Genomic DNA, 57,671 nt, shown 5'->3' with positions numbered 1-57,671 from the left:
CACTCCAGCCGCATTACGGCGGTGCCCGTTGCGTACCGCCGGATAGCCCAACACCACCGGCACCGAAATCGCCGCGCCAATGTCGGCCAGCGCCGCATCGACCCGGCTATTCAGGCTGGGCCGCAGCAACAGGTCTTCCGGCGGGTAACCGGTGAGCATCAGCTCCGGGAACAGCACAAGGTCCGCTCCCAGCAATCGGCGAGCTTCGTCTGCCGCGGCAATAACGCGCTGGGCATTCCCTTCGATATCGCCCACCAGCGCATTCTGCTGGGCCATAATAATTCGCATGATCAACCGGCCTTTCCTCAAGTGAGCGCTGATTGTACTCTTTAGAACCTGCTTGGGGTCTATACGCAGCCGCGCCGGCGGTAATTTTTTCGCCAGGTCGTGATTGCGATTGTGATGTGTAGTCATTCTACATAAGCAAGAGCAATCGCGGGCTGGCGGCAAAAGGGCCCCGGCCCTTCGGGTTGCCGCTGCAAATGGCGCCATGCTGTGTTGTAAACCTTGAACTTGACCCGTCAGGCCCTGCAGTTTACGCCTTGCCTGGCGCCATTTTCAGCGGCAACGCGGCTGCGTATAGACCCCAAGCAGGTTCTTAGCCGGCAATCGATGAATGCGCTAAAAACACAGAACGCCACAGCATCTGACAAAACACTAAACCGAGGGGAGCTCCATGGGCCTGATTCGCCTGATTATCATCGCCGCCCTGATCTATCTGGCCTGGCGGGTCATAAAACGATTACTGGCCCAGGCCCGGCCCACGGATTCCGGCAATCCCCAGATCATGGTGAAATGCGCGCAATGCGGCGTACATGTCCCCACCCCCGAAGCGTTCAGCCACAACGGCCTGCACTTCTGCACCCAAGAACATCAGCGGCAATACCTGGAACACCATGACCGCTAACCAGGGCTGGACACCGGCACGCATTTATAATGTGTACCGCATTGCCATTGCCTGTGTGCTGCTGTTGCTGCATTACGGGCCGGACAAGGCGCTGCTCGGCACCCATTTCCCGGCCCTTTTCGAGACCACGCTTTTTCTCTATCTGGGTCTGACGCTGGCCTCCGCCACGCTGGATAACCGCCGGTATCAGCGGGCCTTCCCTGCCTGGGCACAACCGGCGGCGTTAATCAGCGATCTGGGCATGCTGACGCTGGTGGTGCACTCCAATGGCGGGCTGGAGGGAGGTCTGGCAGTGCTTTTGCTGGTGACCGTTGCCGCCGGCAATATTCTGTTGCGCGGTCGACAAGGCTTTCTTATTGCAGCATTGGCGACCCTGTCCGCCATGTTCGAGCAATTCTATTTTTCCATCCATACACAGCTTTCGTCCCCGTTCGCCCTGACGGAATCCGGCCTGCTGGGCATTGCCTTTTTCATGGTGTCGCTGATCATCCAGCAAATTGCCCAGCGCCTGGAGCAAACAGAAAAGATCACCAGGCAGCAACAGGTTGCCATTGAGCGGCTGGAAGCACTGAACCAGCAGATTGTGCAGCGCATGCGCACGGGCATTCTGGTTTTCGACGACGCTTTTCATATCCTCATGTCCAACCAGTCTGCCAATAACCTGTTTGACAGCCCCATGCTCGGCAACACCCTGCCCGACGCCCTGACCAGCCGCTTCCAGCGCTGGCAGGACAACCCGCTACTGCCACTGAGCACGCTGCGCGTATCGGAGCAATCCCCGGTGCTAAGCCCCCGTTTTGCACAGCTGGATACCGGCCATGAAAACCTGACCCTGCTGTTCCTGGAAAACACGGCACAAGTCGCTCAGGAAGCCCAGCAGATGAACCTGGCATCCCTGGGGCGCCTGTCCGCCACCCTGGCCCATGAAATTCGCAACCCGCTCAGCGCCATCAACCATGCCACAGACCTATTGCTGGACGACGAACCCAGCCCGGAAGATCAACACCTGCTGCAGATCATCCGCAACCATGTGACCCGGGTTAACGGCATTATTCATGACGTCCTTGACCTATCACGCAGACCCAAGGGGCAAGCCGAACGCTTTACCTTGACGGCGCTGATTGAGGAAACGACCGCTCAATGGAAAATGAAAGACCCCGCAGCCAGCTTCAGCCTCCATTGCCAACCCGAGGTAGAAGTCCGCTTTGATCGTAATCAACTCATTCAGGTTCTGGACAATCTGATCGGCAATGCGCTACGCCATGGCGGCAGCCCCTGCACCGTCACACTGCGGTGCGGGCACCACGACCGCACCGGTCTTCCCTGGCTAAAAGTTCAGGATAATGGTCAGGGCATCAGCGAAGAAGCCATGAATTATCTCTTCGAGCCTTTTTACACCACCGCCAAAGACGGCAATGGTCTGGGCCTCTATCTGTGCCGGGAACTCTGCCACGCCAACCAGGCCACACTGGATCTTGAGGAAACCCCGAAAGGCGCCAGCTTTGTGATAACCTTTGCCCACCCGCACCGACAATTTCAATAACAGAATCGCCTATGAGTGCAGATACCCCCCACGTACTGGTTGTTGACGACGAAGCTGACCTGCGCGAACTGCTGGTCATCACACTGGGTCGCATGAAACTTCAGGCCACCGCAGCGGACTCGCTGTCTGCCGCCAAGCAACAGCTCAAAGACGCGCGTTACGACCTGTGCCTGACGGATATGAATCTGGGGGATGGCACAGGCCTGGAACTTCTCCAATTCATCTCACAACACTGCCCAACCATGCCCACCGCCGTCATCACCGCCTACGGCAGCATGGAAACCGCCACCGATGCGATGAAATATGGCGCCTATGATTTCATTGCCAAGCCAGTGGCATTGGACCGGTTACGGCAGTTGATCGAAGACGGCCTGGGCATCAGCGAAGTCGAAGAACACCATGAAGAAGAAGATAATCTGATTGGTGACGCACCCTGCATGGTTGCACTGAAAGCCCAGGTTAGAAAGCTGGCCCGCAGCCAGGCTCCCATCTATATCAGCGGCGAGTCAGGCAGTGGTAAAGAACGTATTGCGCGGCTGATTCATACTCTCGGCCCGCGCCGGGAAAAACCGTTTGTGGCCGTCAACTGTGGGGCCATTCCTTCAGAGCTGATGGAAAGCGAGTTTTTCGGCCACCGCAAAGGGGCGTTTACCGGCGCCGTGGAAGACCGCAAGGGACTGTTCCGTGAGGCCGATGGCGGCACCCTGTTTCTGGATGAAGTCGCCGATCTCCCCCTGCACATGCAGGTCAAGTTACTGCGAGCGATCCAGGAAAAAAGCGTGCGGCCGGTGGGGGAAGCGCGGGAGTTTCAGGTCAACCTGCGGATTCTTTGTGCCACCCACAAGAACCTGGAAGACGAAATGGAAGAGGGCCGCTTTCGTCAGGATCTCTTCTACCGGCTGAATGTTATCGAAGCACATGTACCGCCGCTGCGTGACCGACGTGAAGATATCCCCAAACTGGTTCAGCATATTCTCAACCGGCTCAGCCAAGCCTGGGACATCCCACCGCCCAGCGTCAGCTCTGACGCGGTGAACGCCATAGAAAATTACGCCTTTCCCGGCAATGTCAGGGAACTGGAAAATACGCTGGAGCGGGCGCTGACCCTCTGCGACGGCAACACCATTCTGCCAGAGCATCTGCGTCTGACATCCAACCGCCCCGCCCCAGCCACAACCCGCCATAACGCCCCGGCAGCAACAACGACATCACCAGTAAGGCCCGGCGAACAGCCTCTGGAGGATTTCCTTCAGGAAATCGAAAAGCAGGAAATACTCAAGGCCCTGGATGCCACCCACTGGAACCGCACCGCCGCCGCAAAAAAACTCGGCATGACCTTTCGCTCGTTGCGCTATCGGCTCAAAAAACTGGAACTGGACCGGGATGACGGCGAGGCAGAAGACAACGAATAAGGCTCGGGGTCAGTAAAGGGTTGCTCACCGGTAATTAATTGCGCGAGCAGCTCCGCACTGGCCGGTGCCGCCACCAACCCATTGCGATAATGCCCCACTGCAGCGAACACCCCGTTGGCTCCTGGCACCGGCCCAATAAGAGGAATATCACGGTCACAGCCCGGCCGTACTCCCGCCCAGTGAAAGGCCGGCGAACAGGATGCCAGCTGTGGCCATAATGACGCAGCCAGCCGCTCCAGCTGATAACGTCCCGCGACCGTGGGGTACGTCGTATCATCCCCTTTCCTGAGCGTTGATCCCACCAGCACAGAGCCGTCCTGCCTGGGTATCAGATACCCCCTCTCAGTCAACATGACCCCTGGCACCTGACCCGGTTGCACGCGATACAAAAGCATCTCGCCTTTTGCAGGAAATAGCGGCATTGGGAAGTGTATGGAGCGCAAAAGATCTGCGGCCGCATGACCGGCACTGATGACAACGGTAGCGCCCTGCCATTGCCTGCCGTCGGCAGCCAACACCTTTCCACCCACCGCGCCAGACACAACTCGGCTAATCATTGCCGATTCAAACCGAACCCCCAACCGCTGTAAATGCGTACGCAGCACTTTCAACAGGCCCGGGTTACGAATATTACCCAGCGACGGGAACAACAGCCCGGCACCTACAGCGGATTCCGGCATCCGTTCGCTGGCAGGCATCGCTTGCACAGGTATCTGCCAGCGCTCAGCCCACTGGCGGGCACGAGCAGCGTCATCGCCGGACGTTTCCACCCACAGACCGCCACTATGGAGTAGCGCCTCGCAGCCAGGAACGCCCGCGGCATTGCACTCATCCAGCATCTGTTGATAGCGGGAAAAAGCATCCACGGACAGGCGGGTGATGGCATCGGAATAACGCCAGGCATACAACGGAGATAGAATGCCGCCACCGGCCCAGGAAGCCGGGGGATATTGAGCAGGGGCATCAATAATCGTCACCGTCCTTCCACGCCGTGTAAGCTCAAGCGCACCAAGAAGGCCGATAATTCCACCACCTACAACAAGTACATCAGACATGGCAATACAGGGAAACGGAAGACACTAAGGGTGGCAACAATAGCATAACCACCAGGCGCATTCTTCCGTAGGCTTCCATAGAAGTGTTACAGGAGCCACCACGATGCGCCCTTATCGATGCCGCTGCCTACAGCAGCAAGGATTCACACTGATTGAATTATTAGTGGGTCTATCAATAGCCGGCATTCTTCTTGTCTGCGTCTCACATGCCTGGAACGACCTCCTCCCTCGTTACCAGGTTCGCACGGCCACAATGACATTACATAGCCTGATCAGGCAGGCCCGCGCCGGCGCGATCACCGACGGCAACCGCATGCTCTGCGACGGACAGACAGGGTGCAGCAAGTTCGAGAAAACGCAGAAGGTATGGATGGGGTTTGATCAAAATGATGATGGAGCACTAAGCGCTTCGGAAATCATTGAGCACTACCAACTTCCCGGGGCAACTCGCCTGGTCTGGAAGCGATTCAAGGGGGATGCGCTCGTATTTCACAACAGAGGTAACAGCCATTTCCAAAATGGCAGTTTCTATCTATGTAACCACGTTGCAGCCAGAAGAATTGTCATGAACTGGATTGGCCGCCCCAGAGTGGAAGCGGCCAAGCCAGAAGACTGCAATTAATGCTCTTTCCAGGAATCATCAGAACCGATAGTGCAATCAGAGACTTTCATGCATGTCTGCCCCTCACTGTTGAGCTTCAGCACTTCCGTGCCTGTCATCAAACCCGTTTTCGGCTTTGTGGTAATGACATACTGCTGGTTGCCCGTTCCCGTCACGGAGATTGCCGTTGTGAAATAGTCACTATTGGCAAGCACTGGCGACAGCTCCGACAATTTAGTATTAGCGTCTTTATAGGAAAAGTTCTTGGCGCGGTAACGCTCCAACGCTCCGGACAAGGCCATCATCTCACCCTGCGCTTCGGCCTGCCGGGTATCCTGCACATAGCGCGTATAACTGGGATAACCGATAGCGGCCAGAATGGCCACTATCACTACCACAATCATTAGCTCTATCAGGGTGAAGCCTCGCTGGATCTGACCACTTTGGGGATACGCTCCAGACATCATTCCCCCTCACCATCAGGCGACGACTTGAACATATCTGCTTCTGTTTTATCCAGTTGTAGCCAACGGCGCTTTCGCAAATGGTTATAGGGTGATGTACCGGCTTCCTCACAGTCAGTCCCCACACACTTTATAATCTTATCGCAATCGGGCCCCTCACACTCAGGGTCAGGATCAAAAAGTAGTGTAGGTTTAGGAGGAATAACGCCGGGAGGCGGCAAATCCTTAATCGGGTCAGTTTCACCATCATTGTTCAGATCAACGCCTTTCCCATTTAGCAAGCCAACAGTGTAGTTGGCTGGCTGCCCATAGGTTACCGCACAAGGGTTCTCATCATTTTCTATGAGATCCGGGGTATAAGAGGTTGCCGCAAGGATAGATACAACCTCGCCATCAATCACAACAGGGTATATTACCGGCGACGCAAGCATCTTTTCGCCCGTTTCCTCCATCGGTAAATACCAACCTTTATCTTCTTCTGCATCTGCCGTGGATACATTGATCAAATCAGATATCGAAACATCTCCGGGCTTTCCTGGCTTCGCCTGCATAGCCGTTTCGTCCTTGATCACGAATAGAGCATCGTCCACGCTTTCATCCAGAGGATGGGAACGATACCCTGAGCCTGCAACAACAAACAGCTTCTTCTTCCCACCTTCAATCATATAAGCAACAGCCGGTGCGTCGTAAAACCGCCGATTCTTGCTTCCTTGGGTGCTCCCCACATCAGCCAACCGATGAATGTCGGCCGAAAACTTTTTAGCCTCACCTTCGCCACTTTGCCCCAGATCCACACGGAACAATTGCCCCCCCAAATCACCGAAGTACAAAAAGTCAGCAATGCCGTCAAAATTCTTGTCAACAGCGGAAATGCTGCCAGGCACAGACCACTTCATGTTGGTATCCGAGCCTTCCCAAATCAACGATCCGGTTTCTGCATTAACAATGTAAACAGCATTCCCCATGTCATCGCCACTGGAAGAGCGGCCTTGGCCTTGTTTCAGGTCATGATCTTCAGGGCTATAACCACCACCAAACACCAGCACAGGCACTTTTTTATCGCCATCCATGATCTGGGTAAGGGTAGGAACAGACCACGTTTGACCCAGCTTTTTAAAGCCCGACGTTTCACCACCCTTAATGGACCACTTCACTTTAGGGCTATTTTTGGAGGAGACATCCAACGCGTAGTAACTCCTTCCACCCCGACGCATCCCGCCATAGAGATAAACAGCTTCAGGAGCTCCCGCTACTGGATCCGTTTTGTTTGGTTTTCTCCAGGCAACCCAAGAACTATCCAGCCCATATAAAGTGCGTCGATTATCCGCCGTTAAAGATTTCTCTTCATCAACAAACTCGTTTGCCTTACCAATAAACTCTTCAGGCATAAACGCATATTTTTCGGCACCGTCACTGGTATCAATCGCGTGCAGCATACCTCCATTCGTGGACACAAAAATAAGATTATTATTCTCATTGCTACCGTAATTGATAATCAAGGGCACGCTATGCAGCGGGTCCCCCCATGATTTTTTAAGAGACTCAATCAGCTCCGAAACCTGCTTGTCTGTTGCATCATCCGATAGCCCAAGGAACGTTTTATCAACCCCCCCCGCTTTATCAACCTTGTCCCACTCCAGCTTCTTAACCGTACTTCCGTTGTTATAGTAAAGGTTACGATCCTTCACTTCCGCCCGAGCGCCGCCTTTCTCCACATCATAACCGTCGACTTCACCACTCCAGAAGCTGCGCGCATTTTCACTGAAGAACCCTGTCTCGGAGTCAATCGCATTGCCTGTCTGACCCACGACCTGCTTATTTTTTAACTTGTATTTTTTGAGGTTCCCTTGCCAAGCATTGTATTTATTGGGCGTGAATACGGCGTAATACAGGTCATTCAGGTGTTCAAAACGGTTCATCTGGTTAACCGACACCCCTGGCGACGAAAGCGCACGGGAGCTTTCATCTATTTGATTTATCGCCTCAAGAAATGCGCCAGCCAACTCATTCGCCGTAGAGGCAACAAAGGTTCCTTCTGCACCATCGGTGGAAACCGCTTCCATTTTTTCTGCTGCATCATTCAGGTAGAGCGCCACATTGTAAGTCTTTATCGAGCGCCCTTTCATATTCGTTTCAGAAGACAAGTAACCCGAGATATCTTCCTGGCACTTGTAATCCTTGTCATTCACATAACTCTTGCAACTTCCCGCAGGCAAGACAGAACTGGATGGCACAGAAGCAGAAGCTGACGGCTCCCCATCAGTAAAAAGAACAATATGATTTGACTCGCACTGGTTCTCCATATTCATTGGGGAAACATACTTGCCGTTCTCAACAATCTTGGCGTCATTAACGCAGCGGGTTTCTTTTTCGCACACTTCCTTATAGAGACCTTCACGGGAAAAATAACGAGTCACACCTTCTTCAAAGCCGGTGACATCCCGTTCTTCATAATAGACATTACGTTGCTGATAGGAGCGTGAGCGCTCACGGCAGCCCCATCCATCACGTTCTTTTTGGTAAGTAGTCGCTGACTGCTCATCACAATTCCACGCATAATCACCTGTGCTTTGCCAGCTTGACCAAGACCCAAGCCGACAGTTATCGCTATTTGTATTGCAGGAGCCAGAAATGTTTTTCCAGTTGCCGACAACCTTTTGACACGTTTCCAGTGAGGCATCACAAGCACCGCCAATCTGCTGCCAGTCACCATAGGATGTAGCTCGGCAGTCTTCCCGGGACACATCACAGGATGGAACGCCAGCCCAGCCATCTGTTTCACTCTTACAGGTATCCAGAGCAGTATTACAACTAGCGCCGCCACCAAGCTCCGCCCATTCACTCCACCCATCGAAGACATCTTGGCAGGTGCCCTCCACATCAAACTCACCGTATTCCACACACATTGATTTGGTATTGTCATCATAATAGTTGGACGACCCATATTTACCGCTGTACGGGGTACCTCCCATCATGTAGAGCGCGGTTTCCCAGTAGGTCTTTGACGTTGGCGTCCCCCCCGTAGGGTCTCCTGTACCCTTAATGTCGTTAAGTTTGCTCACCTCCTCTTTCAGGAAGTTTCGGGTATTTTTATTTAAATCAATCACAGGAACCAAAACATGGCCGCCTTCGGCCACACCGTTATTCATGGTCCCTCTGCGAAAACGGCTTAGCCCAAGGCGGATATCAGGCGATACGTCATCAATCAAAATATGCATCGCCTCTTCAAGCAGATCTATACGTTTTTTTTCGTTGTAGCTGCATTTAGATGTTTTGCAGTCTTGCATGGAACCAGAGGTATCCAGCATGATCATCACATTGGCAGATTGCTTATTTTTACTTTCATTTGCATCGGCCTTGGAAAAGAAAATTTCCGTATCATCAGCCTGCAGCAGCGAGCTGGAAAACAACGAAACAGCCAGCACCCCGACAATTAATCTTAACTTACTCATAACGCCCCCTTACTGTATCTCAGAGCCAGGCTTAACCCCCATCTTCAAGGCCTCCTGAAGATGATGATTCGATAAATTAAAGCTTTTCATTTCACTCTCGCCCAACATCGCAATTCTGTAATCGACCATAATCTGCGATCCACCACTGGTGCCAATTTCCGCACCCGCTATTGGTTCAAAACCATTGAGCTTTGTTGCTGAAGTAGCCATAAGCAAACCTCGGGAATCCAGCTTATCGCTATTATTGGCACCGCACTTTCCACTCTTACTTGTATCACCCTTGGTGACACAGCGATAAAGAGGCTCGCCACCTCCCAAGCTGGCGTACAACGCCGCACCCGGCATGCCATTAATCTCTGTATAAGCTGCGGACAGTGCACTTTCCGCAGCTTCAAATGTCATGGCATCAGCCTGCGTGCCTGTTGCAACCTTGGCGGAAAAAATGCTTGATTTCATCGCCGATATCCCCATTAGCGACACAACCACCAGAATAAGAAGCGCAACCACCAGCGCCGCACCCCTCTCTTTTATTTTCATCTTTTTTCACCTTTCTTCATGATCAGATGGCGTCCCAGTCGCTGTAATTACGCAGCTTGACTGTGGACATAAAAACTCGTCGCACGGCTTGATCCTGCGGCGCTGTAATTTCTTTTTGCAAAACATAAAATTTTTGCGTTCCTTCGCTTTCAGGGAGAGAGAGAGAATCGTTTTTTAGCAATATGGCGAAACGAACAGCAACAGCCTCTTTGCCGCCCAAATCCCCTGCGGAAACATATTGACCGGCATTCGCATAACCATTTTTATTGGTATCGATGCCGTACATCACCTCAAAAGCCTGAACCCCTTCCAGCAGAACCACTCCATCACCACCCGAAACACTGCCATCGCAAACCAATTCGCTTTCATCGTTAACGAAGTAGGTGTTAACAATTTCAGCAGCACTGCCTCCTGCCACAGCCCCCCCTTCACAATCTGAAACACCGTGATAGGCAATTGTCAGGCGATCATAGTTTGCGCCATTACTCGAGCCTGGCTTGCCTTGGGTCGTAACGAACTTGACACCTTGAGGGTAGGACGACACGACGTCATCCATTTCCAAACCAGCTTGGCGCAGATCCCTCACCAGGAAACGAACAAAGAGCTGCCCATCTTCCTGGATTCGGGACAAGGCCTGTTGAAGTGCGAAGGATTGCTGATTTGCCAGAAAAAGCTGCAATGCAGCACCAGTAATAAGCAACCCCAGCAACATTGCGACCATTAATTCGACAAGACTGAAACCCTGATAATGTTTTTTTATTATCATCGGGATACCTCCAGCACCACACACTCGGAGCCTTCACCCACATTAACACCATCGGCATCAAAGCATTTTCCTGCATCCTGATCCCCCCAACTCACTGCCACACAATGGATAGGGGAGCCCGAGCCACATGCATCTACAGCAATCATTCCACCTTGCAGTTGATTGGCCACCTGCCAAGACAGAACATCGATATCCCAATCTGCCAGATTGGGAGGAGCACAGTCAGCATCGACACAGGTATTCAGCCCTGAAGGCTTTGTGCCCGGGTCAGATTTCGCATCCGGCCAGCTATTAACATTAGTGTAAGTACTCATCGCAGCCTCATTAGCCAAAAACCGCTCTAGCGCATCTTGCGCCAACAACGCAGCCTGGGCGCGATTGTTCGCATCTTCAGCGGCTTTCAATGCCGTCAGTTGCATTCCGGCATAACCCAGCACCCCAATGGCCAACACCAGCAAGGCGATCAGCACCTCAACCAACCCCACACCCTGCTGTTTTTTCATCCCTTTGCTTTTCATCAGCTGCAGCTCTTCACTTCGTTGGTAATCTTGCCAAACGGCGATACGGTAATCGCTCTTCCCTCTTCCCCGGTACGGTCATCACACAACGAAAACTTTGCCAGTCCGGCATTAGTCAAACCATTGTTACGAAATTCAATCTTACTTAGCCCATCATCGGATTCGATTTTGCTGGTACCTTTAGGCAAGAACTCCTGATTCTCCTCGGTGGTTACTGAAGCCGGGTACTCAATAACCCATCCACTTTTCCAATCCGTTCCGGATTTCGGCTTTAACGTGACCGTCGTTCGTAAACTCACCGCCTGGACCCGCGCAGTATTAACCGCAGTAATAAAATCGGCGGCCGTAGAGCGAAGCGCGCTTCTTGCCTGAAGGCCATTAAACGCTGGCACAGCAATCGTTAAGAGAACGCCCGCCACAGCAATCGTCACCATCAACTCAATGATCGTAAAACCAAACTGATTGCGGCTTTTAAATCCTGTTTTCATCCCTGCCCCGGTCTATCGGTTTTTGTACGTGGTATCACTTTAACAAGGCCCGATATGCCTTCAATTGAATGGAGACCAGTGGGGCCTTGCCGCACCCGAACGGTATAAGCTGCTGAAAAATAATGAATTTTGGTACTTTAGTGTGTGAGAGGTCTCACACTTTAATCGTAGACTAGAGCATTTTTTGCTTAGCCAAAAGAACTAGGCTTGGCTGCGGAAGAATGGACGGTCTAAAAGACGGGACAGGCGCTACGGACGTAGCGCCTTGGGCATGGAGAAGCGGATATTTTCTTCACGGCCGGGGATTTCTTCGGCGTCTTTGCCTCCCAGGCTCTTGAGTGTAGCAACGACCTGCTGTACCAGATCCTCAGGGGCGCTGGCGCCGGCGGTGACACCAACAGCGGCTTTGCCTTTCAACCAGTCCGCATCAATCTGCGATGGCTCGTCAATCAGGTAGGCATCGGCACCGCAGCGTTCGGCCAGCTCGCGCAGCCGGTTGGAGTTGGAGCTGTTTACCGAGCCGACCACCAGCACCAGACCACACTCCAGCGCCAGCTGGCGTACGGCATCCTGGCGGTTGGTGGTGGCGTAGCAGATATCTTCGCGTTTGGGGCCAAGAATCGCCGGAAAGCGCTGGCGCAGGGCATCAATGACGCGGGCAGTATCATCCACACTCAGGGTGGTCTGGGTGACGAAAGCCAGTTTGCTTTCATTGCGCACCGTCAGGGTCGCCACGTCAGCCTCGTCTTCCACCAGATAAATGTCCCCCCCATGGGATTTGTCGTACTGGCCCATGGTGCCTTCCACTTCCGGATGGCCAGCATGGCCAATCAGGATGCTTTCACGGCCTTCACGGGCATACCGAATGACTTCCATATGCACCTTGGTGACCAGCGGGCAGGTGGCATCGAAAACCTGCAGCTGACGCCGCTCGGCCTCTTCCTGCACCGCTTTGGAGACGCCGTGGGCGCTGAAAATGACAATGGCGTCGTCCGGCACTTCGTGTAGCTCTTCCACAAACACCGCGCCGCGCTGACGCAGGTCTTCCACCACATAACGGTTATGCACCACTTCGTGACGGACATGAATCGGTGGCCCGAACACTTCCAGAGCGCGGTTGACGATGTCGATGGCACGATCCACGCCAGCACAGAAGCCACGGGGATTAGCGAGACGAATTTCCATAATTCAGCTGATCGTTGACTGTGGATAATGGACAGCGGAAAGCCAGAAACATTCCTCCTGCCCGCTGTTTGAACACCTACCCATGAACGTTCCTCTCTTCACCGGCGGCTGTCCACCGTCAACGGTCAATTGAGGGTTACAGGCTGCTCGGGGGCGTAGCGTTCGATACCGATAATCTCCACTTCAAAGGTGAGATCCCGGCCTGCCAGCGGATGATTGAAGTCCACCATCACCCACTCATCATCCGCCTTGGCGATCACCCCTGGCAGCTCGGCACCGGCCGCATCGGCGAAACTCAGCACCATGCCGGGCTCCAGGGAATCGTGCTCGGCAAAGGTGTCGCGGGTGAAATGCTGCACATTCTGCTCGTTGTACTCCCCGAACGCCTTGGCCGCTTCCAGGAAAACGCTGCGACGATCACCGGCCTTGAGACCACGAATGGCATTTTCAAAGCCCGGCAGCAAGGACTCATCCCCCCACACAAAAGAGGCGGGCTCACCGTCGAAGGTGGAGTCCAGGTCCGTGCCGTCCATCAGGCGCACAGCAAAATGCAGGGTAATCCGGGTATCCGGGCCTGCTCGCAGTAATTCAGTCATTGTCTTTGGGCTCCTTTCTGGCTCCCAGCAGCATATCCAGCAGAATCAATCCGGCGCCGATCGTGATGGCGGTGTCAGCAATATTGAAGGCCGGAAAATGATAATCGCCCCAGTAGAAGTCGAGAAAATCCACCACATGCCCCAGCACCAATCGATCGTAGAAATTGCCCAGGGCACCGGCCAGGATCAGCGACAGGGCTACCCCCTGCAGTTTCTCGGCAGCGGTAAGCCGGGCCAGCCAGATCAAAATCATCACCGAGGCGCCCACCGCAATAGCCGTAAAGAACCAGCGCTGCCAACCGCCCGCATCGGCCAGAAAGCTGAATGCGGCACCGCTGTTATAGGCCAGGGTCAGATTGAAGTGCGGAAAGACTTCCAGCCGTTCATACAGTGAAAACACCGCCACCACTTCATGCTTGGTCCATTGGTCCAGCGCGACAATCAGCGCCGTCAGCCACAACCAGGACAATTGCCCGGGCAGCCGTTTTTTTGCACCCGGCGCTTGGCGGCCGGCATTCGGCGCATTATCAGGCATAGTGTCGCACCTCGCCGTCACCATCCACATTGGTGATACAGCGCCCACACAGTTCCGGATGATCAGCATGGCTGCCCACATCCGGCTGGTGATGCCAACAGCGAGCGCACTTGCTGTGATCCGAGGCCAGCACCTGTACTTTCAACCCCGCCACAGCAGTGTCTTCCAACTCTGCCGGGGCCTCTGCCAATGGCTTGAGCACAGCGGCAGAAGTAATGGTGACAAAACGCAATTCATCGCCCAGGCGCTGTAACAACGCACTCTGCTCAGAGTCCACAAACAGCACCACCTCAGCGCTCAGGCTACCCTTGATCAGCTTGGCAGCACGAGCCCCTTCGATGGCCTTGTTCACTGCCTGCTTGGCGTCCTGCACCTTGTCCCAGAACGCCCGGCCCATATCGGCACCCTCGGCCAACGCAAACAGGCCGTCGTACCATTCGGTCAGGAACACGGAATCGAGCCGCTCGCCGGGCAGGTTTTCGTAGATCTCTTCGGCGGTAAAGCTGAGCACCGGCGCCATCCAGCGCACCAGCGCCTGGGCGATATGGTACAAAGCGGTCTGGCAGGAGCGCCGTGCCACGGAATCAGCCTGGGTGGTGTACTGGCGATCCTTGATGATATCCAGATAAAAACCGCCCAGATCCAGTGCACAGAAGTTATGCAGCTTCTGGTAGACCTGATGAAAGTGGTAGCCGTCGTACAGGTCTTCGATCTCGCCCTGCACCTGCAACGCCCTATCCACGATGTAGCGGTCCAGCGCCAGCATCTGCTCCGGCTGCAACGCATCCGTGGCTGGCTCGAAACCGCTCAGGTTGGAGAGCAGGAAACGGCTGGTATTGCGGATACGGCGATAGCTGTCACCCATCTGCTTGAGGATATCCTTGGACACGGACATCTCGCCCCGGTAATCCGTGGCGCAGACCCACAGGCGCAGAATATCCGCACCCAGGTCATTCCAGACTTCCTGTGGGGCAATCACGTTGCCTACCGACTTGGACATCTTGCGACCGTGCTCGTCCACGGTGAAACCGTGGGTCAACACCGTACTGTAAGGGGCTGTGTCGCGAATCGCCAGGCTGGTGAGCAGGGACGACTGGAACCAGCCACGGTGCTGGTCCGACCCCTCCAGATACAGATCCGCCGGCGCGCGCAGCTGCTCGCGCTGGTCCAGCACGCAATAATGGGTGACACCGGAATCGAACCACACGTCCAGGGTATCGGTGACCTTGCTGTACTTGTCCGCGTCTTCACCCAGCAGTTCCGCCGGCTCCAGATCGAACCAGGCATCAATGCCTGCTTTCTCCACCCGCTCGGCCACCTGCTCGATCAGTGCCGGGGTTTGCGGATGCAGCTCGCCGGTTTCCCTGTTCACGAACAGGGCGATCGGCACACCCCAGGTGCGCTGACGGGAAATACACCAGTCGGGGCGATCGGTCAGCATGCCTTCAATGCGCGCCTTGCCCCACTCCGGCAGCCACTGCACCTTGTCGACTTCCTGACGGGCGCGGGGCAGCAGGCCCGCCTGATCCATGGACACAAACCACTGCGCCGTGGCACGGAAAATCAGCGGTGTTTTATGACGCCAGCAATGCGGGTAGCTGTGTTCAATTTTCGCCAACTTGACCAGATTGCCGCTGTCTTTCAGCGCCTCGATCACCGGCTCGTTGGCCTTGCTCACATGCAGGCCGCCTACCACGGGCAGATCGTCGCGGAACAGGCCGTTATCCAGCACCGGGCTGACCGGGTCCAGGTCGTACTGCTTGCCCACCACAAAGTCATCGGCACCATGGCCCGGGGCGGTGTGTACCAGGCCGGTACCGGCGTCGGTGGTGACGTGCTCACCGAAGATCACTGGCACCTGGGCCTCCAGGAAGGGATGCTGCAAAGCCATCATTTCCAGCTTGCTGCCGGTGACGGTGGCCGAACGGGACACCTTGTCCAACCCCCAGCGCGCCACCAGATCATCGGCCAGCGCCTCCGCCACCAGCAGCTCACGGGCCACGCCGTCCTGCTCGCCGGAGAGCAGCACATAATCCAGCTCCGGGTGCACTGCCACCGCCCGGTTGGCCGGCAGAGTCCAGGGGGTGGTGGTCCAGATCACCAGCGCCGGAGCGCTGGCTTCAATGCCTGAGCGGGCAACGAAGTCCGCCACATCCACCACCGGGAACGCCACATCGATGGCCGGCGAGGTTTTGTCTTCGTATTCCACTTCCGCTTCCGCCAGCGCGGAGGCGCAATCCAGACACCAATGCACCGGCTTGAAGCCCTGCTGCAGGTGGCCGTTATCCACGATCTTGCCCAACGAGCGGATGATGTTCGCCTCGAAGGCAAAATCCATGGTCAGGTAGGGGTTATCCCAGTCGCCAAACACGCCCAGACGCATAAAGTCCGACTTCTGCCCGGCCACCTGTTTGCTGGCGTATTCGCGGCATTTCTTGCGGAAGGTGCCGGCATCCACCTTGTGGCCGGCCTTGCCGACTTTCTTCTCCACCATCAGCTCAATGGGCAAACCATGGCAATCCCAGCCCGGCACATAGGGCGCATCGAAGCCCGCCAGTGTGCGGGACTTGACGATCATGTCCTTGAGGATCTTGTTTACCGCATGGCCGATATGAATATCGCCGTTGGCGTAGGGAGGGCCATCATGAAGAATGAACTTGGGCCGACCGGCAAAGGTCTCGCGAATCTTCTGGTACAGCTGCTTTTGCTGCCACTCTTTGAGCCGCGCAGGTTCACGCTGGGACAGGCCGGCTTTCATCGGAAAGCCGGTTTGGGGAAGGTTTAGCGTTGCCTTGTAGTCCGTCATGATTCCGCTTATTACACCGTAGGCATATCAAAAAAAGCCCGAACCGCGTCCACATCCTGCCGGATGGCAGTCTTGAGTTGGTCCAGATCCGCGAATTTTTCTTCCGGGCGCACATAATGGCGAAAAGCCACGGTCAGGTGTGCGCCATACAGGCTGTCTTGATGCGTGTGCTGCGCGTCGCCCGAACCAGAACCACCCGCCGAATCACTGTAATCCAGCAGATAGACCTCCAGGCGATTTTCCGTGCCATTCACCGTGGGCCGCGTGCCCATGTTGGCGGCGCCGGGCTGATCGGTCAGCCCGGCGCCGGTGACCGTCACCGCAAAGACGCCGTGCAGGGGAGACTGCAACCGCTTCAGCGCCAGATTCACCGTGGGCAGGCCGAGGGTCCGGCCGATCTTGTCACCATGGCGCACCCGCCCACTGATGGCAAAAGGTCGCCCCAGCAAGCGCTCTGCCAGAGCAAAATCGCCGTCACACAGCGCCGCCCGCACGCGCGTACTGGACACCCGCTCACCGTCGACCTCACAGGTGGCGGTATCCGTCACCGCAAAACCGAACTGCTGACCGGCCTGCTGCAGGTAGGCAAAATCGCCGTCCCGGCCACAACCGAAACGGAAATCATCCCCTACCACCAGATATTCCACGCCCAGGCCATCCACCAACAGGGCTTTCACAAAGGCCTCTGCGGTCAGTGAACGGAAACGCTCACCGAAGCGCACGCACAGCACCTGATCCACACCGGCTTCGCGCAGGGCGATCAACTTGTCGCGCAGCGACATCAGCCGCGGCGGCGCGGTCCGGGGAGAAAAGAATTCCTGGGGCTGCGGCTCAAACAACATCACCGTGGATTTCAAACCACGACGACGGGCCTCTGCGATCACCTGATCCAGAATGCGCTGGTGACCCTGATGCACCCCATCGAAATTGCCGATGGTGGCCACACAGCCGCGATGCGTGTCGCGCAGATTGTGAATGCCGCGAATCAGTCGCATCTCACCCTCATATCAAAAGACGCCCGATTATACAGGAACACCACTACGCTGCACGCAACAGGCCTGCATGCTTCACGCCAAATCAAAACCTGGCACACCATCGGCGATGCAGACTGGAGCGCGTAAAACGAAGCCCCAGACAGACGCCTTAACGGCGCAGATGGCGCACCCGCAAACCTAACACCGCCAGAGACGACAAATAAATTGCCACGCCAGCGACCACAATCAAGGACAGCCAGCCAACCCGCGGCCACACCCCGGCCTCATTCCACACCGCCGTCTGCAACGACAACCAGTAGCAAGCCGCCACCATGGCGACCCCTGCCAACAGCATCCGCAACCATTGCAACGCCCAGCCCGGCAACGGCTGATACACCCCACTGCGGCGCAGCCCCAGATACAGCAACCCGGCATTCAACCAGGCCGACAGCGCCATGGCCGAGGCCAGCCCCACATGGCGCCATTCCCACACCAGCAGCGCGCCCAGCAGCATATTGGCCAGCATGGCCAGCACCCCAATCCGCACCGGGGTGCGGGTGTCCTGGCGGGCGTAAAACCCCGGCGCCAGCACTTTGATCAGCATGGCCGCCAACAACCCGGCGCTATACGCCCGCAGCGAGGCCGCCGTCTGAGTCACATCAAAGGCGGAAAATTCCCCGTACTGGAACAGCGTAGACAGCAGCGGCTCGGCCAGTGCGAACAACGCCAGTGCTGCGGGCAAGCCAATCAGCAGCACCATGCGAATCGCCCAATCCAGAGTGCGCGAGAACGCCTCTGGCGAGGCTTCCGCATGCTTGCTGGACAGGCTGGGAAGAATCACCGTGCCAATGGCCACCGCAAAAATGCCCAGCGGCAGCTCGATCAGCCGGTCCGTGTAATACAGCCAGGTCACCGACCCGGTTTCCAGCATGGAGGCCAGAATCGTGTTGACCAGGGAGTTCAGCTGATAGACCGACGCCCCGAACAGGGCCGGCGCCATCAGTTTCATGATCTTGCGAACACCGGGATCACGCCAGCCCATGCGCGGAATCGGCATCAAATTCAACCGGGCCAGGAAGGGCAACTGGAACAGCAGCTGCACCACCCCGGCGATCAACACCCCCCAGGCCAGCGCCACCGCCATGCGGTCTTCGGCAAAGTGCGGCGCCAGAAACAGGGCGCAGCCAATCAGGCTCAGGTTCAGCAATACCGGAGTGAAAGCCGGCACGGCAAAGCGGTTCCAGCTATTGAGAATGCCGCCGGCGAACGCCGTCAGCGCAATAAAGAAAAGATAAGGGAACGTCAGGCGCAGCATCTCCACCGCCAGCGCCCGTTTTTGCGGGTCATCGCCAAAACCGGGGGCAAACACCCAGATAATCGCCGGCGCGGCCAGCACGCCCACCAGCGTCACCAGCACCAGGGTGCCACCCAGGGTGCCGGCCACCCGGTCCACCAGCAATTTCGTGGCAGCCATGCTGCCATTGCTGCGGTATTCGCTGAGCACCGGTACAAAGGCCTGATTAAAGGCGCCTTCGGCAAACAACCGGCGCAGGAAATTGGGGATTTTCAGGGCCACAAAAAAGGCATCGGCGCCGGCGGACGCGCCCAGCATCCGCGCGATCACCACGTCACGCACCAGCCCCAGCACCCGCGACAGCATGGTCATGGTTGCCACCACGGCGGTGGACGCCAGTAAACCTGCCTTTTTCGGGGGTTGCTCGGGGGTATCAGTCATGGTCGCTCCAGGAAACCGGTGAAGGTTAACGAAAGGCTACCCAAACCGCCAGAGAGGCGCATGCCAATCATCATTTCAGCAGGCTTTTCCCATTGACACAGGCCGCCTTGATCGGCATAGTTGCGCGTCTTTAGACCATGACCCGTGTGTTTTTTGACCATAGATTGGCTTCCAATACTCAGGTCGGCCCACAGGGCCAGTGTCGTAAACCGAATTTGACCTCGAATTTTAGATAGGAGCAGGACCTTGGCTAACTCACCGCAAGCACGCAAGCGTGCGCGTCAGGCGGAAAATCGCCGTCAGCACAACGCAGCGATGCGCTCCATGGTGCGCACATACCTGAAGCGGGTGAACGCGGCTATTGCGTCCGGCGACCAAGGCAGCGCTCAGGAAGCTTACAACCAGGCGGTGTCTGTGCTGGACAAAGCCACCCGCAAGGGTAAGTTCCACCCGAACAAGGCCGCTCGTCACAAGAGCCGCCTGAACACCAAGATCAAGGCGATGGCAGCCTGATCCCTTGGTGGACATAAAAAAACCGGCCTTGAGCCGGTTTTTTTATGTCTGAAAATCAGTATCGAGTTGCGAGAAGCGAGTTTCGAAAATCCAAACCGGTCTTGCCTTTCGCTTCTCGAAACTTGCTCTTCGCGTCAAGCCTCCGGCGTCAGGCTTCCGGCGTCAAACACCACCAGATTATCCCGGTGGATCAGCTCTTCCTCATTCATGAAGCCCAGCACCTCAGCGATCTCGGCGCTCTTCTTGCGGCAAATCCGGCGTGCATCCGCCGCATCGTAATTCACCAGGCCGCAGCCAACCCCCTCGCCCTGCTCATCCTCACACGCCACCATCTCGCCACGGGAAAACTGACCAAACACACCCACCACGCCCACCGGCAGCAAGCTCGAACCACCATCACGCAAACGCGCCACCGCCCCGGCGTCCAGCACCAGACGCCCGCGCATCTGCAAATGCCCGGCCAGCCATTGCTTGCGGGCGTTCATCGGCGAGGTATCCGGCAACAACGTCGTGCCCGGCCCCTGACCATCCGCCAACTCGATAAGCACTTCCGGGCTACGCCCGGAGGCAATAGTGGTAATCGCACCCGAGCGAGCGGCCAACTTGCCGGCCCGCACCTTGGTGGCCATACCTCCGCGCCCCAATAAACCGCCGCCGCCAGCGACACGGGCAATGGCCGGATCCGAGGCCCGGGCCTCGCGAATCAGGTTGGCATCGGCATTGTTGCGCGGATCCGCATCAAACAGGCCTTCCTGATCCGTGAGAATCAGCAGCCGGTCCGCCTCTACCAGATTCGCCACCAGCGCCGCCAGGGTATCGTTATCCCCAAAACGGATTTCGTCGGTGACCACGGTATCGTTCTCATTCACCACCGGCACCACACCGAACCCCAGCAGGGTCAGCAAGGTAGAACGGGCATTGAGATAGCGTTTGCGATCAGACAGATCGTCGTGGGTGAGCAGGACCTGGGCAGTATGCAACTGATGCTGCTGAAAGCGGGTCTCCCAGGCCTGCACCAGCCCCATCTGCCCCACGGCGGCGGCGGCCTGCAGCTCATGCACGGAATCCGGGCGCACCGACCAGCCCAGCCTGGTCATGCCTTCGGCCACCGCCCCGGACGAGACAATAACCACTTCAATGCCACGCTCACGCAGGGCCACCATGCGGTCCACCCAGGTTTGCATGAGCGCACAGTCCAGCCCTTTGCCGTCATTGGTCAGCAGGGCACTGCCTATCTTGATTACCCAACGCTGGCGATCTGCCACGCTCACTCCTTACCATCGGGTCCGAACATCTGGCATTTCCTGCCACTCAACTCGCCAGACACAACAATGCGCTACGGCTCGTAGACGATTTCCACATCGTGATCATCATCGTCGTCGTCATTATCATTCTGGCGAGCACGACGCGACTCCGCCTTGAGCTCCTGCACCTTCTCCCGGGCCTCTTCTTCCAGACGGGCACGCAGGTCCTGTTGGGCAGCGGCGTAGGCTGGATCCTCCTCCTCAAGACGACGGCGATCCTCAATGGCATTCATCAGGGCGTAAACCAGATCCTCACAGCCCACCCCGGCGGCGGCCGAAACCTTGAACACCGGCCCCTGCCAGCCCAGCTCATCCACAATGGCATCCGCCTGGGCCTGAGCTTCGTCATCAGCCAGCAGGTCGATTTTGTTGAATACCAGCCAGCGCTCCTGCTCCGCCAGTGCCGGCGAAAACCGGTCCAGCTCATCAGCGATGGCATCAATATGATTGGCCGGGCTGGAACCGTCCATGGGCGCCAGATCCACCACATGCAACAACAACCGGGTGCGCGCCAAATGCTTGAGGAAGCGGATCCCCAGGCCAGCACCGTCCGCCGCCCCTTCGATCAGACCGGGAATGTCCGCCACCACAAAGCTGCGGTAGCGGTCCGCCTTCACCACCCCGAGATTCGGAATCAAGGTGGTAAACGGATAATCCGCCACCTTCGGTTTGGCCGCGGAAATGGCACGAATCAGCGTGCTCTTGCCCGCATTGGGCATACCCAACAGCCCCACATCCGCCAGCACCTTGAGCTCCAGACGCAAGCGCCGGGACTCGCCAGGCTTACCCTTGGTGGTTTTACGCGGCGCCTGGTTCACACTGCTCTTGAAGTGGATATTGCCCAGCCCGCCACGGCCCGCCTGAGCCACCATCACCGGCTTGTCGGTGGCAGTGAGGTCCGCCAGCACCTCTTCCGTATCCAGATCGACCACGGTGGTGCCCACCGGCACATACAGAATGACATCGTCAGCGGATTTGCCGGTCATCTGGCGGCCCTTGCCCGGCTCACCATTACGCGCCTTGAAGATACGGTCGTACCGGTAATCCACCAGGGTGTTGATATTGGTATCGGCCTGCACATAAACATGACCGCCGGCACCACCGTCTCCGCCGTCCGGCCCGCCGAACTCCACGTATTTCTCGCGACGAAAGCTCAGACAGCCGTCACCGCCCTTTCCGGCATGGACATCAATAGTGGCTTCATCGACAAATTGCATGGGAACAGACTCTCTTTCAGAACGGTGCCATTCTACGGCAATGCATTCATTTTGGGGACAGATACCGCCGGGCAAAGCCCCGGCCGCAAATACAAAAAAACCCCGCGGGCGAAGCCTCGCGGGGTTTTTTCTGATCCGTCAGGATCAGGCCACAGGCTCGATCACCACATATTTGCGGCTCAGCGGACCTTTGACTTCGAACTTCACACGACCGGTTTCCTTGGCAAAGATGGTGTGGTCTTTGCCCATGCCGGCGTTTACGCCAGCGTGGAATTTGGTGCCGCGCTGACGAACAATGATTTCGCCTGCACTGACAACCTGGCCGCCATAGCGTTTCACGCCAAGGCGTTTACTTTCCGAATCGCGACCGTTACGAGTACTACCACCGGCTTTTTTATGCGCCATGTCTCAATCCTCTCTACTCAATTTCTGAAAATCAGGTCTTAAGGATCAGCCCTGGATCCCGGTGATTTTCACCGCAGTGTACCACTGACGGTGACCCTGTTGCTTACGGGAATGCTTGCGGCGACGGAACTTCACAATCTTGATCTTCTTGTGACGGCCCTGCTCCAGCACTTCCGCGGTTACCTTGGCACCATCCAGCATCGGCTGGCCGACTTTCACGTCGTCGCCATTGGCAACCAGCAGCACCTGGTCGAAATCAACGGATTCGCCGGTGGCTACTTCAATTTTCTCGATGCGAACAACATCGCCTTCTTCAACGCGATACTGCTTACCGCCGGTTTTGATTACTGCGTACATGTGTGTGCTCCAGCACAACTCCACTCAGGCGGGCGATCCACGGCGTCCACAGCACTTTAATAGTGCGGGAAACAGCCACCACCACTTGCAAGCCAGGCAGAGGATGAAATTGGGTCGCGAAGTGTACGCGAACCAACCAGGACCTACAAGCCTTTCCTTCTCGCCTTGACCCAGTAATCACGGGGGCTGCGGTTTCCTTGACTACCCGCCAGCCACTGCTAGCATTGCCCGCTGTCGCGCCACCCTTTGTCTGGACCTGAATACATGGATTTCAAGGCTATCTATGCCGTCGTCGATGACGACTTCGAGGCGGTGAACCAGTTTATCAGTCACCACCTGGATTCCAACGTCCCCCTGATCCGCGAAGTGGGCGATTACATCATTCAATCCGGCGGCAAGCGGCTACGCCCGCTGATCGCCATTCTTTGCGCCCGGGCCGCCGGCTATCAGGGCGATCGCCACGTGGACGTGGCCGCCATCATCGAGTTTCTGCATACCGCCACCCTGCTCCATGACGACGTGGTAGACGAGTCCAATCTGCGCCGCGGGCGCCCCACCGTCAATGCGGTGTGGGGCAACGCCGCCAGCGTGCTGGTGGGCGACTTCCTGATTTCCCGCGCCCTGCAACTGATGGTTGCCCTGCGCCACCCGCGCCTGCTGGACATTTTCTCCCAGAGCACCAACACCATTTCCGAAGGTGAGGTGCTGCAGCTGATCAATGTGCGCGACCCCAACACCAGCGAAGAGAACTACATGCGGGTGATTCACCATAAAACCGCCAAAATGTTCGAATCGGCGGCGGAAACCGGCGCCGTGCTGGGCGCGGACCAGGCCAGCGATCATGTGGACGCCTTTGCCACCTATGGCCGCCACCTGGGCATCGCCTTCCAGCTGATCGACGACGTGCTTGACTATCAGGGTGACGCCAGCGAACTGGGCAAGAATGTGGGCGACGACCTGGCCGAAGGCAAACCCACCCTGCCACTGATCTACACCATCGCCAACGGCTCCCCTGAACAGGCCACCCTGATCAAGGATGCCATTCGCAGCGGCGGGCTGGAGCATCTGGAACAAATCGTTGAAACCGTTCGCGCCAGCGGCGGTCTTCAATATACGGTGGACAAGGCGGCAGAGCACACCCGCATTGCCCTGGCGGCTATCGACCATGTACCCGCCTCACCGTACAAGGATGCCCTGTTCCGCCTGGCGGAAGAGTCACTGAAGCGCACCTACTGAGCGTACCGACCCACTAAGGAGTTACCATGCTGCGTGCAGCCCTGATTTTGACCGCAACCACCCTGTTTGCCGGTTGCGCCCTGAGCCCCCAGATGATCAACGTTACCCCCAAGGCAGACGTTGAAGCGGCCAATATCGGCCAGAATCAGCCGGTGCAGGTTATCGCTGTGGATTCCCGTGACCAGAGCGCCTTCGGCACCCGCGGCGGCGTCTACAAGGAAACCGCCCTGGTTCAGCCCGCCAACGACGTGAAAGCCGCCATTGAAGACGCCGTGCGCAAGGGGCTGCAAACCCAGGGCTTTAACGCCTTCAATCCTGGCGCCGACGCCACCCGCCTGGAGGTGCGCCTGGAACAGCTGGACTACGTGCCCGAAGAAGGCTCGGTGGTCAACGAAGTCACCCTGTCGCTGACGCTTCTCGCCGAAGCCACCCGTGGTGATGTGGTGCACACCGGCACCTACAAGAGCAGCGTGGTCCACGACCTGCCGCTCACCCCCACCGCCGATCGCAACCAGGCCATGGTCAACGAGATCCTCAGCGGCGCCATCACCCGCATGCTCAACGACCCTAAAATGCAGGCCTTCCTGGCCGGCAATGACACCCCCTGATGAACCGCGTGGTGATTCACTACTGCAGCAGGGATCCCCTGCATAACTCCTTGCGTGCTCAGGCTTTCAGGCTGGTTCGCAATCTAGGCGCAATTGTGAAGGTGTGTGTCGACCCATCGAGAAATTGCAACAACGAGTGCGGGGCAGCCTGAAAGCCCCGCAGGGCGTGACCTGAAGCGCGCATCTGCTGCCCTTTGCCGCTTGAAAAGGAAACCACCCTTGCCTGCGCGACAAAGAACAACAGCTACGCACTTCAGATCACGCTGAGCATGCAAGGAGTTATGCAGGGGATCCCCATGCAACTGGCTGCTGCGTAGCGGCTGGTACGCGCAGGAGCTGCTCGCCACCTTCAGTGATGAACTGGATGAAGTGACCCTGCAACCGGGCACCGGCGGCGTGTTCTCGATTGAGGCCAACGGGCAACCAATCTGGGACAGGAAAAAGGATGGCGGCTTTCCGGAAATCACCGAGCTGAAACGACGGGTACGGGATGCAGTCTGCCCGGAGCGGGCGCTGGGACATATCGACAAATAGTCAGCAACAAGCTGCAAGCCTCAAGCTACAACGCGACACATGTTTGAGGTTAACGAAAACAGCAGTCGTCGCGCTCCAACACTTGCCACGCGGCGCTAAAGGCCAGCACTATTAGAGCAGCATAACCCCGCGTTACAGCTCACAGCGAGTGGCCCGCTTCTATTCATTCTCCGGCCGCACCTCCACCTGCGGCTCTTCACTGCCAAACGGCACCGCCACCGTAAACAACAGCGGCTGGCAGCACACCTGGCAATCTTCCACGTATTCCTGCTCTTCCACCGAAGGATCCACCAACACCTCGATGGCCTCCCAGCAATGTGGACACTGAACCGTCACCGGCAACAACCCCGCCATTAACGCCCTCCAGTGGTTACCACATCGTCGGTCAACGTCAACTCGGCAATCCAGCCCGGCTCCTGATTGTCTGGCCAGGGTTCAGGTTGCCCCTGCCCCCACACCGGTCCAGGCCAGCATGGATCATCCGCAAAGCGGGCGATAATATGCACATGCAGCTGCGGCACCATGTTCCCCAGCGCACCGATGTTGATCTTGTCTGCGCCGGTCACCTGTTCAAGCTGGCCTGCCAGCGCATTCACCTGCGCCAGCAACGCCTGCTGCTCATCCACGGGCAAATGATGCCATTCGCGCAGCCCGTCCCGCTTGGGCACTACCACAATCCAGGCAAACCGCTGATCGTTCATCCAGCGCAACCAGCAAAGCTCTGTTTCTCCCAGAGCCCGGGTGTCGGCAGCAAGACGGGGATGAAGCGAGGACATAATTTCTCCTTTAGTAACGCGATACTCGACATCGCACGGCATGCTATGGGCGATAATCTGACGGGCTGCGCGCGGTCCAGCGGCGGAACGCGCGGGCAAAATTCGACGCATCGGAGTACCCCAGCGTCATCGCAATTTCGTCCACGGTTTTTTCCGACTGGGTGAGATATTCCACCGCCAGCCCTTTGCGCAGCCCATCCAGCACTTCCTGGTAACTGGTGCCCAGTTGCTGCAGCTTGCGCTTCAGGGTCCGCGATGACATATGCAGCTCGCCGGCCACTTCTTCCACCCCGGGGAAACGGCCACCACCGCCCAGAATGATCCGCCGCACCTGCCCCAGCAACGGCGGCGGCAGCTTGATGCTGGCCATTTCCTGTTCACACTGGTCCGCTGCCATTCTCGCCAGGCGCGGATCCGCAAACTGCAGCGGATACTGCATCCGCTCCACCGGGAAACGCATCTGGTTATAGGCACAATCGAAATACACCGGCACCGGCATCACCGGGCGCATGCGCGCAAAGTAATCGGGTTCCGGGTAGGAAAAACGCAACTCACCAATCACATCCAGCCCGGGCACCAGTTTTTCACCCATGAAATGGAAGCTGGAAAACAGGCTTTCCATGATCAGCGGTGCCAAATCACCCAATGCCAACAGCTCGTTGATCTGCATCACGGCCATGTCGCCATCGGTAAAGGTTTCCAGCTGCACCAGGGTGCTGCGAGTACGGAAATATTTCACCGCCAGCTCCAGCGCCTCTCCCAGAGTGGCACTGCTCATGGCCGCATAGCCAAGAAAACCATGGGACGACAGAGTCATGGACGCGCCCAGCTCCCAGCCCAGCCAGGGCTCACCGGATAACGCCATGGCCCGTGTCGCCACCACTTCAAAGTCCTGGGCGGTGATGCGCGCCTGGGGATCACGCCAGCAACCGGGCTCAATACGGGTGTCTGCCAGCAACGTTTCCGTGGCCACACCACGCCGGGACAACACATCCAGCAACAACGCCAGATATTCTGCTGATACGGAGTACTCCGTCGGGTCCATTTTTAGAATTGTCATGACTGCATTCCGATTACGCCGCACTGGCCCCAAATGACCGAATAGGCAACCATAGCGTCGCCACGCGGCGCTGACAAGTAACTCACGTTTACTTGCCAACAAACCAAGCGCTTGCTAGGTTTCTTCTTTATCTGGATACAGGCTCGGGAGAGAGCAGCATGAGCACACCACCACTAAAAGGGAAAACCCTGTTCATCACCGGCGCCAGCCGCGGCATTGGCAAGGCCATCGGGGTGCGCGCCGCCCGCGACGGCGCCAACATCGTCCTGTTCGCCAAAACCACCGAACCCCACCCGAAACTACCCGGCACCCTGTACACCGCCGCCGAGGAAATTCGTGAAGCCGGTGGTACTCCGCTGGTCTGCGTGGGAGACATTCGTCACGAAGACCAGCTCCAGGCCGCCGTGGACAAGGCTGTCGCCACTTTTGGCGGCATCGACATTCTGGTCAACAATGCCAGTGCCATCGCCCTCACCGGCACCGAAGCCACCAGCATGAAGTCCTATGACCTGATGCACCAGATCAACAGCCGCGGCACCTTTCTCGCCAGCAAGCTGTGCCTCCCTCACCTGCGTAAAGCCGACAACCCTCACATTCTCAACCTGTCTCCACCGCTGAACATGACGCCACACTGGTTTGGCCGCCATGTGGCCTACACCATGGCCAAATATGGGATGAGCTTGTGTGTGCTGGGGATGGCCGATGAATACCGGGGCAAAGTCGCAGTGAATGCGCTGTGGCCGAAAACCGTGATCAACACCGCCGCGGTGCAGAATCAGCTCGGTGGCGTACCCGCGGTACAGGCAGCACGGCAACCGTCCATCATGGCCGATGCCGCCCACGCCATCCTGTCTCGCCCCATGGCCAGCGCCTCCGGGCAGTTTTTCATTGATGAAGAAATTCTGAGAGAAACCGGCACGACGGATTTCAGCCCGTACCGGGTCGACCCGGCACTGGAAGACAACCAGCTGCTACCGGACTTTTTCCTGGACTAGGCAGACCAGGCAACCGCACAGGGTGGACTCGCGGCAGGGGTTACCAAAATTGTCACTTGCTGCCGCACCCCGCCGGCCACCCTGTCCCCTTTTTCATAGCAAATTTTTAAGTCTTTGTTATAAAAAGAGAAAAGCAGCAACCTGCGACTGGCACAGTTCTCGCTTTATTGATTCCAAATCACAGGGAACAGTGCCATGAGCAAGATACTGACCTTACACAAACACCGCCCCGAAACGGCCCTGAAGAACCTGAACCGGCTCACCGGGCTGGATTTTCAAAGCTGGCCGGAATCGCTGATCGACAACAGCGACACCACAGTGCGCGCGCAGGACAGCGAAGACACGGACAGGCCCGCCGCCCCGCAACGCGTCAGCCAGCAAGGCTGACACAGGCATTCTGGCAACCGACCGCACGGAAAGCAGAATCAGTAGTTGGAAATCAACTTGTCGGAAGACTTCAGTGCCGCTCCGCGTCGCTGCATGAACAACTCCTCCACCACATGGGTCATGGCGGGGTCCGCCAGACGCAGGGAAATCTGCACCTGCTCCACCTCGGCACTCAACTTCAACCGAATTGACCCTGACAACAGGGCACTGCCCTCGCCGCCCACATCGGCCGTATCCACCAGCACCGCCTTATCATTCTTGTTATCAATGTAGCGCACCAGCAGCTGCACCTTGCCCGGCGCGCCGGCAATACGCACCCAGGACGCCACATTAAATTCCGCTTCCCATTGACGGGCGCGGGCCGGGCGGCCCTCAGCCCAGATTCGGGAAGGCACCTTGGCGATAAACTTTTCAATCATGTCGCTCTCTCTAAGCCGGTACAGTCTTTTTTGCCAGTGTACGCATGGGAAGAAATCCCGACCATGGCCGGTTTGGCGTACTAACTTTGATGGACATCACACCTTGGAACTTCGCCGCCCCTGACTCGATGTCCAATTGTTGGACAGTTATTGCCTGTTCCTCCCTCAACAATCCCTACTCTTTGTCCACGCAGCGCAATAAACGTTGCACAGAAATTCTCTCTTTTTAACACCGGACAACGTTAAGGAATGATCGATATGGGCGAGCTGAAAGATCTCCGCGAACAAAGCGAATCTCTGGTAAACCGTGCCAAGGAACTGGGTAACAAGCTTTACCTGGCCGGCTTGGGCGCCTACGAAAAGGCCGAAGAGGGCTCTGAAGAGCTTCTCAACAAATACGTCGAGAACGGCTCCAAAGCCTTCGGCGACGATGCCGAAAACAAGCCCAAAGCCCTGCTGGCTAGCCGTGGCGCCCTGGTTGCTGCCCGCGAACTGCTCGACAGCGCTCCGGAAAAGCGTCAGGCCCTGTACGAAAAGCTGCTGGAAGCCGGCAAGAAAGAGCGCGGCGAGAAAGCCGAAGAAACCAATGAATACCTGCTGGCCGGCCTGGGTGCCGTTGCCACTGCGCGCGAAGAAGGTGAGAAACTGTTCAACGAACTGGTTTCCACCGGCGAAAAACGCGGCTGATTCTGTTTTTGTGAAAATGTAGTACGTGTTGTTTTAACTCTGTCTTACTCTCCTTTTGGGGCCCCGTTTGGGCCCCTTTTCTTTGTCTGACCCATCCGTCAGTCTGCCTTCCCCGAACTGCCTTCTGGCACTATTGCACCTTGTGCATACGCGGCCCATAGCGCTAGCCTTGATGCAACTGCATACATAACAAGAAAACCCGCGAGGTTTTACCATGGCCGACGATCGTCGCCGAAAACGCCCGACTACTGCTACCGGCCGACTGTTCCGGCTCACCGGCATGACCACCTCTATCGCCACCCGCGTGGCAGGACATCAGGTCAAGGGGCTGTTCCAGTCGGACCAGTCCAAAGCCGCGGATCGGGAAAAGCTGATGCAACATATCGGCAAGGAAGTGGCCGCAACGCTGGGCGAAATGAAAGGCGCGGTCATGAAAGTCGGCCAGATTGCCTCACAGATGCAGGATATCCTGCCCGCCGAAATCAGCGATCAGCTGAAAGTGCTCCAGAATGCCTCCGCCCCCATGCCATTTCATGTGATTCGGCGACAACTGGAGCGCGAACTCGGCGCGCCACTGAACGCATTATTCACCCGCTTCGATGAACAACCCTTTGCCGCGGCCTCCATTGGCCAGGTACACCACGCAGTGACGCTGGACGGCGCCGAAGTGGTGGTGAAAGTGCAGTACCCGGCGGTCAAGGAATCCATCGACTCGGACATGAAGCACCTGCGCCGCATTCTGCGCCTGGGCAGTTTGCTGAAAGTGGATGAAGCAGCACTGGATGCGGTATTTCGGGAAATTCGCAACCAGCTCCATGAGGAACTGGATTACCGACAGGAAGCCAACAACCTGGAGCACTTTCAGGCCTTCCACCAGGATCAGCCCTGGTTGGTCATCCCTCAGGTTTTTCCTGGCCTCTCCAGTGAGAAGGTGCTGACCCTGAGCTACGAAACCGGCACCGCACTGGACCAGGTGGACGATGCGCACGGCTTCGACCAGGCCACCCGTAACCAGCTGGGCGAACGCCTTTTCGATGCCATTGGCCAGCAGATCTTTCAGTTGCGGGCGGTCCATTGCGACCCTCACCCCGGCAACTTTGCCTTCCGCCCGGATGGCACCATCGTGATCTACGATTTTGGCGCGGTTAAACGCCTGCCCGAACAGGATGCCGAATTACTGAAGCGTCTGGTGCGCACCGCCATCAACAAGGACTGGAGCACTCTGGACACCCTGCTGCTGGAGCTGGGCGCCCGCAAAAAAGATACCCGGGTGAGCGGTGACTTTTATGCGGTCTGGATCGAGCTGTTACTGCGAGCCTTTGATGACGAACCCTACGATTTCGGAGACTCACAGCTGCATACCGACATCATGCGCCAGGTGAAGCGCACACCACTGGAACAGATGCTCAAGTTCCAGCCCTCCTCGCGCAGCCTGCTGGTAGAACGGGTCATCAGCGGGCACTACTGGACCATGATGAAACTCGGCGTGAACACCGCATTCCGTCCCAACCTGGAAAAAGCGATCAACGCCGCTGCGCCCGGGGACTGACCCCCACCAACAGACAGCCTCATCCACCACAAAAAAGCCCCTCACTCGGAGGGGCTTTTTTGTATCCCTGTGTTTGGCTACCGCAATCAGAACGCGGAACGCAGGCCAACACTGATACCGGAAATTTCTTCTTCATCGGTATCCACATAGCGCATGTATTCCAGGTTGGCGCCAACGGTATCGGTAATATTGAAATCCAGGCCAGCACCATAGGACTCATCTTCAAACGTTTCAGTATCGCTGTAGGAATAATCCACACCAGCCACCGTGCCATTGGCCGATACCTTGCCTTTCACCTTGGTATAACCGCCGATGACATACGGGCGAATCGTTTCGCCAATGGGGGCGCCGAGTTTCACGTACCCCCCGTACAGGTGATCCATTTCGAAGTCAGCAATACCCTGGGAGTCTTCGTCAAAACCCAGACCACCACGGGCTTCCAGCGCCAGAAAATCGGTAAACTCAAAACCCGCATTAACCGTGGCCGAGTCAATTTTCAGGGTGTCCGTGTCGTATTCTTCATTGTCGTACTGAATCTGGCTGTAGTTACCGCCAATGTAAGGGCCGGCAGCAAACGCCCCCGGGGCGGCGATCAGTGAACAAGACAGGACCAGTGCATTACGCATAATGACTTTCATACAGGACTCCTTTTCCGTTAAGTCACCGATTTCGAGACCTTATCTGTCGCACAGTTCCAGCGACTACGGTAAATTCTGTAAAATGAATCGATAACACCAACTCCGTATCCACATAACAGTGATAACAGGATCGGGAATGACACAAGGATTCGTCATCATCAGGCAGGGACTTGCCAGCCTCCTTTTGCTCGTACTGGCCGCATCAGCCCACAGCCTGACCCTCACCGATGATCAGGACAGCTACCAGGCGTCACTCGGCATGCAGTGGCTAGCCGACCCCCAGCACGCCTATAGCCCGGAAATGGCTCTACAGGCCTTCCTCGATGGCGCAGGCGAAGAAATTCACGACAAGTACCCCTCACTGGGTTTTCGTGACGGACCGCAATGGTTCCTCGTGCCGATCGACAATCAGAGCCGCCAGGTATCGTGGCTTGCCCGACTGGGGCGCCCCCATCTGGACTATCTCGATCTCTACCTTTTTGATCGGCAAGGCAAACAGCTGTGGCATAACCGTCTCGGTGATCGCATCCCCTTCGCCACCCGCTCCTTTGCCCACAATCATCTGATCTCCACACTCGATCTGCCGGTGCATTCGCAACGCTACCTGCTGCTACGCGCCCAGGGTGACAATGTCATTGAACTGCCGGTCTCGCTGATGTCACCGATCGCCTTCAACCAGCAAGACACTCAGGTATCCATTTTTTATGGGCTGTATTTCGGCGCCATGGTGGCCATCTTTCTGTTCAACCTGCTGATATTTGTCTCCATCCGGGACCGTAGCTACCTGCTTTATGTTCTCTATCTGGGCACGTTCACCCTGAACCTGTTCACCCGCGAAGGGCTGAGCTATCAGTGGCTCTGGCCCCAGGCCACACTGTGGAACCATTACTCATTACCGGTTCTGAATCTGCTGACCCTGGCGTTTTCGATTCTGTTCACCTGCCAGTTCCTGGAACTCAAAAAACGCGCACCGGCCATCAATCGCTGGCTGCTGGCCGCCGCCAGCGTGTTGATTCTCACTGCGCCGCTAACACTGGTGAATTTTCATTTTTTCATTCAGGCGAGTACCGCCGTTGTTCTTCCCTGGCCGCTTATCGCCATTGTGTTGTCTATCTGGCTGATCCGGCAGGGCTACAGCCCTGCACGGTATTTTCTGCTGGCCTTTACCGCCGTAGCACTGGCCACCACGGCATACATACTGAAAACCTTTCAGCTTATCGACGGCGGCTGGATACTGGAAAACGTCATGCAGCTGGGCACCTTTACCGAAGCACTGCTGCTGTCCTTTGCGCTGGCGCATCGCATGACCGTACTGAAAAGCGAGAATGCCCGTATTCAACGCGAAGCCAACGAAGTGCTGGAACAGCGCGTCACCGAGCGCACCGGGGAGCTGAATGCCGCACTCAGCGCCCGCAGCGAATTTCTGGCGGTAATGAGCCACGAAATTCGCACACCACTGAACGGTATTATCGGCACCGTGGACATGCTCAAGGGGACCTCCCTGGATGATGATCAACGCCACAACCTGAACGTGATTGAACAGTCCGGGAACAGCCTGCTGAACCTGATTAATGACATCCTCGATTATTCCCGCATCGAAGCGGGCAAAATGCCCATCGAGCAAACCAGCTTCAACCTGTTCAACCTGATCAATGAATCCCTGGCCCTGTTCCAGCACAAGGCACACGTTCACTCCAACACTCTGACACTCGACATTGCTCCCCATGTGGGCGAACGCTGCATGGGCGACCCGGTGCGGCTGCGACAAATTCTGGTAAACCTGATCAGCAACGCGGTGAAATTCACCGACAACGGCACCATCACCGTGCGGGTACAGAGGGATTCGGACAACGCGGATTACGCCTTGTTTGAGGTGCACGACAGCGGCATTGGCATTACCGAAGAGCAGCAGCGCCGACTCTTCGACCATTTTCAGCAGGGCGACAGCTCCACCAGCCGACGCTATGGCGGCACCGGCCTCGGGCTTGCCATTTGCCGGCAACTGGTAGAGATCATGGGAGGAGAAATCGGCGTAAACAGCCAGCCCAAACAGGGGTCTCGCTTCTGGTTCCGGCTCCCCATTCCTTCCACGGAACGCGCCGACACCTTTACCTGCGAACCCGTCGCTGACAACCAGCCCGGCCTGTCCGGCGGCCGATTGCTGATCGTGGACGATAACCACATCAACCTGATGGTGGCCGAGGGACTGTGCCAAAAACTGGGCTACGAGACGGAAGTGGCGGAGAGCGGGCTGGAAGCTATCGCCGTCTTGATGTCTGCACAGCAGCCCTTCGACCTGGTATTAATGGATTGCGAAATGCCAGACATGGACGGCTTTGAAACCTCGCGAGCGATTATCAAGCTGCAACAGGAAGGCCGCTTGCCCTGGGTTCCCATTATTGCCCTCACTGCCCACGCCATCCCGGACAAGATCCATGCCTGCCACGATGCCGGCATGATCGGGCATCTGGCCAAGCCGGTGAACCTGGCGCGCCTGCAAACCACCTTGCGGCAGATCCTTCGTGACGCCGGGGCACCACCTTCAAAACCCCATAACGTCTAATTCCAAAAAAACGCCCTGACTAATTCAGCCCCTTGAGCAACGAATCCACAATCCGCTCAAGATCATCCAGTGACGCGCACTGGCGGGCCAGCCGGCAATGGGGCAGATAACGATCCATCACCGCATCGCCGCTGTTCCAGCGGGAACGTGCTTCCGGGTTCAGCCACCACACCTGCTTCACTCGCCGACGAATCTGCTGCAGCACCTCTGCGCCTTCCGGGAGGTTGTTGTTGCGGGCATCGCCGAGAATGATAACGGTGGTATGGCTGTCCAGCTCCCGTTCACAACGGCGCCAGAAATCCGCAAACATTTCGCCGTAATCGGTGCCACTCCCGGAAAGACGGTCCAGCACCCGTCCCACCGCCACGTCCGGGCTGTAGCGCTGAAAATCCTCGCTGATTTCATCAAAACGAGAGGCAAACGCAAAGCTGCGCACCCGTGGCAGCACATCATTCATGGCATAGAGAAACTGGAGCAGGAAACGGGCCGCATCGCTCACCGAACTGGAAACATCACAAATCACCATCACCCGGCTTTTCTGCACAGGCCGCTGACGCCAGTGCAATCGGGCAGGAACCCCATCGTGACGAATACCGGCCACCAGGGTGCGCCGGGCATCCAGCATGCCGCGCCGGCTTTTCTTCATGCGCCGCTGATGCAGACTGGCCAGGCGCCGAGCCATGCGGCGCACCAGGGTTTTCACTTCCTGGAATTCACGCAGATGCCGAAACGGCACCGCACGCATGGTCTGTTCCCGCAACGCCCTCCCCTTGCCTGCACCATGCAGCAAAAACTGGCGCCGCACATGGCCGGCGGCCTGCTCGCGCACCTCCCGTCGCCACTGGCGCAGCGCCTCCGCCCGCGCCTGGCGGGGCGCATCGCCCTGATCCAGCTGCAGAATGCGGTCATCCACCGCCCCCATCCCCATGTTCATCAGCAGGCGACGGGTATACAGGCCCTGCTGGGTAATCACCTCCATCTGGGTGAAATCCATTTGTGCTGCGGCCTCAGCCAGCCGCTGCTCCAGCTCGGCAGGGGTTTGTGCCGTCAGGTCGTCGTCGCCCGCCAGCCCATCATCGCCCTGGGAAGATTCACCCGCCTCGCCCGCCTCCTCAACGGGTTCGGGCATGGCGCTGTTGTTCGATGTGGCCGCCGCCGCGCCGGGCGTCACCGCAAAGAAACGCGCAAAGGTTTCCTCAAACGCAGGGCGATCGTCTTCGCGCTTCACCAGCGTCATCGCCAGGGCATCGTGAAAGCGTTGCCGCCCTTGATAGCCCACCAGTGCAGCCGCATCCATGCCCTGGCTGGCCTCGTCCGGCGATATTCGCAACCCCGCTCCCCGCAGCGCCTGCACAAATTCTGAAAGGCGACGGACCGGCATCAGCGTTTGCCCAGCTTGCGCAACCAGGCAGGCAACAACTCCCGTGCCAGGGTCACGTCCTGCTCGGTTTTTAAAACCAGATTGAGCGTATCTGCCACCAGCTCCTGCTCCAGCGAATCCGCATGCAACAGCACCAGCGCCCGGGCCCAGTCCAGCGTCTCGGAGATAGCCGGTAATTTCTTCATGTCCTGCTCGCGCAGGTACTGAATGAACGCCACCAGTTGCTCGCGCAGTCGTGCATCCAGATCCGGCACCCGTGCCGCCACGATGTTCGCTTCCAGCTCCGCTTCCGGGTAGGGAATATACAAGTGCAGACAGCGGCGTTTGAGTGCATCGGACAACTCGCGCTGGTCGTTACTGGTCAACAGCACCAGGGGCTGGTGGCGCGCCTTGACGGTGCCCAGCTCGGGGATGGAAATCTGGAAGTCCGATAGCAACTCCAAAAGAAACGCCTCGAATTCCTGATCCGCCTTGTCGATTTCATCGATCAACAGTACCGCAGGTTCTTCACTGCGGAGTGCATGCAACAGGGGGCGCGGCTCCAGAAAGGTTTCACTGTAGAACGCTTCACCCAAATCCCCCAGGCGATCCATGCTGGCTTCCAGGCTATCCGTATCGGCCAGCATGCCACCGAGCTTGTCGCGCAGCAGTTGCGTATACAGCAACTGCTTGCCGTACTTCCATTCGTATAGCGCCCGGCTTTCATCCAGCCCTTCATAGCACTGCAAGCGAATCAGCGGCGCTTCCAGAAAGGCGGCGGCCGCTTTTGCCAGCTCGGTTTTGCCCACCCCCGGCGGGCCTTCCACCAGCACCGGCTTGTGTAGCTGCGCCGCCAGGTACACCGCCAGCGCAATGCGCTCGCTGCAAATGTAACCCTGCTCGGAGAAGCTGCGAATAATGTCTTCGACGGAGTCGATACGGGTTTTCATGGGCACTCCTGCACAACCTTGCCAAGGCACAGCGAAAGCCAGACCTTGCCTGAGCCAGACAGAGTAACGCAGAGCACGACGGGAGACACTGGCCAACCACGACACAACACCGACAGGAAGCGGCGGCATGCCCAAAACCAGCGCAGGAAAAGGGTCAATAGGCGAGCACAGAACGGTTCGCCCGGGGCATCAATGCAGAATGATGTTGTCCGCCAGCACCACGGGCGCAATCTCGCTGACATCCTCGACAATGGGGTCGCCATCCATGCTGGACACATCAAAGCGAGCCGAGGTGACATCACCATCAATCATGTCGGGAATGGCATCGAGAAAGGCGTCCACATGCTCGGAGCCAAAATGGATTTCCAGCGCATCCAGGTTCGACCACTGCTGCCACACCATAATCACCCTGGGCGCATCCGCCTGCAGGTATACCTCATAGGCCAGACACCCCCGCTCTCCCCGCGACGCACTGGCAAGCGCCTGCACCAGCGCCAACGCATGGGGCTGTTCGTCTTCTTTCACGGGAAAGGAGCCTTTCACTATGATCATGGAGGGTCACTACGCTGGGAAAACGACCATTGTAGCACAATCGAGCCAACGCTGCCCGGACCCTGCCTGTTTTCAGCACAGGGGCTCGACTACAAACTATCGCAGAACTGCACCGAGTCGGAGACCGGCACCCGATCCACTCGGGCCTTGTTTGCCGCGATATCCGGGTCCTCGTACCCAAAGCTGATCCCCAGCACGATGGCCGTACTGGACGGGATCCCCAGCATTTCCCGCACATCGTCGGGATAGTAACGCATGCTGCCCTGGGCGCAGGCGCCCAGCCCATAGGCACTCATGGACAGCAGCAATGACTGCACGTACATGCCCACATCCAGTCCCACGGTGACGCCGAACTCCCGCTCCATGCCAATAAACGCCACATGGGGCGCATCAAACAACTCGAAATTGCGCAATTCGGCACGCTGGCGACCAGGACGGTCTTCGCGGGCAATGCCCATGCTGCCGTACAGCGCCATGGCGCAATCCACCTGGCGCTCCCGGTACACCCCCTCGAAACGCGGCAGGCTGTCATAATCCGGAGCAAAAGGGACGCCCTGAGTAACCTTTTCCACCATGCGCTCGCGCAGCGCATCGCGCACGGCACCGGACGCTACCCACACTTTCCAGGGCTGGATATTGCAGTTGGAGGGAGAGCGCTGGGCAAGCGAGAACACCGCGTCCAGCACCTCCTGAGGCACCGGTTTGTCGGTAAAGCCGCGTACGGAGCGGCGCTGAATCATGGCATCAGCCAGGGAAATATCGTGGGCGGTCATCAAGGGCTCCTGTCAACACTCGCTCCGAGTCTACCGGGGCGGAGAGACAGACACGATGACCGTAGCGATCAGGCCGCTTGTTCGGACGCGTCACGCATGGCCTGGCAGATCTGGTCGATCACCGGTGCAGCCAACTCCATGCGGCCGTCGCAGCCATCCACCCCAAAGCGCCGGGCGCAGTCAGGACAAAGCACATTGAACACCAGTTCTTCGCCGTGATTGCGAGCCGGCAACACTGCCCAGTGTTCCATCCGGGCCTGCTGGCCGATACGGTGATAATAATCCAGATTGACCTCACCACCGGGTTCAAAATCAAAGGTGGCAGGGCAACGGCTGCAATTGAGCCACATGTCGTACAGTGCTGCGGCGTCGTACGGATCCTTGGGATCAAAAGACATCGCCACCTCCTGTGGCAATCGGCGGCAACGTTGCGGTATTAACGTTGCTGAGTTCGCGACCCTTTTTAGTGCATTTTACGGCACAAACCCACGAATCACGTCACAAACCGCCATTTCATAGCCGATTACCTACCGCCATCTGCCTGCCGCCCAGCGCCATCATTTCCAGCTGCAGGCAGGCATGATCCGCCAACACACGGCGCGCAGCGGGGCTACTGTCGAGCATGGAAATACCGGCGCCAAACATGATCGCAATGGCCGCTTGCGCCTCCTGTTCTGCCGGCACCTGGACCCGCCCCTGGCTGGCGACCGCCTGACGCACGTCTTCGGCCAGCTCGTCCACCAGCAACTGTAATTCGCGCTGAATTCTCAACCGGTAGCGATCATGGCTACCCAGACGCTGCTGCACCAACAAGCGAAAATCATTGCCGTTCTCGGCAATATAACGGGTAAACCGCCCGACCAGCTCCTGCACCGCCTGGGCCGCACCGATTTCGATCATGCTGCGCCGCTCGTACTCCATGGCAGAGCGCAGCCGAAAGCAACAGGAGTCAATCAGCGCCAACCCCAGCGCTTCCATATCCGGAAAATGGTTATACAGGGAGGTGGCAGCCAGACTGGATTCCCGGGCCACTTCGCGCAGCCCCAGGCTGTCCAGGCCACGCCCGCCCGCCATAAGGTTTCGGGCGGATTCCAGAATCCGTTCCCGGGTTTGCCGTTTCTGGCGCTGTCGCGCTGTTTCAGCCATAACAGTATCACTAACGAATGTTAGTTAAATAATCCCATAAACGACGGCCACGGCGCAACAACGCAGCGGTTACAAAACAATCTTTGACAAACACTTGTTAGCTGGAAGAGAATTCGCCTTACAGATGTAAGGCCTAAGATTTGGCACACGGCCTGATCACGGCGCATGATCAGACAGCGCTACAACACAACCTGCCTGCCCGAGCAGGCAGCAAGGAAGCACAAGGGGAAAGCAATGAACTATTTCGTTACCGGTGCCACCGGGTTTATCGGCCGATTTCTGGTTGGCCGTCTGCTGAAACGCGACGATACCCGCGTTTTTGCCCTGGTCCGCTGTGGCTCCGAGTACAAGCTGGATGCCCTGCGCAGCCGGCTTGGCGTGGATGCCGACCGTCTGGTGGCCATCCATGGCGACATCAACGAAAAACTGCTGGGCGTGAGCAAGCGTGATCAGGATGACCTGAACGGGCAAATCGATCACTTTTTTCATCTGGCCGCCATTTATGACCTGACCGCCGATGAAAACACCCAGCGCTACACTAACATCGAAGGCACACGGCAAACGCTGAAACTGGCTGAAAAAATTCAGGCCGGCCGTTTTCACCATGTCTCCTCCATCGCGGCTGCCGGCCTTTACGACGGCACCTTTACCGAAGACATGTTCGAGGAAGCCACCGGGCTTGATGACGCCTACCTGCTGACCAAGCACGAATCCGAAGCACTGGTACGCCAGGAAAGCAAAATCCCCTGGCGCATCTACCGCCCTGCCATGGTCGTCGGCCATTCTGAAACCGGGGCCATGGACAAGGTGGACGGCCCCTATTACTTGTTCAAGTTCATCCAGAAGCTGAAAGACGTATTGCCCAACTGGATACCTCTGATCGGCGTGGAAGGCGGCCACTTCAACGTGGTGCCGGTGGATTTCGTGGCGGACGCCCTGGACCACATTGCCCACCAGCCTGACCACGATGGCCAATGCTTCCACCTGACCGCAGACCGCAGCTACAGCCTGGGCGAGATCATGGACATCATCGCCGGCGCCGCCCAGGCCCCGCGGGTGGCCTTGAAGCTGGAAAACCGCCTGTTCGATGTGGTCCCGGGCTTTGTTCGCAAGGGCGTCAGCGCCCTGACCCCCAACCTGCTGCTCAATGCCGCACTGGACAACCTGGACATCCCGCCCTCGGCCATGAAGTTCCTCACCTTCCCCACCGAGTACGATAACAGCCGCGCCAAAGCGGCTCTGGAAGGCACTGGCATCGCGGCACCGGAGCTGGAAAGCTATATCCAGCAACTGTGGGATTTCTGGGAAAACCATCTGGACCCGGACCGCGGCGAGCGCAAGGATGAACTGCAACCGCTGCCCACCCTGCCCGAACGGGTGGAAGGCAAGGTCGTCATGGTCACCGGTGCTACCTCCGGTATCGGCAAGGCCAGCGCGCTGAAGCTGGCTCGCGCCGGCGCCACCGTGCTGGTGATTGCCCGCACCGCCGAAAAACTGGAAGAAACCCTGCATGAAATCGACCAGCTGGGCGGCACCGCACAGGCCTACAGCTGTGATGTCTCCGACCTGACCGACGTGGACAATTTAATCCAGCAGGTCCTCGCCGATCATGGCCATGTGGATATTCTGGTGAACAACGCCGGGCGTTCCATTCGCCGTTCCGTGGTCCATGCGTTTGACCGTTTCCACGATTACGAACGCACCATGCAGCTCAATTACTTCGGCGCCCTGCGACTGATCATGCAGCTGATGCCCAGCATGATCGAAAACGGCGGCGGCCATGTGATTAACATTTCCAGCATCGGCGTGCTCACCAATGCACCCCGCTTTTCCGCCTATGTGGCCTCCAAGGCGGCACTGGATGCTTTCACCCGCTGCGCCTCCAGCGAGCTGGCCCACGAGGGGATCCGCTTTACCACTATCAACATGCCGCTGGTGCGCACACCGATGATCGCGCCCACCAAGATCTACAACCACGTGCCGACCATCAGCCCCACCCAAGCAGCGGACATGATCTGCGACGCTATTGTGCGCCAGCCAAAACGCATCGCCACCAACCTGGGCGTCATGGGGCAGGTGATGCACTTCATCACCCCCCGGGTCACCGAAACCATCATGAACACCGGCTACAAGTTGTTCTCGGATTCCTCTGCCGCCCTGGGAGACAAGGAGGGCACACCGAAGAAGATCCGCCGCGAACAGGCCGCTTTCTCGCGGTTGTTCAAAGGGATTCATTGGTAATTTGACGCCTGACGCCTGACGCCTGACGCCTGACGCCTGACGCCTGACGCCAAAAATTAAAGCCTAAGGAAAAACCGGCTCAACCCGGTTTTCGTTTAATTTTTTCTCGTTATGCGTCCAGCGTCAGGCATCCAGCCTCCCATAAAAAAAGGCCCCGAAAACGGGGCCTAATTGTTTCCGGAGACAACCGGAAGCATACGCAGCGGGATCAGATCCCGCAGTCATAGTGCCGCCGACCGCACCGCCCCGCCTTGACGTAGATCAGGTTTTTTTTCTGTACTGCACAACCGCATCCCCTGACGATCGCCAGACATTACCCAGCGCTTTGCGGATTGCCCGCCTGGGCCGCCAGCACCGGCGCCAGTGACGGAGGCGAGTACGTCGGGCCTTTCAACACCTTTCCTCGCTCATCCTTCACCGGCTTGCCATCAGCCCCCAACTTGCTCATGTTGCTGCGATGCACTTCTTCGCAGCAGGCATTCAGGTCGATACCAAAGGTGTGCCCGGCGCCGTAGGTGACATAGTTGATATCGGTAAGCGCATCCGCCACTTCCACCAGGTCAACCTGAAACCGATCCAACGCCTCCAACTGCTCACGGGCCTGGGCCAATGTGGAGAGAAACGCCTGCTGGGCATCACTGGCATTCTGACACGTCGCTTCGGCCAGCTCGTGAAATTCCTCCAGCAACAAGGCCAGACGCAGGCGCACGGTCGCATCGTCCGGCACCACTGGCCGAGGCTCCACGGGCAAGGAAAATGCCCGATGAAACTCCCCAACCTTATGAAAGTTGCTAACCTCAGACTTCATCGGCATGAATTTCTTCCAGAAAAGCCAGTATTTCCCGGTTCACTTCGGCCGCCTGCTCCATCTGGATCCAGTGGCCGCATTGATCCAGCATCACGGTACGCAGGTCCGGAATGTAATCCGGCATGCGCTGCAGCGCTTTCTGGCCAAACATGATCACCGGGTCCTGCAGGCCACCGATAAACAGGGTCGGCATCACGATCTGCCAGTCAGTGTCATCACGGCTTTCTTCCCAGGAAGCATCCATGGACCGGTACCAGTTGATCGGGCCAGTGAAACCGCTGTGCTCAAAACGCTCCACGTAATAAGCCAGGTCCTCTTCGCGCATCCAGCGGGGCTGGGTCGCCGGAACCGGCATGGACTGAAGGAAGCCGGTATCATCCGGGCCGACCTTGAAATCCGCGATCCCGTCGGCGGAAAGACCATGAAAAATACACCGCAAGCTGTACGACACGTCAGCCTCAAGCTCTTGCTCAGGCAGGGCCGCTTGCTGGAAGTACAGCATGTAGAAAAAACGGTCCTCGAACAGCTTGCGCATGGCGGTAGTAGGCGGCTCGGGCGCCGGGCCACCATAGGGAACAGACATACCGATCACCGCTCTGATTGCTTTGGGATATCGGCGTGCCACCTGCCAGGCCAGCCCACAGCCCCAGTCATGCCCCATCAGGATGGCGCTGTCATAGCCCAGCGCCTTAATCAGGGCCATTACATCCTCAACCAGCACACTCTGCCGGTAAGCATCGGCCTCTTTGGGACCACCGGTAAAGCCGTAACCGCGCAAATCCGGAGCCACCGCGTAATAACCGGACTGGGCCAGCACCGGCAGCTGGTACCGCCAGGAAGCCCAGCATTCCGGGAAACCGTGCAAACACAGCACCAGGGGCGCACCGGCTTCGCCAGCCTCCGCCACAAAAAAATCCAGCCCATTGGCAGGAATCTGTCGCTCTCGCGTAAACGCCATACTCATATCCTAATTCAAGGCCGGGTAACAAACAGTCAGACGGCTACTTACCCGGCACCACTAAAATGCTATTGTTGGCATAAGGCACATGCCTGAATTTGACAGCAAGCACTGCCGCTGACAAGCACAGGCCGGCGCCCCGCGCCTAGTGATACTGCGGCAGGCCGAGAGAAACACAAAGGAACAACCCGCACAGCCACACCAGGGACGTAACTGTGAGCACGCCAAAGGGCCCCGAACAATCCAGCCCCCCCCAACGCACCCGCCTCGGCGAGTGGCTGGCACCCTATATCCCGGCCTATTTCCCGGTGGCCTGGAAGCTGGGCCTGTCCATCTCCCTGCTGATCCTGTGCGGCATGACCATCCTCGGCACCCTGCTGCTCAACAATCAGCTCAGCCGCATGCGCGACCAGGCAGACAGCTTTGGCACCGCCATCGCCCAGCAACTGGCCAACACCGCCCGCGAACCACTACTGGCGGACGACACCTTCTTTCTCAAGGTACAACTCAACAACCTGGCCCGCAGCGACAGCGTTCGCGGCGCCGCCCTGTTCGGTCGCGACGGCAACCTGATCGACAAGGCCGGCATTCTGCCGCTGGCCGCCAGCCCACTGCATGAGCAGGTAAAACGCTGGGATCTGGAAGACGAGCCCGTCACCACCTACTACGCCCCGATCAAGATCAGCGATGCGGTGGCCGGCCACACCGCCATTTCCCTGTCTGACCGCCCCATCGTGGCAGCCCGCCAGGCCGTGCAGGACACCATGGTGACCGCCACCCTGATCATGAGCGTGATCGCCATTATCGTTGCTTTCCTGATCAGCCGCCGCCTGGCCCAGCCGATTCATGACCTGCTGGCTGCCACCAGCGCCATGCGCAAGGGTGACCTCAACTACCGCATTCAGGATCGCCGCAACGACGAAATTGGCGGCCTGATCGAAGCCTACAACACCATGGCCCACGGCATGCTCGAAAAAGACCAGGTAGAACGGGTGCTGCAACGTTTCGTCAGCCCGTCCGTAGCACGCAACATGATGGCTGATCTGGATCAGGTACAACTCGGTGGCCGTGACGTTTCCGCCACGGTGGTCTTTGCGGACATCGTCGGCTTTACCCGGTTGTCCGAAAACCTGGCGCCGGACGCCATCGCCGACATGCTCAATGTCTATTTTGATGCTATCACCACGGCCACCAGCTTTTATCGGGGGACCATCGACAAATACATGGGTGATTGCGCCATGATCGTCTTCGGTGTGCCGGAGAAAGATGATGAACACCTGTTCCACGGCCTGTGTTGTGCGGTGATGATCCAGCGGCTGGTAGAGCGCCTCAATGAACACCGCCATGCCCACGGCCAAACCACCGTGGAATTCCGCATTGGCATCAACTCCGGTGACATGCTGGCCGGCAATCTGGGGTCACGCGATCGCATGCAGTACACCGTGGTGGGTGACGCGGTCAATTTGGCTTCACGGCTGTCGAACATGGCCGGCGGTAACGAAATCATTGCCGCCGCGCCGCTTCTGTCCAACCCCAATATTGCCTCCCGGGTTCGCGCCACCGAATCCGGGGCCATGCGGATTCGCGGCAAAGAAAACCCCGTGGGCACCTATCGTATCGATGGCGTTCACGCCTTGTCCGAAACGCTGATGGAACAGCGTATTGCCCAGTTTCTGGCAAAACTGAATACGGAGCATCAACGTGTACAAGGCGAGTAGCCTGACCCTGGCCACGGTACTGGCTGGCTGTGCCACCCTCGGCAACCCCCACCCGGAAAGCGATGTCAGCGCTGCGCTGGAACAACACAATTACAGCCGGGCCGCCGCCATTATTGAACAAACCAAACCCAGGCACCCCGAATACCCGGCCTTGCAGGAGCAATACCCCGGAATCCGCCAGGCCAGCAAGGCGTACCGCCAGCACATCATTCTCCAGGCCCAGGAACTGGGCAGAAACCAGCAATGGGATGATGCCTTCAACCTGTTGAACCAGAACCGCGACAAGGTACTGAACCCGGCGGCCATGGATGAATTAAGCACCGCCTTATCCACACAGGAAGAGCGCCAGCTGAACCAGTTACTGGCAGAGAGACGCCAGGCCCAGGCTGTCGCCATGCTGGCCAACGACAGGCTGGAACAGCAGCTGGCCGACTTTCATGCGCCCCACGCCAAGCAGGAACGCCAGAAGCTGGCCGAGGAGCGTCAGCAGCTGATTCAGGACCTGACCACCCTGGGCGAATATTTCGGTGAGCGGGAACAGTGGATGCTGGCCCGCGACCTGCTGCGTTCCGCCCATCAACTGGCCCCCCAGGCCGAACCCTCCCCGGTCCTGGCACAGGCCCAGCAGGTACTGAACAACGAAGAACAGCGCGCCCGCGCCAAGCGTAACCTTGCTCTGCAAACCCAGGCAGAACAACTGATGAGCCGCTACCAGCGCAACGGTCAGCTGCAATCGCTGCTCGCCGCCCGCGCCTTCCTGAACCGGCACCCGGGCAACCCGGCTCTGGCAAGTCATCGCAAACGTCTGGAGCAATGGTGCCGTCGCCGGTTTGCGGAAGAGATGAATACAGGGGAGGCGCTCTACGCCCGCGGCCAGTATCGCGAGGCTTACCGAATCTGGAAACAGGTCGCCCCGCTGTATCCGGACAACGAAGAACTCAACAAGAAACTGGAACGCAGCCAGCGAGTGCTGAGCAACCTGCGCAGCCTCCAGCAATCCTGGCCCTGACCGGGCACAACCATGACCGCATAAAAAGGTTCTTCGCACATTTGAGGGAAGAAGACTGATCTGGTCGAAGGTCGAACGTCAGAAGTCTGACGCCTGACTTCAGACGTATGGCCCGCCAGCTTCCCGCTAATCCACGATGAACATAAAAAAACGCGCCGAAGCGCGTTTTTTAACTCGAACGAAGCAAGACCCGTCATAACTACAGGTCTGAATCTCCCTCCGCCTGACGATCCACCCCTGGAACCTTCCTGGGCTGTTTGTCCTCGATGTCCTTTTTGGTGGCCGGAATCGGCGCATCCTGCTCATTGAAGTAGGCATCACGGAAATCCTGCGGCACCGGTGTGCGCCCTTCAAAAATATGATCCAGAGTCTGGGGAATCGGATTCTTCTCCACCTGCTCCAGTTCGCCATCATCGTTAAGACGGAACTGCAGGGCGGTGAGCCCCATGTACTTCTCGCGGCTCATTTGCACCAGACGATCATTGTTGGCCAGAATCGTCGGTTTCAGGAAAACCATCAGATTACTCTTCACCCGGTCCTTGCTGGTAGACCGGAACAGGAACCCCAACAGCGGGATGTCACCCAGCAGCGGCACCTTGCGCACCGTAACGCGAATATCGTCCTTGATCAGGCCACCCAGGGCGATGGTCTCAGCATCATCGGCCAGCACCGTACTTTGCAACTTGCGGGTCGTGGTAACGATATCCACGGCATCACCGGCGGAGTCCTTCACCGCAGAGTTTTCCTGCTCCAGCTCCAGACGAATGGTGGACAAGCCCGCCACATGCGGGGTGACTTTCAGTGTCAGACCCACATCTTCACGCTGAATGGTGGTGAACGGATTGGATACCCCGGAACCCGTGTTGGTGCTTTGCCCGGTCACGAACGGCACATTTTCACCAACAACGATGGAGGCTTCTTCGTTATCCAGGGTCAGGATGCTCGGCGTGGACAGCAGATTCACATCTGACGAAGTGGAAAGTGCCTGAACCAGGGCGCCCCACTTCAAGTCGCCGTTGGAATCGGTTTCACCCAGCCCGGCGGTAATACCGTCGCCCAGGCTCAGGCCAGAAGGGTCATCAGTGGCCAGGGCCTGGACGATGGAATTGATACTCAACCCACCGCCACCAAAATTCACTGCGCCGACGCCACTTTCATTGCTGCCGCCCACGTACTGAAAGCCCAAATTCTTACCCTGCTCGCCGGAGATCTCTACAATCGCCGCCTCAATCAGGATCTGCGCACGGCGCACATCCAGCTGGCTGATCACCGACTGCAGCTCACGCATCATGCTCGGTTCAGCCCGGATCACCAGCGCGTTCAGGGATTCATCTGCCTGAATGGACACCTTACTGTTATTGGATGATGCGGCTGTGGCGCTCTTGCTGTCGCCGCCCGCCTTGGTCACCGATGCGCCATCGGCAAAATTCTTCAATAGCTCCGCCAGCGTCTTGGCATCGCCATGGCTAAGACGGATGACTTGCACACCACCATTATCCGTTTCTTCCGTGTCCAGGCTGCGGATCATCTGCACCATACGCTGACGGGTAACTCGATCCCCTTTGATAATCAGCCGATTGGTCCGCTCATCTGCCACCACGGTCACCCCGCCTTCCGGGGTTTTACCGCGACGACCGCCCGTCTGTGGCGTCAGGCTTTCCAGCATCTTCACCATGTCACCAGCGAAGGCATACTTGAGCTTGATCACCTGAACGTCTTCGGATTCCGCACTATCCAGGCTGGCAATTATCGCTTCCATGCGACGGATGTTGTCCATGTGATCACTGATGATCAGCGCATTGGCAGACCCCACCGCCGCCAGATGGCCGTACTGGGGCACCAATGGGCGCAGTACTGGCACCAACTCTTCCACCGGCGAGTTTTCCACCGGAATTACCCGGGTCACCAACTCTTCTCCACCGGCTGCATTCTCGCCCACCAGCGGCAGATTGCTCTGTTTGGCCGTGGTGTTGGGCACAATCTTGATGATGTCGCCGGCCGGCACCGCCGCATAGCCGTGGACCTGAAGCACGGACAGGAACAACTCATAGACTTCGCTGGAGGTAAGCGACTTGGTGGACACCACCGTCACGTCCCTGGCCCGGACCCGGGGGTCGACCACGAAGTTCTTGCCGGTCATGTCGGCCACCTGGCTGATAAACGCCTGAATATCCGCATTGCGAATATTCACCGTCCAGCTCTTGCCGTCATCACTGGCCTGCACTTCGTTCGTTGTCCGCGCATGGGCTGTGGTCGCCATGACGGCCGACAGTGCCAACAGCATTATTATTCTTGATAGAGACGTTCTGAAAAAAGGCGTCATAAAACCACTCACTAAGGCGGATAGTTCACGGTAAATTGCTGGTCACCCCGTTGCACCACGATGGATGCCTGCTGGGTGTCCTGATACGAACGCAGAGCCGCCATGTCGTTGCTTTCTGTTCCCAGCGGGTGTCCGTTAACCGAGAGGATTACGTCATCGCTTTGCAGGCCAACCTGCGCAAGCAATTGTTTTGGAGCACGCTTGCCCAACCGGTAACCGGCGCTGCCACCATCAGTGACAGGCTCCAGCCCCAATTGGCCAATAATAGCGGTGCGCTGGCGTGCCAGATCGGCCCCGCCCCCATTGCCGTCTGGCACAGTGGGCGCCGGGCGCGGCGCGGGCTCGCGCGTCACTTCCGTCACACCGCCCAGGGCATTGTCGCTCCAGCGCAGCGTTTCCAGTCGACCCGCCCGGCGCAGGATCACCCGGTCGGGGTAAACCTCTTCCAGCTTGGCGTTACCGGGAATGCTGTCACCGATATGGTACAGCTCTCCCTCTTTACCTTTCTCGGCAATAATCGCCGTGGCGCGCTTGGTATCGGCATTCTGGAAGACCCCCAGCAGCTCCAGGCGCAGACGGGTATCGGGGGCGTCGGTGGGCTTGTCATTGCCGGTGCTGGCCACTGGCTCATAGTTTCCAAACAGTTGCCAGTTATCGATCTGGGCCTGGGAGAGGGTCGGGGCATCGCCAGATGAAGACACTTCCAGGCGGGTCCGGGTATTCGCAGGCACGGGCTCGCTGGGGCCATACCACAATAGCCATACGGTCTGCGCCAGCACATAGGCCAACGCGACCACCAGCAATACAGCGATCACCCACCGAAGCGGTGCGCCCCATTGCTGCTGCTTTCCCCAACTCGCCAGTTGCGACATAACCGTCCTGCGACTTCCTTTATCGTTATTGCCGATTACCGATATGGCAGAGGCTACAACCTACCGGATTCTACGGCTTATTATTGCAATATAGTGTTACTGACCACCCGGCAGGGCAAAAGGTTGCGACATCTGGAATACCACATCCTCCGGATTGCCTCCCTGGCTCACCCCCAACAGCATGGGCCAGGCTCGCCGCACTTCCAGTTCGAAGCGCCCATCTGCAAGCCGGGCATCCACCAACGACTCACTCTCCGGGCCCACCACCTGCAAGGCAGGTTGCTCATTGTCCATGCTCAAACGGCCTTGCAGCACCGGTACCGTTGCGGAGCCATTGCGGCCCCAAGTGACCGTGCCGCCGCCGTACTGCAGCGTGCCCTGCAATGCCTTGATCTTGCCATCACCAAAGGTAACCTGCATCAAGGTTGCGTCCACACGCCCGTCTGCACTGCCCTGGGGAATATGGTCAGCCACCAGCGCCACCGGCAACGACAGCCGGGTCTGCTGCAACTGCCAATCGCCCCAATCGGCGCCCAGCCAACCGGACAGACGCGCGGCGTCATCGTTGCTATGCATTTTCAACGCCAGGCCCGGCACCAGGCCGTGCCAGTCCAGCGCCCATTTCACCGAGCCCTGACGGCGTTGCCATTGCCAGTCAGCCTGCCCATCCCACCAGAGCCCCTGAGGGTTGGTCAGCACCAAGGGGGCACCACCGGGCCGCAAGGGCGGGACACGCTCCACCAACACAGCGGCCGGCATCAGCAGCAGCAAGAACAGTAGCAGACTGGCGCTGAAAAGCAGCGCCAGTGTTATTTTTCGTGGCATAACGGAGCCGGTTTCCTGTCAGCCGATCAGAACGGGATGTCGTCGTCGAAGTCATCCGCCGGGCCACTGAAACCGCCGCCCTGGTTGCTATTCTGGTTCTGCGGCGGCTGGCCGCCTCCGGACTGGCTATCATTGCCGTAACCGCCCTGGTTCCCTTGAGGCGCAGAAGACTGGGCATAGCCGCCGCCCTGGCCGCCACCGTCACCGCGCCCATCCAGCATTTGCATTTCGTTGGCCACGATTTCCGTGGTGTAACGATCCTGGCCGTCCTGCCCCTGCCATTTGCGGGTACGGATAGAGCCTTCGATGTACACCTTGGAGCCTTTTTTCAGGTACTCGCCAGCAATTTCACCCAGCTTGTTGAAGAACACCACCCGGTGCCATTCAGTGCGTTCCTGCATCTGGCCGCTCTGGCGGTCCTTCCAGCTTTCGCTGGTGGCCAGCCGCACATTCGTGACAGCGCCACCGCTGGGCATAAAGCGGGTTTCCGGATCCGCCCCCAGGTTACCAATCAAAATTACCTTGTTAACGCCGCGCGCCATGTTTCTCTCCGTGACTTCTTATGGTCTGACTACTGTCTATCTTCTCGTCATCGCCGCTGGACGACAAACTCAATCAAGCTGTCCATTGTGTCAGCTTTGTCCGGCTCCGGCGACACCCTGTAACTGTTGTTCATCCAGCTGGCCGGCATCCACCTTCAGCAGAGCCAGAGCCTGCTCTTCCACAATCACTGTTTCTACCACCCCGGGCACGGATTTCAGCCGCTCTGCCAAGGCCTGCCAGTCCTGCCCGGGAGACAACGGCAGGACCCGGTTATCCAGCTTGGGCAGCTCTTTCATGCCCACCAACACCAGCAACCAGATCAACGCCAGCAACCCGCAGCCATAAAAAACCGCTTCCGCGCCCACCCATTGATACAGCGCGCCCCCCATTTGCCCGCCGACAAACACACCCAGAAACTGGCTGGTGGAGTACACCCCCATGGCCGTTCCCCGTGTGCCGGCCGGGGCAGCACGCCCCACCAGTGAGGGCAGCAAGGCTTCCAGCAGGTTAAAAGCCGTAAAGAAAACCAGCAAGGCGAGGACAAAATGCCACAATTGCGCGCCAGCCAGCGCCAGCAGCAACTGGGAAACCGCCAGCAACACCACCGCCAGACGCTTCATCGGCACCGCTCCGCGGCGCTCCGCCCGGATAATCAAGGGCACCATGGCCAGGAACCCTGCCACCAGCACCGCCAGATACAGCAAGCTGTGGCTTTGCAGCGTCAGCCCCAGGCGCTCACTGAGCAGGGCAGGCACCACCACAAAGGATGCGGTCATGATCAGGTGCAGGCTAAAAATGCCCACATCAAAACGCAGCAATGTCTTACTACCCAATACGCGGCGGAAGCGCTCCGACGCGGGCAATGCCTCACCCTGCAAGGCTTTCGGAGCCGGCACCACAAAAGCAACCAGCAAGGCAAAGCCCCCCAGCACCGAGGTCATCCAGAACAGGCCGGACAAGCCCAGCCATCCCGCCAGCAGGGGGCCAAGAATCAGCGCCAGCACAAAAGAGCCGCCCACCGACATGCCAATCAGCGCCATGGCCCGGGTACGGTGCTTTTCCGTCACCACATCACCAATCAACGCCATGATCACGCTGGCGATGGCCCCGGCCCCCTGCAGCGCCCGCCCCGCAATCACGCCGTAAATATGGTCACTCATGGCTGCCACTGCGCCACCGGCAATAAACAGCAACAGGCCGATCAACAACAACGGGCGACGCCCAAAACGGTCCGACAGCATGCCAAACGGAATCTGCAGCAATGCCTGCATCAGGCCATAGGCGCCAATGGCCGTACCGATCAAAAGCGGGGAAGCCCCTTCAAGCGCCTGCCCGTAGACTGCAAAAATCGGCAGAATCATGAACAAACCAAACATCCGCAACGCAAAAATCGTTGCCAGATAACCGGTGGTTTTCAGTTCTGTCCGCTGCAGGGCATGGGAAGATGATGCCGTCATGAACCGTTTTCGCTCCTAACCCGGAGTGGCCTCAGCACCGCAGCACATCGCTGCTGCAACCCCGGCCGATACAAAAGGGCACGCAGTGTAGCAGATTCCGGCTCCGCCAGAACCCGAACAGCACACCTGCAGCACTCAGCCTTTGATCGTGAAATCGGTAAAACTCGAGTGCATCAAATTGAACCCCCGCCAAAGCGGTGATAAATTGACAGGCTGATCAGTTTTTTTTCTTAGGTGTTTGCCTGAGCAATCACGGACGGGGCCAATGAATAGCCAAGAACATACCCAGCAAGTTTACGTGGTCGGCAGCCAACAGCTGCAAAACGCTCTGCTTACAGAGTTTCTCGTCAAGGAAAACGTGGCAGCCAAGAGCATTCCCACCGCCCTAGATATCACCACCGAGATCCTTCGTGAACAGAACCAGAACCTGTTTCTGGTGGACTATCACTCCGTAGACGTGAACGAAGTCATTGCTCACTTGCTGGAAGCCGACCAGGAAGTGGAAAGCGATGTCCTGATCGCCGTGTTCAACGTGGACAGCGATGAGTCACTCTCCAAACTGGCCGGGCTCCCCATGGTCAACGGCGGCTTCCAGCACGATTGCCCCCAGGCCCTGCTCAGCAAAGGCATCAAGGCCATTTTCGATGGTGAGCTGTGGTTCCCGCGCGCCGTCCTGCAGACCTACCTGATGAAGAGCCGGACCTTCAACAAGACGTTCTCGCGTAGCGAAGTCAGCCTGACAGACCGGGAAGTGGAAGTGCTGAAAGTGATGGCCACCGGCGCCAAGAACTCGGAAATCGCCAGCAGCCTGAATTTGAGCCCGCACACCATCAAGACCCACATCTACAACATCTTCAAAAAGATCAACGCCTCCAACCGCCTGCAAGCGGTGAACTGGGCCCAGGAAAACCTGTAACCACGCCTGACGCAAGACGCCAAATGCCTGACACCGGCTTTTCGCATCCTGCGTCTGGCGTCGGGCGTCCAGCGTCCCTTATACTGCCCTGTTCATTTTGACAGTACTCAGGGGCAGTAGATGGATACCATTCTGGTTCGTGGCGCACGCACCCATAACCTGAAGAACGTGGACCTGGATATTCCCCGGGACAAGCTGGTGGTGATTACCGGCCTGTCCGGCTCCGGCAAATCGTCCCTGGCGTTCGACACCCTGTACGCGGAAGGTCAGCGCCGCTATGTGGAATCGCTGTCCACCTACGCCCGCCAGTTCCTGTCGATGATGGAAAAGCCCGATGTGGACCACATCGAAGGGCTGAGCCCGGCGATTTCCATTGAACAGAAGTCCACCAGCCACAACCCGCGCTCCACCGTGGGCACCATCACCGAAATCTACGACTATCTTCGCCTGTTGTTCGCCCGGGTCGGCGAGCCACGCTGCCCCGAGCATGATGCCCCGCTGGCCGCGCAAACCATCAGCCAGATGGTGGACCAGGTGCTGGCCATGGAGGAAGGCAGCAAGCTGATGCTGCTGGCACCGGTGATCCGCGAAAAGAAAGGCGAGCACGTTCACCTGTTCGAGGAGTTGCGCGCCCAGGGTTTTATCCGGGTACGCATTGATGGCCGCATCTACGACATGGACGACACTCCTGACCTGGACAAGAACAAGAAGCACACCATCGAAGTGGTGGTGGATCGCTTCAAGGTACGCGACGACCTGCAGAACCGCCTGGCGGAATCCTTCGAGACCGCCCTGAATCTGGCCGACGACATTGCCGTGATCGCGCCCATGGACGGCGACGGCGAGGAAACCACCTTCTCTGCCAAATTCGCCTGCCCCACCTGCGGTTATTCAATCCCGGAGCTGGAACCGCGCCTGTTTTCGTTCAATAACCCGGCCGGTGCCTGCCCCAGCTGTGACGGCCTGGGCATGAAACAGTTCTTCGATGAAGACAAGGTCATCAACTCCGACGAGCTGTCTCTCTCCGAGGGTGCCATCCGGGGTTGGGACCGACGCAACGTGTACTATTTCCAGATGCTCAACTCCCTGTCCCAGAGCATTGGCTTCGACATGGATGCGGCCTTCAAGGACCTGCCCAAAGAGGTTCGCAAGAAAGTACTGCACGGCACCGGCAAGGAAAGCATCGAGTTTCGTTACCTGAACGACCGCGGCGATATCATCAAGCGCAACCACCCTTTCGAAGGCATCATTCCCAACATGGAGCGCCGTTACCGGGAAACCGAATCCGATGCGGTACGCGAAGACCTGCTCAGCTACATGTCGACCTCCAGCTGCCCCAGCTGCAACGGCTCGCGCCTGCGTGAAGCCGCCCGTCATGTCTTTATTGAACAAACCACTTTACCCGAAGTAGTACGCTTGGCGGTGGGCAAGGCCCACGCCTACTTCAGCGCGCTCACGCTGCCCGGCAGCAGAGGCGAAATCGCCGACAAGATTCTCAAGGAAATCCGCGATCGCCTGCAGTTTCTGGTTAACGTGGGGCTGGAATATTTGACGCTGGAGCGCAGTGCAGAAACCCTTTCTGGTGGTGAGGCCCAGCGCATTCGTCTGGCCAGCCAGATCGGCGCCGGCCTGGTGGGCGTGATGTATGTGCTGGATGAGCCCTCCATCGGCTTGCATCAGCGTGACAACGAACGCCTGCTCAGCACTCTCACCCGCCTGCGGGACCTGGGCAATACGGTGCTCGTGGTGGAGCACGATGAAGACGCTATTCGTCTGGCTGATCACGTCATTGATATCGGTCCCGGGGCCGGTGTCCACGGCGGCGAGGTTATCGCCCAGGGCAGCGCCCAGGACGTGGCGGACAACCCCGCGTCACTCACCGGTGACTACCTGTCCGGCCGTAAACAAATCGCCATTCCCGCTCAGCACCGGCAGCACGATGACAACCGCTGGCTGACCTTGCACGGCGCCACCGGCAACAATCTGAAAGGACATCCCCTGAACATTCCGGTAGGCCTGCTGACCTGCATCACCGGCGTGTCCGGCTCCGGCAAGTCCACGCTGATCAACAGCACCCTGTACCCGCTGGCGGCTACCAAACTCAACAAGGCCACCACCCTGACCGCGTCTCCCCATGAGTCCATCGAAGGCCTGGAGCATTTCGACAAGGTAGTGGACATTGACCAGAGCCCCATCGGTCGCACTCCCCGCTCCAACCCGGCCACCTACACCGGCATTTTCACCCCGGTGCGGGAACTGTTCGCAGGCACCCAGGAAGCCCGCGCCCGCGGCTACAAACCCGGCCGCTTCAGCTTCAATGTGAAAGGCGGCCGCTGCGAGGCCTGCCAGGGTGACGGGGTCATCAAGGTAGAAATGCACTTCCTGCCCGACATCTATGTTCCCTGTGAAGTCTGTGAAGGAAGACGCTACAACCGGGAAACCCTGGAAATCACCTACAAGGGGAAAAATATCTTCGAAGTGCTCGACCTGACCATCGAAGATGCCCGCGAGTTTTTCGATGCCGTACCGTCGCTGGCACGCAAACTCCAGACCCTCATGGATGTGGGCCTCAGCTATGTGAAACTCGGCCAGGCAGCCACCACGCTATCCGGCGGCGAAGCCCAGCGGGTCAAACTGGCCAAGGAATTGTCCCGTCGGGATACCGGCAACACCTTGTACATCCTCGACGAGCCCACCACCGGCCTGCACTTCCATGACATCCAGCTCCTGCTGGACGTACTCAATCGCCTGGCAGACCACGGCAACTCCGTAGTAGTGATCGAACACAACCTGGATGTAATCAAGACCGCTGACTGGATCGTGGATCTGGGTCCCGAGGGCGGCGATGGCGGCGGTGAGATCATCGCCGAAGGCACTCCGGAAGAGGTCGCCAAGGTGAAAGGCAGCCATACCGGACGTTTTCTTAAACCCATGCTTGGATAATGCAACGCCCCGGATACCGGCACGGGGCGGCAAGGATGCCAAGCTCCTGTCCGTCTCTTTCTTAAAGGGCCATCGCAGGAGTTTCGCCGTGACGAACAGCACATTTCCACGCCCTGTCACGCAGCCGCAGCCTGCCCCCCACCAGCCCGTCATATTTGGCTTTCAGACTCACCCTCAATCACCAACCTGGAGGCGAGTCATGAAACGGATTGACGCATTGAAAGGCTGCATCGCAGCACTGGTCATGGGCTCTGCCGCTGTAGCCTGTGCCGCTCAGGCACCAGATCACGACACACCAGGTGACGCCAATCGCAAAGCGCCACACCACGCCGCAGCCCACAGCAGTAGCGTATCGCTGGGCCCCCGCCCCTATTACCTGGTCTCTGATATGGATGCCGGGCCTGTCAAAGAAGCCCTGCAGGCCTGCGCTGCGGAGCGCCGCCCGCAGCGACGAAGCGACTTTTCCATCGGCCACCGCGGTGCGCCGCTGCAATTCCCGGAACACACTGAAGAATCCTACCGTGCAGCCGCGCGTATGGGCGCTGGCATTGTGGAATGTGATGTCACCTTTACCAAAGACCGGCAGCTGGTTTGCCGTCATTCACAGTGCGATCTGCATACCACCACCAACATCCTGGAAACCGAACTGGCCAGCCAGTGCAGTGAACCGTTCAGCCCCTTTGATGGCACACACGCCGCCAGTGCGAAATGCTGTACCAGTGACATCACTCTGGCCCAATTCAAAACCCTGAAAGGAAAGATGGATGGTGCCAACCCTCAAGCCACCACCGTTGACGAGTACCTGAATGGCACCCCCGACTGGCGCACCGAACTCTACAGCCAGCGAGGCACCCTGCTCAGCCACAGGGAAAGCATCGCCCTGTTCCGCCAGCTGGGAGTCAAGATGACCCCGGAACTGAAGGCCCCGCAAGTCCCCATGCCCTATCAGGGCGATTACAACCAGCAGGACTATGCACGGCAAATGATCCGTGACTACCAAGAGGCCGGCGTCAGCCCTCACCGCGTCTATCCACAATCATTCAATCTGGAGGATGTTCTCTACTGGTTATCGGCCACACCGGCCTTTGGCCGCCAGGCGGTCTACCTGGACGGCCGTGACAGCAGCGGACTGGACCCGCAAAATCCCGGGACCTGGCAACCCGACATGGCCACACTGAAAGGCTACGGGGTCAACATCATCGCCCCACCGCTATGGATGCTTGTCACCACCGACGCCCAAAACCGTATCGTACCCAGCCTCTATGCCCGCTCCGCGCAACAGGCAGGCCTGGAGATGATTGCCTGGTCCCTGGAACGCTCCGGGCCACTGGCCAACGGCGGAGGCTGGTACTATCAGAGCATCCCTTCTGCCACTAATAACGACGGCGATACCCTAGCGCTACTGGATGTACTGGCTCGTCAGGTGGGCGTCATCGGCGTGTTCTCCGACTGGCC

Annotated in this window: 55 protein-coding genes (1 of these 55 running past the window's edge); 19 read left to right on the top strand and 36 right to left on the bottom strand. The window is 58.0% G+C overall.

The window, feature by feature from the left end:
- Positions 1-288, bottom strand: the beginning of a protein-coding gene (locus COA55_RS08415) for an NAD+ synthase (RefSeq protein WP_063519857.1). It extends 1,338 nt beyond the left edge of the window; 288 of the gene's 1,626 nt are visible here — the first part of the coding sequence; the start codon lies at positions 286-288; its stop codon lies off the left edge, out of view.
- 388 nt (positions 289-676) lie between these two features.
- Here COA55_RS08415 and COA55_RS08410 point away from each other — a divergent pair, with 388 nt between their 5' ends.
- Genes COA55_RS08410 through COA55_RS08400 form a run of 3 tightly spaced genes read left to right on the top strand, consistent with a single transcriptional unit; the run spans position 677 to position 3,862 of the window.
- The gene (locus tag COA55_RS08410) at positions 677-907 is read left to right on the top strand and encodes a PP0621 family protein (RefSeq protein WP_290501493.1); all 231 of its coding nucleotides are present in this window, start codon (positions 677-679) and stop codon (positions 905-907) included.
- Entirely contained in the window at positions 897-2,450 is a 1,554-nt protein-coding gene (locus COA55_RS08405; protein WP_290501492.1) for an ATP-binding protein, read from the top strand. The genes COA55_RS08410 and COA55_RS08405 overlap by 11 nt, the downstream gene beginning before the upstream one ends.
- Positions 2,451-2,461: 11 nt before the next feature.
- On the top strand, positions 2,462-3,862 hold the full coding sequence (locus tag COA55_RS08400) for a sigma-54 dependent transcriptional regulator (RefSeq protein ID WP_290501491.1): 1,401 nt from the start codon (positions 2,462-2,464) through the stop codon (positions 3,860-3,862).
- On the opposite strand, the gene COA55_RS08395 is transcribed toward COA55_RS08400, so the two are convergent.
- Complete coding sequence (locus COA55_RS08395; protein WP_290501490.1) at positions 3,802-4,917, bottom strand: FAD-dependent oxidoreductase; 1,116 nt, start codon at positions 4,915-4,917, stop codon at positions 3,802-3,804. The genes COA55_RS08400 and COA55_RS08395 overlap by 61 nt on opposite strands.
- 103 nt (positions 4,918-5,020) lie before the next feature.
- Between COA55_RS08395 and COA55_RS08390 the strand changes: the two genes are divergently transcribed.
- A complete protein-coding gene (locus COA55_RS08390) occupies positions 5,021-5,539 on the top strand; it encodes a GspH/FimT family pseudopilin (protein ID WP_290501489.1) in 519 nt (172 codons plus the stop codon).
- Here COA55_RS08390 and COA55_RS08385 read toward each other — a convergent pair.
- The 12 genes from COA55_RS08385 to murJ form a co-directional block, all read right to left on the bottom strand.
- On the bottom strand, positions 5,536-5,985 hold the full coding sequence (locus COA55_RS08385) for a type IV pilin protein (RefSeq protein ID WP_290501487.1): 450 nt from the start codon (positions 5,983-5,985) through the stop codon (positions 5,536-5,538). The two genes, COA55_RS08390 and COA55_RS08385, sit on opposite strands and share 4 nt — an antisense overlap.
- Positions 5,982-9,434, bottom strand: a complete 3,453-nt coding sequence (locus COA55_RS08380; RefSeq protein WP_290501485.1) for a PilC/PilY family type IV pilus protein — start codon at positions 9,432-9,434, stop codon at positions 5,982-5,984. The genes COA55_RS08385 and COA55_RS08380 overlap by 4 nt, the downstream gene beginning before the upstream one ends.
- Before the next feature lie 9 nt (positions 9,435-9,443).
- Positions 9,444-9,971 carry a PilX N-terminal domain-containing pilus assembly protein gene (locus tag COA55_RS08375; RefSeq protein ID WP_290501483.1) on the bottom strand — a complete coding sequence of 176 codons (528 nt, stop codon included), beginning with the start codon at positions 9,969-9,971 and terminating at the stop codon, positions 9,444-9,446.
- Between the two features lie 22 nt (positions 9,972-9,993).
- Entirely contained in the window at positions 9,994-10,737 is a 744-nt protein-coding gene (locus COA55_RS08370) for a PilW family protein (RefSeq protein WP_290501481.1), read from the bottom strand.
- Positions 10,734-11,255, bottom strand: coding sequence for a type IV pilus modification protein PilV (gene pilV, locus COA55_RS08365; RefSeq protein WP_290501479.1), 522 nt, complete (start codon positions 11,253-11,255; stop codon positions 10,734-10,736). The genes COA55_RS08370 and pilV overlap by 4 nt, the downstream gene beginning before the upstream one ends.
- The gene (locus COA55_RS08360; protein WP_290501477.1) at positions 11,255-11,743 is read right to left on the bottom strand and encodes a GspH/FimT family pseudopilin; all 489 of its coding nucleotides are present in this window, start codon (positions 11,741-11,743) and stop codon (positions 11,255-11,257) included. The genes pilV and COA55_RS08360 overlap by 1 nt, the downstream gene beginning before the upstream one ends.
- A gap of 249 nt (positions 11,744-11,992) precedes the next feature.
- Positions 11,993-12,928, bottom strand: a complete 936-nt coding sequence (gene ispH / locus COA55_RS08355; protein WP_290501475.1) for a 4-hydroxy-3-methylbut-2-enyl diphosphate reductase — start codon at positions 12,926-12,928, stop codon at positions 11,993-11,995.
- Positions 12,929-13,053: 125 nt separating this feature from the next.
- Entirely contained in the window at positions 13,054-13,524 is a 471-nt protein-coding gene (locus COA55_RS08350) for a peptidylprolyl isomerase (protein ID WP_290501473.1), read from the bottom strand.
- Entirely contained in the window at positions 13,517-14,059 is a 543-nt protein-coding gene (gene lspA, locus COA55_RS08345) for a signal peptidase II (protein WP_290501471.1), read from the bottom strand. Before lspA ends, COA55_RS08350 begins: the two co-directional genes overlap by 8 nt.
- Positions 14,052-16,865: an isoleucine--tRNA ligase gene (ileS, locus tag COA55_RS08340; protein ID WP_290501470.1), complete on the bottom strand. Its 2,814-nt coding sequence runs from the start codon at positions 16,863-16,865 to the stop codon at positions 14,052-14,054. Before ileS ends, lspA begins: the two co-directional genes overlap by 8 nt.
- An 11-nt stretch (positions 16,866-16,876) precedes the next feature.
- Entirely contained in the window at positions 16,877-17,860 is a 984-nt protein-coding gene (ribF, locus tag COA55_RS08335; protein WP_290501468.1) for a bifunctional riboflavin kinase/FAD synthetase, read from the bottom strand.
- A 148-nt stretch (positions 17,861-18,008) separates the two neighbouring features.
- Positions 18,009-19,574 carry a murein biosynthesis integral membrane protein MurJ gene (gene murJ / locus COA55_RS08330; protein ID WP_290501466.1) on the bottom strand — a complete coding sequence of 522 codons (1,566 nt, stop codon included), beginning with the start codon at positions 19,572-19,574 and terminating at the stop codon, positions 18,009-18,011.
- A gap of 246 nt (positions 19,575-19,820) precedes the next feature.
- Here murJ and rpsT point away from each other — a divergent pair, with 246 nt between their 5' ends.
- Positions 19,821-20,087 carry a 30S ribosomal protein S20 gene (gene rpsT / locus COA55_RS08325; RefSeq protein WP_290501464.1) on the top strand — a complete coding sequence of 89 codons (267 nt, stop codon included), beginning with the start codon at positions 19,821-19,823 and terminating at the stop codon, positions 20,085-20,087.
- Between the two features lie 134 nt (positions 20,088-20,221).
- Here rpsT and proB read toward each other — a convergent pair whose 3' ends face one another.
- The 4 genes from proB to rplU all read right to left on the bottom strand — a co-directional run bounded on the left by proB (position 20,222) and on the right by rplU (position 23,370).
- Entirely contained in the window at positions 20,222-21,352 is a 1,131-nt protein-coding gene (gene proB / locus COA55_RS08320) for a glutamate 5-kinase (RefSeq protein WP_290501462.1), read from the bottom strand.
- A gap of 71 nt (positions 21,353-21,423) precedes the next feature.
- Positions 21,424-22,608: an Obg family GTPase CgtA gene (gene cgtA, locus COA55_RS08315; RefSeq protein ID WP_063519909.1), complete on the bottom strand. Its 1,185-nt coding sequence runs from the start codon at positions 22,606-22,608 to the stop codon at positions 21,424-21,426.
- 144 nt (positions 22,609-22,752) lie between these two features.
- Complete coding sequence (rpmA, locus tag COA55_RS08310) at positions 22,753-23,013, bottom strand: 50S ribosomal protein L27 (protein WP_007149973.1); 261 nt, start codon at positions 23,011-23,013, stop codon at positions 22,753-22,755.
- Positions 23,014-23,058: 45 nt separating this feature from the next.
- The gene (rplU, locus tag COA55_RS08305; protein WP_007148862.1) at positions 23,059-23,370 is read right to left on the bottom strand and encodes a 50S ribosomal protein L21; all 312 of its coding nucleotides are present in this window, start codon (positions 23,368-23,370) and stop codon (positions 23,059-23,061) included.
- 264 nt (positions 23,371-23,634) lie between these two features.
- On the opposite strand from rplU, the gene COA55_RS08300 reads away from it, so the two are divergent.
- From COA55_RS08300 to COA55_RS08290, 3 genes are all read left to right on the top strand, one after another.
- Positions 23,635-24,606 carry a polyprenyl synthetase family protein gene (locus tag COA55_RS08300; RefSeq protein WP_290501459.1) on the top strand — a complete coding sequence of 324 codons (972 nt, stop codon included), beginning with the start codon at positions 23,635-23,637 and terminating at the stop codon, positions 24,604-24,606.
- Positions 24,607-24,632: 26 nt separating this feature from the next.
- Positions 24,633-25,214 (top strand): YajG family lipoprotein, encoded by a 582-nt coding sequence (locus COA55_RS08295; protein WP_290501457.1) that lies wholly within the window; start codon positions 24,633-24,635, stop codon positions 25,212-25,214.
- A gap of 306 nt (positions 25,215-25,520) precedes the next feature.
- Positions 25,521-25,748, top strand: a complete 228-nt coding sequence (locus COA55_RS08290) for a SelT/SelW/SelH family protein (RefSeq protein ID WP_290501497.1) — start codon at positions 25,521-25,523, stop codon at positions 25,746-25,748.
- A gap of 159 nt (positions 25,749-25,907) precedes the next feature.
- Here COA55_RS08290 and COA55_RS08285 read toward each other — a convergent pair whose 3' ends face one another.
- Genes COA55_RS08285 through COA55_RS08275 form a run of 3 tightly spaced genes read right to left on the bottom strand, consistent with a single transcriptional unit; the run spans position 25,908 to position 27,584 of the window.
- Positions 25,908-26,102, bottom strand: a complete 195-nt coding sequence (locus COA55_RS08285) for a CPXCG motif-containing cysteine-rich protein (protein WP_063519913.1) — start codon at positions 26,100-26,102, stop codon at positions 25,908-25,910.
- Positions 26,102-26,524, bottom strand: a complete 423-nt coding sequence (locus COA55_RS08280) for an HIT family protein (RefSeq protein WP_290501454.1) — start codon at positions 26,522-26,524, stop codon at positions 26,102-26,104. Before COA55_RS08280 ends, COA55_RS08285 begins: the two co-directional genes overlap by 1 nt.
- 43 nt (positions 26,525-26,567) lie before the next feature.
- Positions 26,568-27,584 carry an AraC family transcriptional regulator gene (locus COA55_RS08275; RefSeq protein ID WP_063537251.1) on the bottom strand — a complete coding sequence of 339 codons (1,017 nt, stop codon included), beginning with the start codon at positions 27,582-27,584 and terminating at the stop codon, positions 26,568-26,570.
- Positions 27,585-27,742: 158 nt separating this feature from the next.
- Here COA55_RS08275 and COA55_RS08270 point away from each other — a divergent pair, with 158 nt between their 5' ends.
- Together COA55_RS08270 and COA55_RS08265 are read left to right on the top strand one after the other, a co-directional pair.
- A complete protein-coding gene (locus tag COA55_RS08270) occupies positions 27,743-28,579 on the top strand; it encodes an NAD(P)-dependent oxidoreductase (protein WP_290501452.1) in 837 nt (278 codons plus the stop codon).
- A gap of 195 nt (positions 28,580-28,774) precedes the next feature.
- On the top strand, positions 28,775-28,966 hold the full coding sequence (locus tag COA55_RS08265; RefSeq protein WP_063520516.1) for a hypothetical protein: 192 nt from the start codon (positions 28,775-28,777) through the stop codon (positions 28,964-28,966).
- Positions 28,967-29,004: 38 nt separating this feature from the next.
- Here the strand turns inward: COA55_RS08265 and COA55_RS08260 are convergent, their stop codons facing one another.
- Positions 29,005-29,385, bottom strand: coding sequence for a hypothetical protein (locus COA55_RS08260; RefSeq protein ID WP_063520517.1), 381 nt, complete (start codon positions 29,383-29,385; stop codon positions 29,005-29,007).
- A 249-nt stretch (positions 29,386-29,634) separates the two neighbouring features.
- Between COA55_RS08260 and COA55_RS08255 the strand changes: the two genes are divergently transcribed.
- Positions 29,635-30,072 carry a phasin family protein gene (locus tag COA55_RS08255; RefSeq protein ID WP_231880653.1) on the top strand — a complete coding sequence of 146 codons (438 nt, stop codon included), beginning with the start codon at positions 29,635-29,637 and terminating at the stop codon, positions 30,070-30,072.
- A 214-nt stretch (positions 30,073-30,286) separates the two neighbouring features.
- On the top strand, positions 30,287-31,621 hold the full coding sequence (locus COA55_RS08250) for an AarF/ABC1/UbiB kinase family protein (RefSeq protein WP_290501448.1): 1,335 nt from the start codon (positions 30,287-30,289) through the stop codon (positions 31,619-31,621).
- A gap of 86 nt (positions 31,622-31,707) precedes the next feature.
- Here COA55_RS08250 and COA55_RS08245 read toward each other — a convergent pair whose 3' ends face one another.
- On the bottom strand, positions 31,708-32,259 hold the full coding sequence (locus COA55_RS08245; RefSeq protein ID WP_063520520.1) for a porin family protein: 552 nt from the start codon (positions 32,257-32,259) through the stop codon (positions 31,708-31,710).
- Between the two features lie 136 nt (positions 32,260-32,395).
- Between COA55_RS08245 and COA55_RS08240 the strand changes: the two genes are divergently transcribed.
- Entirely contained in the window at positions 32,396-34,822 is a 2,427-nt protein-coding gene (locus tag COA55_RS08240) for a hybrid sensor histidine kinase/response regulator (RefSeq protein WP_290501445.1), read from the top strand.
- Positions 34,823-34,841: 19 nt separating this feature from the next.
- Here the strand turns inward: COA55_RS08240 and COA55_RS08235 are convergent, their stop codons facing one another.
- The 6 genes from COA55_RS08235 to COA55_RS08210 form a co-directional block, all read right to left on the bottom strand.
- On the bottom strand, positions 34,842-36,203 hold the full coding sequence (locus COA55_RS08235) for a VWA domain-containing protein (protein ID WP_290501443.1): 1,362 nt from the start codon (positions 36,201-36,203) through the stop codon (positions 34,842-34,844).
- A complete protein-coding gene (locus COA55_RS08230; RefSeq protein ID WP_290501441.1) occupies positions 36,203-37,132 on the bottom strand; it encodes a MoxR family ATPase in 930 nt (309 codons plus the stop codon). The genes COA55_RS08235 and COA55_RS08230 overlap by 1 nt, the downstream gene beginning before the upstream one ends.
- A 189-nt stretch (positions 37,133-37,321) precedes the next feature.
- On the bottom strand, positions 37,322-37,684 hold the full coding sequence (locus COA55_RS08225) for a putative quinol monooxygenase (protein ID WP_290501439.1): 363 nt from the start codon (positions 37,682-37,684) through the stop codon (positions 37,322-37,324).
- Between the two features lie 89 nt (positions 37,685-37,773).
- Positions 37,774-38,457, bottom strand: a complete 684-nt coding sequence (locus COA55_RS08220; RefSeq protein ID WP_063520724.1) for a nitroreductase — start codon at positions 38,455-38,457, stop codon at positions 37,774-37,776.
- Between the two features lie 68 nt (positions 38,458-38,525).
- Entirely contained in the window at positions 38,526-38,855 is a 330-nt protein-coding gene (locus COA55_RS08215; RefSeq protein ID WP_290501436.1) for a hypothetical protein, read from the bottom strand.
- 115 nt (positions 38,856-38,970) lie between these two features.
- Entirely contained in the window at positions 38,971-39,603 is a 633-nt protein-coding gene (locus COA55_RS08210; protein WP_063538537.1) for a TetR family transcriptional regulator, read from the bottom strand.
- Positions 39,604-39,837: 234 nt separating this feature from the next.
- Between COA55_RS08210 and COA55_RS08205 the strand changes: the two genes are divergently transcribed.
- Entirely contained in the window at positions 39,838-41,844 is a 2,007-nt protein-coding gene (locus tag COA55_RS08205) for an SDR family oxidoreductase (RefSeq protein WP_290501433.1), read from the top strand.
- 313 nt (positions 41,845-42,157) lie between these two features.
- Here COA55_RS08205 and COA55_RS08200 read toward each other — a convergent pair whose 3' ends face one another.
- Together COA55_RS08200 and COA55_RS08195 are read right to left on the bottom strand one after the other, a co-directional pair.
- Positions 42,158-42,658, bottom strand: coding sequence for a nucleoside triphosphate pyrophosphohydrolase family protein (locus COA55_RS08200; RefSeq protein ID WP_290501431.1), 501 nt, complete (start codon positions 42,656-42,658; stop codon positions 42,158-42,160).
- Entirely contained in the window at positions 42,642-43,610 is a 969-nt protein-coding gene (locus COA55_RS08195; RefSeq protein WP_290501430.1) for an alpha/beta hydrolase, read from the bottom strand. The genes COA55_RS08200 and COA55_RS08195 overlap by 17 nt, the downstream gene beginning before the upstream one ends.
- A 215-nt stretch (positions 43,611-43,825) precedes the next feature.
- On the opposite strand from COA55_RS08195, the gene COA55_RS08190 reads away from it, so the two are divergent.
- Together COA55_RS08190 and COA55_RS08185 are read left to right on the top strand one after the other, a co-directional pair.
- Positions 43,826-45,328: an adenylate/guanylate cyclase domain-containing protein gene (locus tag COA55_RS08190; protein WP_231880598.1), complete on the top strand. Its 1,503-nt coding sequence runs from the start codon at positions 43,826-43,828 to the stop codon at positions 45,326-45,328.
- Entirely contained in the window at positions 45,312-46,337 is a 1,026-nt protein-coding gene (locus COA55_RS08185) for a hypothetical protein (protein ID WP_290501428.1), read from the top strand. Before COA55_RS08190 ends, COA55_RS08185 begins: the two co-directional genes overlap by 17 nt.
- 199 nt (positions 46,338-46,536) lie before the next feature.
- Here COA55_RS08185 and gspD read toward each other — a convergent pair whose 3' ends face one another.
- From gspD to COA55_RS08160, 5 genes are all read right to left on the bottom strand, one after another.
- Complete coding sequence (gene gspD / locus COA55_RS08180; RefSeq protein WP_290501426.1) at positions 46,537-48,621, bottom strand: type II secretion system secretin GspD; 2,085 nt, start codon at positions 48,619-48,621, stop codon at positions 46,537-46,539.
- Positions 48,622-48,671: 50 nt separating this feature from the next.
- Positions 48,672-49,532, bottom strand: coding sequence for a type II secretion system protein N (locus tag COA55_RS08175; protein ID WP_063521464.1), 861 nt, complete (start codon positions 49,530-49,532; stop codon positions 48,672-48,674).
- Between the two features lie 96 nt (positions 49,533-49,628).
- Entirely contained in the window at positions 49,629-50,357 is a 729-nt protein-coding gene (gene gspN, locus COA55_RS08170) for a type II secretion system protein N (RefSeq protein ID WP_290501423.1), read from the bottom strand.
- A gap of 26 nt (positions 50,358-50,383) precedes the next feature.
- Entirely contained in the window at positions 50,384-50,899 is a 516-nt protein-coding gene (ssb, locus tag COA55_RS08165; RefSeq protein ID WP_290501421.1) for a single-stranded DNA-binding protein, read from the bottom strand.
- A gap of 90 nt (positions 50,900-50,989) precedes the next feature.
- The gene (locus tag COA55_RS08160) at positions 50,990-52,357 is read right to left on the bottom strand and encodes an MFS transporter (protein ID WP_290501420.1); all 1,368 of its coding nucleotides are present in this window, start codon (positions 52,355-52,357) and stop codon (positions 50,990-50,992) included.
- A gap of 265 nt (positions 52,358-52,622) precedes the next feature.
- On the opposite strand from COA55_RS08160, the gene COA55_RS08155 reads away from it, so the two are divergent.
- The 3 genes from COA55_RS08155 to COA55_RS08145 form a co-directional block, all read left to right on the top strand.
- Entirely contained in the window at positions 52,623-53,273 is a 651-nt protein-coding gene (locus COA55_RS08155) for a response regulator transcription factor (RefSeq protein ID WP_290501419.1), read from the top strand.
- Positions 53,274-53,393: 120 nt separating this feature from the next.
- Positions 53,394-56,216: an excinuclease ABC subunit UvrA gene (uvrA, locus tag COA55_RS08150; RefSeq protein ID WP_290501417.1), complete on the top strand. Its 2,823-nt coding sequence runs from the start codon at positions 53,394-53,396 to the stop codon at positions 56,214-56,216.
- 199 nt (positions 56,217-56,415) lie between these two features.
- Positions 56,416-57,671: glycerophosphodiester phosphodiesterase family protein (locus COA55_RS08145; RefSeq protein WP_290501415.1), on the top strand; the 1,256-nt coding region annotated here is incomplete at its 3' end.

The sequence above is a fragment of the Alcanivorax sp. genome, from assembly GCF_002733835.1.
Classification (GTDB): Bacteria; Pseudomonadota; Gammaproteobacteria; order Pseudomonadales; family Alcanivoracaceae; genus Alcanivorax.
The sequence above is the reverse complement of the archived record's forward strand: the minus strand, read 5'-3'. Positions and strand labels throughout refer to the sequence as shown.

Coding starts and splice junctions, on each gene's coding strand:
- COA55_RS08385 (WP_290501487.1), bottom strand. CDS start 5,985: ATGATGTCTGGAGCGTATCCCCAAAGTGGTCAGATCCAGCGAGGCTTC.
- COA55_RS08370 (WP_290501481.1), bottom strand. CDS start 10,737: ATGATAATAAAAAAACATTATCAGGGTTTCAGTCTTGTCGAATTAATG.
- COA55_RS08160 (WP_290501420.1), bottom strand. CDS start 52,357: ATGACGGCATCATCTTCCCATGCCCTGCAGCGGACAGAACTGAAAACC.
- ispH (WP_290501475.1), bottom strand. CDS start 12,928: ATGGAAATTCGTCTCGCTAATCCCCGTGGCTTCTGTGCTGGCGTGGAT.
- gspD (WP_290501426.1), bottom strand. CDS start 48,621: ATGCTGTTGGCACTGTCGGCCGTCATGGCGACCACAGCCCATGCGCGG.
- ssb (WP_290501421.1), bottom strand. CDS start 50,899: ATGGCGCGCGGCGTTAACAAGGTAATTTTGATTGGTAACCTGGGGGCG.
- pilV (WP_290501479.1), bottom strand. CDS start 11,255: ATGAAAAGCAAAGGGATGAAAAAACAGCAGGGTGTGGGGTTGGTTGAG.
- uvrA (WP_290501417.1), top strand. CDS start 53,394: ATGGATACCATTCTGGTTCGTGGCGCACGCACCCATAACCTGAAGAAC.
- COA55_RS08360 (WP_290501477.1), bottom strand. CDS start 11,743: ATGAAAACAGGATTTAAAAGCCGCAATCAGTTTGGTTTTACGATCATT.
- COA55_RS08255 (WP_231880653.1), top strand. CDS start 29,635: ATGATCGATATGGGCGAGCTGAAAGATCTCCGCGAACAAAGCGAATCT.
- COA55_RS08270 (WP_290501452.1), top strand. CDS start 27,743: ATGAGCACACCACCACTAAAAGGGAAAACCCTGTTCATCACCGGCGCC.
- COA55_RS08395 (WP_290501490.1), bottom strand. CDS start 4,917: ATGTCTGATGTACTTGTTGTAGGTGGTGGAATTATCGGCCTTCTTGGT.
- COA55_RS08240 (WP_290501445.1), top strand. CDS start 32,396: ATGACACAAGGATTCGTCATCATCAGGCAGGGACTTGCCAGCCTCCTT.
- COA55_RS08250 (WP_290501448.1), top strand. CDS start 30,287: ATGGCCGACGATCGTCGCCGAAAACGCCCGACTACTGCTACCGGCCGA.
- COA55_RS08260 (WP_063520517.1), bottom strand. CDS start 29,385: ATGATTGAAAAGTTTATCGCCAAGGTGCCTTCCCGAATCTGGGCTGAG.
- COA55_RS08200 (WP_290501431.1), bottom strand. CDS start 42,658: ATGCCGATGAAGTCTGAGGTTAGCAACTTTCATAAGGTTGGGGAGTTT.
- COA55_RS08410 (WP_290501493.1), top strand. CDS start 677: ATGGGCCTGATTCGCCTGATTATCATCGCCGCCCTGATCTATCTGGCC.
- rplU (WP_007148862.1), bottom strand. CDS start 23,370: ATGTACGCAGTAATCAAAACCGGCGGTAAGCAGTATCGCGTTGAAGAA.
- murJ (WP_290501466.1), bottom strand. CDS start 19,574: ATGACTGATACCCCCGAGCAACCCCCGAAAAAGGCAGGTTTACTGGCG.
- COA55_RS08285 (WP_063519913.1), bottom strand. CDS start 26,102: ATGGCGGGGTTGTTGCCGGTGACGGTTCAGTGTCCACATTGCTGGGAG.
- COA55_RS08155 (WP_290501419.1), top strand. CDS start 52,623: ATGAATAGCCAAGAACATACCCAGCAAGTTTACGTGGTCGGCAGCCAA.
- COA55_RS08195 (WP_290501430.1), bottom strand. CDS start 43,610: ATGGCGTTTACGCGAGAGCGACAGATTCCTGCCAATGGGCTGGATTTT.
- COA55_RS08205 (WP_290501433.1), top strand. CDS start 39,838: ATGAACTATTTCGTTACCGGTGCCACCGGGTTTATCGGCCGATTTCTG.
- COA55_RS08280 (WP_290501454.1), bottom strand. CDS start 26,524: ATGTCCTCGCTTCATCCCCGTCTTGCTGCCGACACCCGGGCTCTGGGA.
- COA55_RS08210 (WP_063538537.1), bottom strand. CDS start 39,603: ATGGCTGAAACAGCGCGACAGCGCCAGAAACGGCAAACCCGGGAACGG.
- COA55_RS08215 (WP_290501436.1), bottom strand. CDS start 38,855: ATGTCTTTTGATCCCAAGGATCCGTACGACGCCGCAGCACTGTACGAC.
- COA55_RS08400 (WP_290501491.1), top strand. CDS start 2,462: ATGAGTGCAGATACCCCCCACGTACTGGTTGTTGACGACGAAGCTGAC.
- COA55_RS08390 (WP_290501489.1), top strand. CDS start 5,021: ATGCGCCCTTATCGATGCCGCTGCCTACAGCAGCAAGGATTCACACTG.
- cgtA (WP_063519909.1), bottom strand. CDS start 22,608: ATGCAATTTGTCGATGAAGCCACTATTGATGTCCATGCCGGAAAGGGC.
- COA55_RS08405 (WP_290501492.1), top strand. CDS start 897: ATGACCGCTAACCAGGGCTGGACACCGGCACGCATTTATAATGTGTAC.
- lspA (WP_290501471.1), bottom strand. CDS start 14,059: ATGCCTGATAATGCGCCGAATGCCGGCCGCCAAGCGCCGGGTGCAAAA.
- COA55_RS08295 (WP_290501457.1), top strand. CDS start 24,633: ATGCTGCGTGCAGCCCTGATTTTGACCGCAACCACCCTGTTTGCCGGT.
- COA55_RS08220 (WP_063520724.1), bottom strand. CDS start 38,457: ATGACCGCCCACGATATTTCCCTGGCTGATGCCATGATTCAGCGCCGC.
- COA55_RS08235 (WP_290501443.1), bottom strand. CDS start 36,203: ATGCCGGTCCGTCGCCTTTCAGAATTTGTGCAGGCGCTGCGGGGAGCG.
- ileS (WP_290501470.1), bottom strand. CDS start 16,865: ATGACGGACTACAAGGCAACGCTAAACCTTCCCCAAACCGGCTTTCCG.
- ribF (WP_290501468.1), bottom strand. CDS start 17,860: ATGCGACTGATTCGCGGCATTCACAATCTGCGCGACACGCATCGCGGC.
- COA55_RS08275 (WP_063537251.1), bottom strand. CDS start 27,584: ATGACAATTCTAAAAATGGACCCGACGGAGTACTCCGTATCAGCAGAA.
- COA55_RS08175 (WP_063521464.1), bottom strand. CDS start 49,532: ATGTCGCAACTGGCGAGTTGGGGAAAGCAGCAGCAATGGGGCGCACCG.
- COA55_RS08300 (WP_290501459.1), top strand. CDS start 23,635: ATGGATTTCAAGGCTATCTATGCCGTCGTCGATGACGACTTCGAGGCG.
- COA55_RS08375 (WP_290501483.1), bottom strand. CDS start 9,971: ATGAAAATAAAAGAGAGGGGTGCGGCGCTGGTGGTTGCGCTTCTTATT.
- COA55_RS08350 (WP_290501473.1), bottom strand. CDS start 13,524: ATGACTGAATTACTGCGAGCAGGCCCGGATACCCGGATTACCCTGCAT.
- COA55_RS08230 (WP_290501441.1), bottom strand. CDS start 37,132: ATGAAAACCCGTATCGACTCCGTCGAAGACATTATTCGCAGCTTCTCC.
- COA55_RS08380 (WP_290501485.1), bottom strand. CDS start 9,434: ATGAGTAAGTTAAGATTAATTGTCGGGGTGCTGGCTGTTTCGTTGTTT.
- COA55_RS08225 (WP_290501439.1), bottom strand. CDS start 37,684: ATGATCATAGTGAAAGGCTCCTTTCCCGTGAAAGAAGACGAACAGCCC.
- COA55_RS08245 (WP_063520520.1), bottom strand. CDS start 32,259: ATGAAAGTCATTATGCGTAATGCACTGGTCCTGTCTTGTTCACTGATC.
- gspN (WP_290501423.1), bottom strand. CDS start 50,357: ATGCCACGAAAAATAACACTGGCGCTGCTTTTCAGCGCCAGTCTGCTA.
- COA55_RS08265 (WP_063520516.1), top strand. CDS start 28,775: ATGAGCAAGATACTGACCTTACACAAACACCGCCCCGAAACGGCCCTG.
- rpmA (WP_007149973.1), bottom strand. CDS start 23,013: ATGGCGCATAAAAAAGCCGGTGGTAGTACTCGTAACGGTCGCGATTCG.